Origin of the sequence: Fibrobacter succinogenes (assembly GCF_902779965.1) — a bacterium.
Lineage (GTDB): Bacteria > Fibrobacterota > Fibrobacteria > Fibrobacterales > Fibrobacteraceae > Fibrobacter > Fibrobacter succinogenes_F.
This window is the reverse complement of sequence record NZ_CACZDK010000004.1, coordinates 230,686-276,949: the sequence shown is the minus strand read 5'-3', so window position 1 is coordinate 276,949 and position 46,264 is coordinate 230,686. Positions and strand designations below refer to the sequence as shown.

Genomic DNA, 46,264 nt, shown 5'->3' with positions numbered 1-46,264 from the left:
CCAAGGAACAAATTCTAGCGGAAAGGCAATAATCGGCTGATTCTGAAAGTTATACTTATTTTTAGGAAATGGCGTTCTGAAGGAGTTGAACATGGCATTTAAGAGCATTGGACAAAAGTACGGATTCGTCAGTGCCGGCGATGTTTACCGTCAGGAGATTGTCGATGCGCGCACCGAAGAGCAAGCCAAGGCGCAAAAGCTGATTGAAGAAGAACGTCAAAAAACCGAAAATGCAGAAGCTGAATTAGCTCGGAATCGAGACGATACTGAAACCGTTTTGCGTGAAATGGGAATGTCTGATGAAAAAATTGCTGAAATGCAAGCCAAATTAGAGGTACTTCGTCAAAGCAGACAGTCTCATGGATAACATTCAAAAAGACCTAGCGATAAGCTAGGTCTTTTTTGACGTAAAAAAATTACTGGATGTTTCGAGGCTTCTCCCCTCAACATGACGGGATAGGGTTACCCTGCGAAGTTCTTGCCGAGGATGGCGGAGACGTTCTTGAGGATTCCCTCGGCAACGTCCGGCTTGTTCATGGAATAAACGTGCACGTTCGTGATGCCGTTGGCGTAGAGGTCGATAATCTGGTCGCTGGCGTAGATGATGCCTGCCTGCTTCATGGCGTCTGGATCGCTACCGAACTTATCCACGAGCGACTTGAAACGCTGCGGCATGAACGAGCCGGAAAGCTTGATGGCGCGTTCTACCTGGTTTGCGTTTGTGATGGGCATGATGCCAGGGAGCACCGGGCAGTTCACGCCTGCGTCGCGGAGCTTGTAAAGGAAACTGAAGAAAAGGTTGTTGTCAAAGACCATCTGCGTCGTGAGAAAGTCTGCGCCGGCATCGACTTTTTCCTTGAGGTGCTTGATGTCGTCAGCCTGATTTGCACTTTCCGGGTGCTTTTCGGGGTAGCAGGCTGCGCCAATGCAAAAGTCAGAATCGCTAGCCTTGAGTTCGCGGATGAGTTCTACTGCGTGGTGGTAGTCGCAGTCGCCACGGCCGTTTGCAATGAGTTCCGGCGTGAGGTCGCCACGGAGGGCCATTACGTTCTTGATGCCGGCGGCCTTCATGTCTTCAATGCGCTGGTGGATTGTTTCCTTGGTGCTTGAAATGCAAGTCAGGTGAGCGAGCATCGGAATGCCAAAATTGTACTTGAGGTTCTTCGCAATTTCGAGCGTGTACTGGCTCACGCCGCCACCTGCGCCATAGGTGACACTCATAAATGCGGGGTTGAGCTTTGCGATAGATTCCGTAGCCGCTTTTACGCTTTCAAAACTTGTTTCTTTTTTCGGCGGGAACACCTCGAAGGAGAGGCTCATCTTGTCTTGCTTCAGGATGTCGATAATCTTCATTAAAACTCCGTGCGACTTTGTGTCGTGCTTTGTTTATGCAAATATTTAAATTCATGCATAAATGTAGATAAAATTCCAGATAATGGCAATGGGAGTTACGTAATTTTTTAGAGAGAATAGGGAAGAATCGATTGAAAATTGACGAAAAAACAAATAATTTACTATATTGTGTGCTCACAAATGCCGTCGTAGCTCAGTTGGATAGAGCAGTTGCCTTCTAAGCAACGGGTCGTGGGTTCGACTCCCGCCGACGGTATAAAAGGTTCGTGCGCCACTGGCGCGCGAACCTTTTATATTTTCAACGGAACCCACGACGAGGATATGTGGGTTCGACCTCTGCGTAAGGCGAGAGCAGCGACCGAGCTTGCTCGGGCATTGCCGAGCCGTAGCAGAGGCTACAAAGCACGGAGTGCTTTGTGACTACAGAGCAAGGCGAGTGATGCGCCGACAAGCTCGCTTGTCGGCATATTCGAGCCGAAGCCGGAGTGACAACGCGAAGCGTTGTCACCTCCCGCCGATATCATAGCTGCAGCCTCCCGCCGACAAAACAAAAGCCCCCAGCTAAGAGCCGGGGCAAAAAATGAAGATTCCCGTTCGCGGGCGGGAATGACAAGCAAGGGTATCAAGCGAGAGGTCGCTTGTGAACTCACATTTGATACCCGCAGCAGTCAAGCCCCGTTAGGGGAATGACAAGTTTATTATTGCTTCTTCAAAATTTTGTTCAGCGTCGCGCGCAAATGGTTCATGTTCGCTTCGTTCAGCGTCTCGTAGCGGTAGAACGTGCCGTCCTTCTGCACCAGGTAGACGACTGGAATGTAGCCGGTGCCGTAAGTGGGGCCGAATTCGCTATCCGTGTCTTGGAATACTGGAATGACGGCATGGTATTGGTCGATGAAGATGCGGATGTCGTTCTTCTTGATGCCGCCGTTCAGACCGATGGCAATACCCGTAAGTCCCTTGGCTTCATATTCCTTGATGAGGTTCTGAATTTCGGGGAAGTGTTTTTGGCAGTGCGGGCACTTGGGGCTGAAATAGTAGATGAGCAGCGGGCGGTTAGCGAAATGGCTGAACATGATACCCGGATCGCTGATGCCCGAAAGGTGCTTGGAAAAGTCCATTTTCATGGGTTGTTCGGTCTTGGAATCCATCATTAATTTGATGTCGGCAACTTGCGGTTCTGGTGCAAACTGCGCAAAAGTCATTGCTGCAGCGAAAGCGATCAAGGTGAAAATACGACTAAACATGCACATACTCCTAAAGACTTTGGGTTAATCCCTGGGAATCCTATTTAAACAGTTGTAAAATACCAAAAAATAAGGGGGTTAATTGTGATTTTCGTCAAAAAAAGGCAAAAATAATGTAAAAAATAACGTTTCTCGGGCGGTGACGCTATTCTCTCAAGATTCTCTTGAAATTCTCTGGCGAAAATAGCGGATTTTCCATGAATTCTTCCTCTAGAATGCCCATGATTTCTTCGGAGTATTCAGTTTGCTTGCTCAGTAATTTTATAGCGTCGATTTTGGTTAAAATGGCGCCTAATTTCTTCACCATAATCCAGAAGTAAATGGCGAACTCGACTTTGGTAAGGCTGTTCCCGTCGAACAGACTTTTTTCGTAGTAACGGAATAGTAGATAGGCGATGATTTTTTCGCCGTCGCTATCGGTGAAGTGTCCGACGTTACCGATTGAACTATCGGGGGTATGTAAAATTTGTACTAACTCTTTGTAAGCGCTGTCCCAAGCCGGTCCGTAGCTTTCGCCTTTGCCTAAAACGTCGATCCACGACTGGAGGATGTTGTTCGAAATTTTGGCGTTGCTTGTGCTGTCGGTTGATTTTACTGAATAATTGTTAAAACTTTGTTCGAAATTTTCAAACCCGCTTGTTTCAACGGCAAAGTCTAACAATTCGATTATACGCTTGTTAAGAGGTTTGCTGTGGTCTGCAAGGATTTTGAATAAATGCTCGCGTTCTTCAAATATGGCATCGCGGGCTTCGAGAGCTTCGTCGGGAATGTCGTCTGGTTCATCGTCAATTTCGCGCTCGACAAATGCAATGGGCGAGGAGGCTGTGCTTTTGCATTCGAGCAGAAGCCGCACGCCTTCTTCGCAACAAAGCCCGATGCCTTTTTCCATGATGTCGCCGTAAACTTCGACAAATCGCGGGTGCTCACGGCAAATGTCACAGAGACTGTCTTCGCCAAGATGACAAATCATGTCGCAAAGTCCGTCTTGCCTTAAAAATGGGCAGCGGTCGCCAGGACTCAATTTGAAATGATTGTCTTTGATGTTTTCGCGGAGCTTTTCTCCGAATGCGCCTTTGACTTTGGCGTAGCGTTTGGCGCTAGCTTCGTCAATGTCGATTTCCCAGCCGATGCAACAAGTGTCGGTGCATTTGCCAGCGATGCAGTGGAACGAATCATAAAAATCAGGTGTGCGGAGAAGCATGGAGACTTAGTTACTAGTTAATAGTTAGTAGTTACTAGAAAATTTAGAAAATAGCGTGTTTTGTTTGCGGTTTACTTCCTACCGCCTACTTCCTACTGTCTACTAACTATCATTTCTAATAAATTTCTTACGTAAATATTATCTTACTAGCTTTGAAAGATTGCTCATATGAGCAAATTTTTGTGTAAAATTTTTCTCATCAGAGGGTGAAAGTATGCTTTTTTTAAGTTTGACCTCTGTTTTGTGTTGCCACTGTGGGTGAAAGTGGGTATATTTACCACGTGTGATAAGTGTTGTGGTAAAATGTGTCAAATATGGATTTCACTTCTTTCATAGGACAAGCCCAAACGGCGATTGATGGAAAGGGAAGGACCTCCTTCCCTAGGGAATTCCGTCGTCAGCTTTCGGCGTCCGAAGGGAATGAGTTCGTGGTCACTCGTGGCCCGGACCGCACCCTCCGGTTGTTCGTCCTATCTGAGTTTGAGAAATTCATGGCGGACTTGGATGCTAGGTCCGACCGCCGTCAAGCCGATTTAGTTCGGAGAGGCCTCAGCCCCACAGTCGTGGAGATGGATGGCCAGAATCGCATTTTACTCCCCAAGATTTTATTGGAGTATGCCGGCCTTAAAGACGAAGTGCTTTATGTCCAGGCCCGCGGTAAGACTCTCGAATTATGGAATCCTGAACGTTACAACGAAAAGTATGGATTGCAGACAAATGATGCAATCGAAGCTTTCGACGCTGCGTTCTATGGTGAAGGCTTGACGGAGGGGGATAATGGCAGATAAGAATCTCCGCAAGTCAGTACATGTAAATGAAATTTCGGAAGCCGCGGTCGCTGGAGTTCAAGGGAGAGAATTCTATCACGATCCGGTGATGCTCAAGGAATGTCTTGAAGGCTTGAATATCAAGCCGAATGGCACCTATTCGGACTGCACGCTTGGCGGTGGCGGCCATTCTTACGCTATTGCCCAAAAGCTTGATTCCGAAGGCACGCTGCATGCATTTGACCGCGACGATGAAGCGGTCCAGTTTGCAACGAAGCGTCTTGCTGGTGTTGCTCCGAAGTTTATTGTCCATCCGGTTCCGTTTAGCGAACTCGGAAATGAAATTGCGCCGAATACACTCGATGGCGTCCTTTACGATCTCGGCATCAGCAGTCATCAGGTGGATGACTCTAGCCGTGGTTTTACGTTTGTAGGCGATAATCCGCTCGACCTTCGCATGGACCGTCGCGAAGATGTATCTGCGCAGGAATGGCTCCGCACGGTAAGCGAAGATGATTTTGCAGCGGCGCTCCGCAAGAATGCCGATATGGATCGAGCGTTCAAGCTTGCTTCTCGCATTAAAGAAAAAGTTGCCGAAATTGCGGCTGCGAGCCGCGATGTGCTCCCGAGCGATATCAAGGCTGTTGTCGAAGCTGTGTTCCCAGACAAGCGCCGTGATGCAAATAGCCTTTTGGCTCGCGTGTTCCAGGCCATTCGCATGGAAGTGAACGGCGAGCTCAAGCAGATTGAAGATAGTATCCGCGCCGCGGTAGACTGCCTCAAGGTGGGCGGTCGTTTGGTCGTGATGAGCTACCACTCTGTTGAAGACCGTTGCGTCAAGGAAACAGCTGCTGAATTTGAAAAGGCGTGCATTTGCCCGGAAAACTTGCCGGTTTGCATGTGCGGTGGCAACCACCAGCGTTTAAAGAAAGTGAATCGTAAGCCGATTTTGCCCTCGGCCGAAGAAATCAACAGGAACAGTCGGGCACGTTCTGCAAAGCTTAGGATTTATGAAAGAGTATGACTAAGGAAGAGCAGAATTTATCCGCAGGTTCCGGCAGGGGCGGCGTCATGAGAATCGTATTCTTATTCGTTCTCATGATTACGGCGGCATGCATGTTCCCGGTGTACATGCAAAACCGCATTAATCGTCTTTATGGCACTTTCTATGGGTTAAGGGAAAAGGCGAGCTTGCTCAATCGTGAAATCCTTTTGAGGGATTACGAGATCAACAAGCTTACATCCATGAGCCATTTGGCAAAGTTTGCAGAAGAGACGGGCCTTGGTCTTTACGAGGTTCCGGTAAAAGTCATGATAACGGGGGAGTCGAATGAATAAATACGGCGCAGATCCCCTGTTTATATTGAAGAGCCTTGTGCTTTGCACGATTGTCGTCTTGGTTTTCCAGACGTTTGATATCCAGGTGATGAACCGCAATCTTTACCAGGTGAACACAAAGTCCATGGTGACGCATACGAAGAATTTGTATGCAGAACGCGGCTCGATTATGGACCGTAATGGTATTGTGTTTGCCGAAAGCATGCGCGATACGAGCGACAATTTGGGTTACAGTCGATTGTTCTTGCAGGGATCACTTGCATCGCAGATTGTGGGCAAGGTTGGCTATAACGGCAGCGGTAGCATGGGCATGGAAAAGATTTTCGACGATAGCCTTCGTGGTGACGAAGGGCTCCGCGTGAGCGTGCAGGACGTGCACCGTCGTGAAGTTTATTACCGCTCGAAGAATGTGGTCGAAGCAAAGTCTGGCTTGAATCTTGTTTTGACGATTGACCGCAACATGCAGGAAATTGTCGAAAAGGCATTGAAGGATGGTGTTGCTGAATTTATGGCAACGAGCGCTAGTGCCGTTGTCGTAGATCCGTACACGGGCGAAATTTTGGCGATGGCGAGCTACCCGACATTTGACCCGAACTCCAAAATTCAGGGAATCGGTCGCATGGCAAAGAACGAAATTATTTCGATGTCATATGAACCAGGTTCAACGTTCAAGGTGATTACAGCTGCGGCTGCTCTTGAAAATAATGCCGTTAGTCCGAACAAGATTTTTGTGAACGAAGGTCGTTGCTGGCAATGGAACCCGAAGATTGAAAAAATTTGCGATACGCACGTTTATGGCGATATGGACATGAGCGAAGCGATGGTGCAGTCTTCGAACATTGTTTTTGCAAAGATTGCCGATGAAGTGGGCGCTGAACGTTTGTTCAAAATGGCTCGTGCTTTTGGTATTGGCACTAGAGCTTTTGACAATTATGAGGGCGAAGAAAACGGCAGACTTTTGACTCCGACGGAACTCACTCGTGACGATAGAACTTTAAAGACGATGGGCTTTGGACATGCTGTTTCTACGACTCCAATCCAGATGGTAATGGCGTATGCGGCGATTGCGAATGGCGGAACGTTGATGCGCCCGCAGATTGTGAAGGAATGGCGCAATTCTAATGGCGATGTTGTCGAAAGGAACAAACCGGTAGAACTCCGTAGAGTTGTTTCTGAAAAGACGGCAGCAACAATCCGCAAAATGCTCAATCGCGTGGTGAACAGTGGTACGGCAAAGCGTGTGGCATCGCAGAAGTTGAAAGATGTTTTGTTTGGCGGGAAGACGGGTACGGCTGAAAAGTACAATCACTTGACCCGCTCTTACGACCGCAATTCTCAAGTGGCTTCGTTCATTGGGCTTGCTCCTGCTGAAGATACGCGTTATGTGTGCTTGGTGCTTGTGGACGACCCGCAAGGTAAACATGTGGGTGGCCTTACTGCAGGCCCGATTTTCCGCCGCATCATGGAAGGGATTTATTATCATCCGGCGCTTTCGCCGATTGCGCACAACTTAAAGCAGGTGAAACTAGGTTCTCCGTGCGATAAGGATTTTGCCGGGATGACGGCTTCTTCGGCTAAGGAATATGCAAAGAAACACCGTTGCCCTGTCCGCTTTGAAGGCAAGGGACTCCGCGTGATTTCGGAACGAGTTGATATGGGACTTGTCAATGGCAAAACGCTTTTGCTTGGCGATGCGGTGGCAAGCCGTATGCCCAATTTGCAAGGGCTTTCGCTGAAGGATGCTCTCGAAGTGATGGGGAACATCCGTATGAATGTTGAATATACAGGAAAGGGACGCGTTGTTGCTCAGGAACCCAAGGCCGAAGAAGCCTTGCGGAAGGGGGCGGTTTGCAAGCTGACCTTAAAGGAGAAAAGCTGATGATTTCGGAAGGACTTATGGAAAAGTTGTCCGTGACGGGGCTTTGTGATGATTCCCGCCGTGTGAAACCGGGGAATTTGTTCTTCTCTGTTCCAACGGAAGGGTACGAAGCATTTGCCCGTAGTGCCATTGCTGCTGGCGCCGTGGCAGTTGTGGGCGAGACGATGGCTCCAGAAGGGCTTACGTCAAAATGGATTCAGGTGCCCGACGTGAAGGCCGCGCGCCTTGAAGCTGCTAAAATTTTCTACAAAGACCCGTTCAGCAAGTTGATTTGCCATGCCATCACAGGCACGAACGGCAAGACAACTAGTGCGTTTTTGATGAATGCCATGCTCGAAGCCGCAGGCCACAAGGTGGCTCTTCTTGGAACCATTTTGAACAAGATTGGTGACAAGTCCGTGCCGGCAACGCTTACGACTCCGGGGCTTTTGGACCTTTATGCATTTGCCGCTCGCGCTGTTGATGCTGGCTGCACGGACCTCGTGATGGAAGCGTCTTCGCATTCGCTCCATCAAGGACGTGTTGCTGGAATCCATTACAAGAGCGGGCTCTTTAGCAACTTGACGCAAGACCATCTCGATTACCACAAGACGATGGATGCTTACTTTGAAGCAAAGAAGTTGCTCTTTACAAAGTACCTCGCCGAAAATGGTGTTGCCGTTATCAATATTGATGATGAACATGGCGAAAAACTCTTTAATTGCTTGGATTGCCGCAAGGTTGCTGTTTCGAGACTCGGCAAGGCCAAGGCCGATGTAAAGCCGTTTGGCGAAGTGAAAAGCACGGAAGACGGTCTTGAATTTACGCTTCCGATGATTGCGACCGAAAAATTTGAAACTCCGCTTTGTGGTGACTTTAACGTTGACAATGTGCTCTTGGTGCTTTCTTGGGCTCATGCGCTTGCAATTCCTGAAGACGCTATGCGCAAGGCGATTGCAAATGTTCGCGTTCCGGGCCGTTTTGAAAAGGTCTGGAGCAAGGATGGCAAGCACGTGATTGTGGATTACGCCCACACGCCGGATGCTCTTGAACGCGTTTTGAATACGGCTCGTAGCCTTTGCCGCGGTAAACTTTCGACCGTGTTCGGTTGCGGTGGTGACCGTGACAAGACAAAGCGCCCGATTATGGGCGGCATTGCTGAACGCATTGCGGACAAGGCTTGGCTCACGTCGGATAATCCGCGTACCGAAAAGCCCGCCGACATCATCGCTGACGTTCGCGCCGGCATGACTACGGACAAGTTTGAAGTTGTTGAAAACCGCGAAGAAGCGATTAACCGCGCTTGTGCGGAACTCAAGAGTGGCGACTGGCTTGTGATTGCAGGCAAGGGCCATGAAGATTACCAGATTATTGGTAAGACCAAACATCATTTTGACGATCGCGAAATCGCGGTGAAGGCGATGTCTGATGCTGAAGCTTGATTTGACTATTGGAGAAATGCTTGAGATTCTGGAAACCGAAGCTGTCGGTGTTCCGGCTCGCACCTTGAAACGCAAGGTGAATCTCTGCATGGATTCTCGTGAAAAAGCCAAGGGCGTTGTCTTTTGGCCAATTAAGGGCGCACGTTTTGACGCCCACCAGTTTGTATCTCAAATGGAAAAGGATGGAGCTCTGATGAGCGTTGTAAACCAAGCTGCTATCGATCCGAATTTCAAGATGTACGCTCCGGTCGATGATACGACAAAGGCTCTCTTGAAGCTTGCCAAGGGCTATCAAAAACTTTTCAAGTTGAAGAAGGTCGCTATTACCGGTAGTAACGGCAAGACGACTACAAAGGAAATGACGAAGGCTGTACTTTCGATGAAGTACAATACCCATGCTACGCAGGGGAACTTCAACAACCATATCGGTGTCCCGATGACGCTGTTCCAGCTGAAGCACAGCCATGAAGCTGCTGTTGTCGAAATGGGAACGAGTGGCCCGGACGAAATCCGTCCGCTTTCGTTGGCTACCGAGCCGGATGTTGCCGTGATTACGAACATTGGCGCAAGCCACCTTGAACGCCTTGGCGATTTGGATGGCGTGTTCAATGAAAAGATTAACATTGTCGCAGGACTCAAGAAGGGCGGCACGCTGATTGTGAATGCCGACGATGAACGCCTTTGCAAGGTGAAGGCAACCAAGAATTACAAGGTTGTGACCTTCGGTGTGCGCCGTGGTGTCATCAAGCCGGAAAAACTCAAGTGGAACGAAAATCTCTGCGCTGATTTCTACGTCGGTCGTACGCACTTTACGTTGAATGTTCCAGGTGACCACAATCTTTACGATGCTCTTGCTGCCATTGCCGTGGGCGAAGCTTTCCGCATCCCGAAGGGCGATATTGCAAAGGCTCTTGCTGGATTTAGCTCCACGAGCATGCGCATGGAAGTGAAAATCGCAAATGGCTTCAGGATTATTTCGGACTGTTACAATGCCAATCCGTCTTCGACGAAGATGGCTCTCCAGACGCTTGGCAACATGAAAGTTGAAGGATTGCGTATTGCTGTACTCGGCGACATGCTTGAACTCGGCAAGGAAAGTGGCAATTTGCACAAGCAGATTGGCGCTATGGTTCCCGAAATGAATTTCGATATGCTCATTGCTGTGGGTAACGAAGCGAAAAAATATGTCGAAGGCGCAAAGTCTCGCGGCATGAAGAACGTGTTCCATTTCGATACAGTCGATGATGCTGTGACTTGCTTGAGCCAATCCGTTGCCGAAGGCGATGTTGTGTTGGTGAAGGGTAGCCGCGGCATGCACATGGAACGTGTTGTCGATGCTCTGTTGCACATGGTGCCGGTGCTCAGATTTTAAGGAAGGAATTCGAAGTTAAAATGTCCACAACGACTCAGACACAGGGAATAAACAAGCTTTTGCTGTTTGTCACATTAATATTAATGTGCTTTGGCGTAGCTATTATCTATTCCGCATCTGCGCCTGTGGCCTCTTCGAAGAATTTGTCTCCGGAACATTACTTGATGTCGCACTTGACTAAGGTTTTTGCCTCGGTTGTGATTTTGGCGGTGTTCTGCAAGATTGATTATGCGCTGTGGAAAGTTCTTGCGCGCTATATCTTTGGCTTTGGGGCCGTGCTCACTTTGGCGGCGACCATTTCGGGTGTGGCGACAAAGGGCGCTTCTCGTTGGATCTTTGGTATTCAGCCGTCCGAGATTTTGAAGTTTGCATTTATCATTTGGATTTGCTCGAAACTTTCGGATGCGGGCGACGAAATCAAGTCAATCAAGTGTTCGATTGTCCAGCCGGCGATTCCTTTAGGGATTTCTGCAATTTTGCTTTTGAGTCAGCCGAACTACTCGATGTTTATCATGTTCTGCACGTTGCTGCTTGTGCTGCTTATGATTGCGGGGGCAAACTACAAGTACGTGGGCTTGGGCGTTTTGGTGAGCGTGCCGATGGGAATTATTGCGATGCTTTGCAAGTCGCATACCCGCCAGCGTATCCTTGCGTTTTTCTCTAACGATGGCGCCATGAAAAATTCGCAGTACCAGGTGGACCATGCTCTTGAAGCGCTCGGGAATGGCGGCTTGTTTGGAACGGGAATTGGCATGGGCGAACAGAAACTGGGTTACTTGCCCGAAGCGCATAAAGACGTTGTGTACGCAGTGATTGGCGAAGAATTTGGATTTGTGGGGACGTTCTTGGTCTTGCTAGCTTTTGCGATTCTTTTCTCGCAGGGCTACAACATTGCAAGGTCGTCGACGACTCGATTTGGCCGGTATTTGGCTGTAGCGCTTACGACTTCGGTATTCATGAATTTTGTGATTCACATTTGTGTTTGCGTAAGGCTTATTCCGGCGACCGGCCAGCCGCTTCCGTTTATTAGCTATGGCGGAACGAACCTGATGGTTACGGCTGCTTTTATTGGAATTTTGTTGAATATTTCGCGCCCGACGAGTGGAAAGAGCATTCGTGAACCTTATATAAGCAACAATGTTTCGTTCGACACGGGTTCATACATGAATTTTAGGACAAGAAGGAGTTCTATATGAAAAAGTTCCTCTTTGTTTGCGGTGGCACTGGTGGCCACATATTCCCGGCAGTGGCTATTGCCGAGAGTTTAAAGAAGATGGGTGTTACAGATATTACATTTGCTGGCCGCAAGGATGCTATGGAAGAACGCCTTGTGGCAAAGGATTGGCCGTACGAATATATCTCGGCTGTTCCTCTGCATCGTGGACCGTTCCTCAAAAATTTGGCACTCCCGTTTAAACTTTCGAAGTCGCTCATTCGTGCGAAGAGCGTCGTGAAAAAAGTGAACCCGGATGTTGTCGTGGCGACGGGTGGCTATGTGTCGCTCCCGATTGTGCTTGCGGCAGGTTCTATGGGCATCCCGGTTTATTTGCAGGAACAGAACGCCGTTGCCGGTATTGCAAATAAAGTTGGTGCGCGTTATGCAAAGACGGTCTTTGTCACTTCCGAAGAAGCGATGAAGGGATTCCCGATTGAAAAAACGCGTATTCTGGGTAACCCGATTCGTGATTTGCCTTCAGCGGATTCCTTGGCTCGTCCGATTGAATACCGTGAAGGTCGCAAGGCTGTATTCATTGTCGGTGGCTCCCAGGGTGCTGTTGGCATCAACAACAAGATTGAAGAAAGTATTGGCCGCATTGCTGCTCACGAAGATATTAGCGTGGTTTGGCAAGTGGGTGTAAAGAATGTTGATAGTATCAACGAACGCCTTGGCATTTTGCCCAACGTTGCTGTTCGCGGATTCCTCGATAACATTTACGCCTACATGAAACATGCCGACTTGATTATCAGCCGCGCTGGAGCTTCGGGACTTGCAGAAATTCTTGCATTTGGTAAGCCCTCTATTTTGCTCCCGTACCCGCATGCGACTGCAAACCATCAGGAACACAATGCTCGCGTTGTTGAAAAGGCGGGCGCTGCTCTTGTGGAACTTGATGAAGAACCGAATGATCTTTGGAATAAAGTTGAAGCGCTCCTGTATGATCCGGAACGCCTGAAGCAGATGGGCGAGGCCGCAGCAACGCTTGGCATGCCCGATGCCGCTGACCAGATTGCGAAAATTATTCTGGATATGGAGAGAACGTAATGCAGATTAATGATTGTAAACGTGTTCGTCGCCTTCATTTCGTGGGTATCGGTGGCGCTGGTATGTCCGGTATTGCCGAAGTGCTCCACGAAAATGGCTTTGTCGTGACGGGTTCCGATATGGGCGAAGGCGCTGTCATCGACTACCTGAAAGGTCTTGGCATTCGCATTGATGCAAAGCACGAAGCCAAGAATGTTGTAGATGCGGACTTGGTTGTTTATTCTTCTGCCATTCCGTTTGACAATCCGGAACTTGTTGAAGCTCGCGCTCGCCGCATTCCGGTGATTCGCCGTGCTGAAATGCTCGGTGAACTGATGCGCCTCAAGTACACGCTTTCCATTGCCGGTACGCATGGCAAGACGACAACGACTTCTATCGTTGGCGCTATTTGGGAAGAAGCTGGCCTTGACCCGACGATTATTGTGGGTGGAATTGTGAAGGGTAAGTGCAGTGGTGCCAAAGTGGGCCACGGCGATTACCTCATTGCTGAAAGTGACGAATTTGACCGCAGCTTCCTTTCGATGATGCCGTCTTCGGCGATTATCACGAACATCGATGCCGATCATCTCGATACGTACGAAAATATCGATGCAATCAAGGATGCGTTTACGCAGTTTGCGAATAAGATTCCGTTCTACGGTCAGGTGATTGTATGCCTTGATGACCCGAACGTGCAGCAGATTTTGGCTCACCTCAAGAAGCCGGTGATTACGTATGGCTTTACGCGCCAGGCCAAGTACCGCGTTGAAAATCTCGCGTTCGTGAAGGGTTATCCGAAGTTTGAAATTCTTTGCGATGGCAAGAGTCTTGGCGAATTTAAACTCCAGATTCCGGGCCGTCACAACGTTTTGAATGCAACGGCTGCCGTAGCGCTTGCTGTCGAAGAAGGTATTTCCATTGAAGTTGCCCGCAAGGCTGTAGCTGCATTCGAAGGTGTCAAGCGCCGCTTTGAATTCATTGGCGAAAAGAATGGCGTGATGGTGTTTGATGATTATGCTCACCATCCGACCGAAGCGACCGCTACACTTCTCGGTTTCCGCGAAGCGTTCCCGGATAAGCGCATTATTGTTGCTTTCCAGCCGCATTTGTTTACTCGCACTCGCGATCAGCACGAAGCATTTGGTAGCGCATTTTCGAACTGCGATGTGCTCTTGGTGACCGACATTTATCCGTCTCGCGAAAAGCCGATTGAGGGCGTGACAGGTGCCATGGTGGCCAACAGTGCTGCTGACCGCGGCCACCGCGATGCCCGCTTTATTGGTGACGTGAACAACTTGATCCCGGTTTGCAAGGATTTGCTTAAGCCGAACGATGTGATTGTTCTTATGGGCGCCGGTAACATTTGGAAACTCGGCCAGACGATTTTGGAGAAGAGTATTTGAGTTTAAATGATACGAACATGTTCGGTCGACGGATCGGCTATAACGAACGCAAGCGCAGGCGTAAACGTTCACGTAAGAGACGTGTGCGTGTGGGTTCTGCTGTTCGTTGGTACAAGCGCAAAGGTTGGATTTTGACCTTGTTGTTTGTCATTGCCTCCGTTGCACTGTGGCAAAGTCGTTTCTATTTAAACCAAATTAATCCGCTGGAATTCAGGCATTTGCAGTACATCGAAATTGAAGGCAATCGCATGCTTTCTTGGGAAGATGTGGTGCAGAGCGCTCAGGTGGAAACGGGCATGCTCATGTCGGAACTGGATGCAGATTCTGTCAGGAAATCGCTCTTGCAGATTCCGCTGATTCATTCTGCCGAAGTCGAAAGCAAGTTCCCGTCGTCTTTGTACATCAAGATTCAAGAAGCGTCCCCGATTTTGTCGGTGCTTGAAGACGGCAAGGCTACGGTCTATTCCGAAAGAGGTCTTTCGCTTCCGATGTCTATGATGACAGCGCTCCATTTGCCGATTCTTGAAACGGAATCCTTGGGAAAGGTCAAGCAGGTGGCTTCGTTCTTGTCAACCATGCTCAATCTGAACAAGCCGCTCTATGAGCGCGTTTCGCAAGTGGGCTGGTCCGAGAATGACCGCGCATTTGAAGTGTATTTCAAGGATGTCGGGTTCCGCGTGATGTTCCCGGAATCGAACTGGGATAAGGATTTGTTTACTTTGTATGATGCTGTCGGCAAGGGCTTTAGGAGAGATTTCCTTTGCGCTAGCGAGGTCGATATGAGATTTCATGGATTTGCGTATATAAAAAACATCGATAAGAGGTGTACCAATGGATGACAATAAGCAAATGGTCAAAAAAGAGGACTATATTTTCGGGCTTGATATCGGTGCCTCGAAAGTAAATTTGTTTGTCGGCATCTCGGAAGGTGAATCCGTCCGAGTCGTGGAATGTGGCGACTTCCCGCTGGAATCGTCCGATGAATACGATTCTGTCGTCGAGACGTTGCAAAAGGCCGTCCATATGCTTGAATCATCGGCGGGAGTCGATGTGCGCGATGTCTATGTAGGCATTGCGGGTAAGCATGTGTCGTCTTACAGCTACAAGGGACTTGTTTCGTTACCGACAAATGAAGTTCGCGATGAAGATATCGTGAACGTCCAGAGGCTTGCAAGTACGCTTCCTGACAAGGCTGGCGAAATTATCCATGTATTCCCAGGTGAATATACGCTGGATGATAGAACGGGTATTCGCAATCCCAAAGGCTATTCTGGCCGCCGCTTGGGTGTGGAAGTTCAGGTAGTAACCTCGCGTCCGAATGCCCTCCAGGATATCGCCAAGTGCGTCAACCGTGCAGGACTTAACGTTGCCGGTTTTGTTTTGGAACCGCTTGCTGCCGCTTCTGCCGTTCTTTCCAACGATGAACGCGAACTCGGTGTGGCATTGATTGACATTGGTGCAGGTTCTGCCGACGTGGCTGTTTTTGTAAAGGATTCCGTGCGTTACACGGCATCGCTTGACATGGCCGGTAACATTATTACAAGTGATATTAGCAAGTGCCTTAAGGTTCCGGTCTCTTTGACAAAGGCCGAAGAACTCAAGAAAAAGTATGGCACCTGCTCGCTCAACAATTTGATTGAAGATGAAACCTTCCCGGTCCCAGGTGTGGGTGACCGTGGAGAAGTTCTTTGTTCTCGTAAACTTTTAGCACAAATTATTACAGCGCGTGTGGCTGAAATCTTCAAGCTCTTGGCGAAGGATTTGGAAAAGCACCACTTGGATACCGTTATTGATGGCGGTATCGTGCTTACGGGTGGCTGCTGCAACCTTCCGGGAATCGAAGAAATTGCAGCTAAAGTATTCAAGAAGCCTGTCCATATTGGTAAGCCGAGAGGCATGAGCGGCATTCAGGAAGCGTTCCAGAATCCGTCTTACGCAACAGGTATTGGCCTCTTGTACTACGCGAACAAGAAACATCGCGAAAGAAAACAGCGTGACACGGATACCCAATTGCTCGTTTCTGTGAAGAAGGGTATGCAACGCATTCGCGACATCATCAAGACTTACTTTTAACTGTTAAACCACTCAAATCAGGGAGATAAACTATGAGTGACTTTGAAAACATCAACTTCGAGGCTATGTCTCGTATCACGGGTGACGATACCCCATCCAGAAACGCCAAGGTGAAGGTGTTTGGCGTCGGCGGTGCCGGCGGCAACACTGTGAACCGTATGAAGCAGATGAATATTGAAGGTGTAGAATACTATGCCATCAATACCGATGCTATGGCTCTCGACCAGAGTCTCGCTGACCATAAGATCCTTATCGGTGAAAAGAGCACGAGAAATCTCGGTGCTGGCATGGACCCGGAAATGGGTCGCAAGGCTGTCGAAGAAAATATCGATGACTTGAAGAAGGCTATGGTAGGTGCTGACCTCGTGTTCGTTACGGCAGGCATGGGCGGTGGTACCGGTACGGGCGCAGCTCCGATCGTTGCTACCGTTGCTCGTGAACTTGGCATCCTTACGGTTGCCGTTGTCACAAAGCCGTTCCGCTTCGAAGGTAACGTCCGTAATTCTTTGGCTCAGAATGGCGTTCGCGCTCTCCGCGAAGCTGCTGACACCATTATCGTTATCGAAAACAAGAAGCTCTTGAACCTCATCCAGAACACGAACAAGAACGCTACTGTCGATGAAGCTTTTAAGATGGCTGACGAAATCCTCGGCAATGCAGTGCAGAGCATCTGCAGCATCATGTTCCGTCACGGTCTTGTGCACGTTGACTTTGCTGATATCCGCAAGGTTATGCTCAAGGGCGGTTCCGCTCTCATGGGTACGGGTACGGCTGAAGGTGAAGGTCGCGGTGTTGCCGCTGCCGATGCAGCTCTTTCTTCTCCGCTTCTCGAAGATATCGATATCCAGGGCGCTTCTGGCGTGCTTATCAACGTTTCTCATGGCGAAAACTATTCCTTGCTCGAACACAACGAAGCTATGGAACACATTTACGACGCTGTGGGCGAAGAAGGCAACCCGAACATCATCGTCGGTGACATCACTCTTCCGGAACTTGGCGACAAGGTTTGCATCACTATTATCGCAACGGGTTGCGGTGGCACGAACAATGCCGCTGCTGCTGGTTATGCTAATATGAATGCCGCTGCTGCATACCAACAGGCTGCTTATCAGGCTCAGGTTGCTCCGGTGCAGGCTACTCCGCGTCCGACAACTAACTTTGTTGCTCTCGCTGGCCGTGCCACTGCCGCTATGCCTGCTGCCATGCCGACCGCTGCTATGCCGACGGCTGCTATGGCTGCTCAGACTGTTGCTGCTCCGGCTGTCACACAGCGCACTGTTTCTGCTGCTCCGTCTTATGCTTCTGTCCCGCAATACGCAAGTGCAGCCCGTCCGGCTACTCCGATAAATCAAGCTGCCGCCATGTTCGCTCCGGCATCGTCTTTTGCTTCTCCGAGCTTTGATGCTAAGGCTAGCTATGCCGAAGAATCTGTTGCAACGGCTACCAAGACCGTTCGCGAAACGGAAGAAATGCCGGGTGCAGCCGATGCGGATCCGCTTTCTAACGGCAATTATGCAAGCTCCTTGAACAAGCAGGAATCTCGCCCGGCTCAGACTGAACAGGTGAGCGCTGTGGATTATGGCACTCCTGCTTTTATGCGTAACCAGAAGGGCTCCGAAGACGCTCTTAAGGAAAGCAACGTCGATTACGACTTGCCTGCCTTTATGCGTATGAATGACTTGTTCTAATCGTGAATAACGGTTAGCCTACATTGTAATACCAAAAATTCGACCTGGTGCGTTCGAATGTTTTCGAGTGCGCCTCCGAGAAAGAACACACACACATGGGTGCGTGAGTGCGCACCTACCACAACACAAGGGATCACCCGGGTCTCCCTGCCTGGGTGGTCCTTCTTGCGCACCGTTCGGCTCTTGTGTAATACAAGACTCCGTCTTCGCCTCACTCCCACCTAAAGGTGGCCATGCCCACATAAGTGCTAAAGCACTAAGTGGTCAAAGGTCGCCTTCGATGACTCGTTGATACGAGGCACTTGTGGCTCACGGATGTCCGCTCCGCTCTGTAGAGGTTTTGAGGTGTGAGGTCGGGTGTTGCCCTTTGAGGTTGTTTGCGAGTGCGCTTTGGATATGTTTTTTTAATTATTAGCTATGAACTAATGACTAATAACTAACTACTTCTGGCTAGTTTTAATACATTTACAATATGACAAAGCAAATTTCCATTTTTATTGTAGGGGCGTTTTTGGCGGTTGCGTCGTTTGCTTCTGTTGAAAATCAGTCTGAAAAGTCTGTCGAAAAGTCCGGTTACTTCCAGTTGGGGACGGATTTCAATTTCGGGTTTAACGGTGGCCCGACCGATCCGGTTTTTGCGGTCGATACCGCAGAGCATTATGGCAGCCCGAATAGCAACTGGCGCGGGCTTCGCATTCCGCTTGAAACGGCTCGCAGTTACGAAGAACGTATTGAGCCGTTCTTTATGCTCAGTTTCCGTGCTGGTTACAAGAATTTCCATTTCTTGCTCGAAGCTCCTTTGCGCAAGGATTTGGAAGCTTGGTTCAACAGTGAACTCAAAACGAATTTCACTTACAAGCCCAGTGAACTGGATATCAATGTCCCGATTAACGCCTATGCTAAATGGAATAATCCCGTTGGCTTTGTGCAATTCGGACGATTCAATCCCGAAGACTTGAAGATTTCGAAGAACGATATCTTTCTCGGTGGCTTGCCTTATCACGATGGTATTCATTGGAATTTGAATATTGGCATTTTCCGTTATGACTTTTTGCTGAGTTCATTAAACGCTTGGCTTTTTGGCGATGTGATGAATCACGAAACCGGCTGCCCCCAGGATTCTTCAAGCGAGGCTTTTGCGCAAAAATGTACGCTGCCAGGAAAGCAGGTCAGCAACCAGCGTAACCGCACTTACACCGAAAACGTGAAGAATTTGGTTTTCCACAGGCTCGGTGTCGAAACACGCAAGTTTTGGCTTTACCTTGTTGAACAAAGTGTGATTGGTGGCAAGTCTTTGGAATTCCGTTCCATTAATCCGTTCATGTACTGGCACGACAACTATGCGACCGGCTATACATCTGCGGCGACATCTGTAGAATTGGGCTACAAGACGAACGGTGCAAAATTTTATGCGCAAATCAACATGGAAGATATTTCAAGTCCGGTTGGCGAACGCAAGGACATGGGAACTTCTCGTTCCATTATAAATTATATGATTGGGTATTACCATGAACTTGAAACCCGCAAGCATGGAACGTTCTCTTGGCGCTTAGATGTTGTTCGCACGGATCCGGTGGCAAACAACAGTAGGCTTCCGCTTTTGAAATATACGGGGCGCCGCAATTATCGCAGTAATTACCGCGATCAGGGCGACCGTGATTATGCCGATGCTTACTTTGTCGATTATCCTATCGGGTATCGCAGAGGTGGCGACGCTCTTGATTTGTGGTTCGACATGAATTGGAAGGGGAGCGTGCATTCGGCGACGCTTTCGCTTGCTTGGTTGCGTCAAGGCAACAAGGAACTTTATACGGACTACGACAGAGCTGTTAAATCCGAAAATTCTTTGTCTGGCGTTGTTGAAAAACAGTTCCTCGTAGATGCCCTTTACGAAAGAAAAATATCGGATTGGTTTAAGCTCTATGCGGGTGGCGGATTCCGCGTGTACCGTAATCTTGCACACGATAAAAATGAAGATGGCTCCGATGCCTGGATCCGTTCGGGCGTGAAGTTTAATTTCAATCCTGTGGATATGAAGTTCTAATAAAAACTTTTTACGCAAATTAGTTGGGAACTCGTTTACTAATTTTGTAGTTATTCCTTAATAAAGGATACGAATCATGAGTAAACGAGTTGTTTTTTTGTCTGCTGCAAGTACGTTGGTGCTTGTGGTTTTGACTGCGTGTGGCTCTACGCGAAATTCGTCTAACGATGCGGAAAATTCTTTGCATGATGGTGTCGGATATGAAACTATGACGGATTCCCGTGACGGTCAGATTTACAAGACTATAAATGTTGGCGATAAAGTTTGGATGGCGGAAAATCTGAATTACGAAACGGAATATAGCGTGTGTTATAACAATTACGAAAGTTTTTGTATGAAGTACGGTCGTCTTTATACGTGGAAAGCGGCGAATGAAGCATGCCCTGCGGGGTGGCGTTTACCGACGGAAACGGATTGGGTGGATCTTTTGAGAATGGCGAGTGTGAATGTTTCTGCCGAACAATCTTTGAATTCTAGAAAAGGTTGGGACGGAAATGCTAATGGGTTAGGTATTTTGGAATTTTCGGCATTCCCTACAGGGTATTTTAAAAGTGATGAAGACAGGTTTGGAAAAATGGGTGACAAAGTGTTTTTCTGGAGTGCTACAGAAATCAATGGAGATAGCTCGTTTGCTGTAAATCTGCAAAACAATTCCGATGTAAATAATTTAATTCATAAACTCAAGAATTTTGGTTTCAGCGTGCGTTGCGTGAAAGATAAATTGCCGAGCGGTAAGCAACAACAGCAAAAAGCGGAAACCATGAAAGATTCTCGTGATGGCCGCACATACAAAACAGTCAAAATCGGCAAACAGACTTGGATGGCAGAAAATCTCAATTATAAAACGCAGTCCAGTTTTTGTTATGGTGATTCTAGCAGTTGTGAAAAATACGGACAACTTTATGACTGGCGTTCGCTTGTAAACATTTGCCCTGCGGGTTGGCGCTTGCCCCGAAAGGCCGACTGGGAAACTCTGATTAACGCTGTGGGCGGTGAAGCTGTGGCTGGCAAAATGCTGAAGGCTTCAAGCGATTGGCATTATTGTGAACGCCAAAAGGGGCGCTTTGAAAATGGATTCGGCAGGGATGATTTTGGTTTTTCGGCACTCCCCGCTGGCTATAGAATGAATTATAGTGACTATGATGAAAAAATCGGTTTTACGACGTGCTTCCATTCTATAGAAATGGACGGTTCGTCTGATACGGCTGTATGTTTGCCTTGCTGTAACGATAGCATAATTTTGCAAAATAATTTCTCGTTCAATGCGTATAGCATTCGCTGTATCAAAGATGATGAACAAAAAAATGGAGCGAATGCGACTTCTTCTTTTGTACCCCCTTCGAATGTGGCTCGGGGAACCTTTAAAGATCCGCGAGACAAAAAAACGTACAAGACCGTGAAAATTGGTAGCCAAACTTGGATGGCTGAAAATATAAGGTATAAGACTAAAAATAGTAAATGCCAAAATGAATACGACGATAGCCAAAACTGTGCTGAATCAGATCGAATTTATACGTGGTCTGCGGCGTTGAAGGCATGCCCGAGTGGCTGGCATTTGCCGACGGACAAGGATTGGAACACGTTGGTTTCTGTGGTTGGTGGGCGTTTAATCGCAAGTAAAGTACTCAAAACTACAGATTTAGCAGGTAAAACAGACGGAACTACAATTGGCTGGTGTGATTATTGCAATGATGTTGAAGGGAATGGTACGGATGACTATGGCTTTGCGGTACGTCCTATAGGGAATTGGAATGTAGAAGAAGGCTTTTATATGAATGGTTTTTGTGCTGGATTCTGGAATTCTACGAGTGTAAAAGCGGATAGTGCTTCAGTCATGAACATTTGCTGTAATGAACATACAAATATTATCAACGACGATAAAAGAAATATGTACACCGTCCGTTGCGTGAAGGATTAGAGGGAATGGGCTATGAGTTATGGGCTCGCTCCTTGCCTCTTCTTATTTTGTATATTGCCTTCATAAACGAACGGCGTATTTATGTATAAATTTATCCCTGTATTTGTTTTCTTGTGGCTTTTAGCTTTGACGATGCTTGCCGCGTGCAGCTCCGCTAAAAATATGTCGTCGGATTCTTCCGCAGTCATCCCTGCCTTAGATTCTGCTGCCTGCACTGTCAGCACTGAGCAACGCCGAAGTGAGCAAAGCCGGAGCATGCCGGAATCAGATTCTTCCGCTGTCATCCCGGACCCCGTTCCAAGATCAGATTTCGCAGATTCCATAGAGGCCCCTAAGCAGTATGCGGCGCTTGATAATGAAATTGAATATTTCCGTGACATCCGCGATGGTCAAGTTTACAAGATGGTGACTATTGACGATCAAGTCTGGATGGCAAGAAACTTGAATTACGAAATGGCCGGTAGCTATTGTTATAAAAATAACGCGAGCAATTGCATGAGATATGGCCGCCTTTATACTTGGGATGCGGCGATGAATGCGTGCCCCGATGGCTGGCATTTGCCGACGTATGATGAATTGGTTTCGTTGATAGAACATGCAAGGGGACAATTTTTGGCGGGAAGTGTGCTCAAGTCTAAGGATAGCTGGAAAAATTGCAATCAATGCGATTTTGCTGCTGATAAGTACGGTTTTTCGGCACTCCCCACCGGTGTCATGAACGAAGATGGTTCTTTCGAAAAAATACGTGAATATGGTTTTTTATGGAGTGCTACAGAAACCGAGTCTAACCAAATTCCATACATGGGTTTTGCGAATGTTTCTAGTGTCGCGATGCTGCTTTTGGAAAATAAAAATAAAGGTTTTTCCGTTCGTTGTGTTAAAGGGGAATCTCCAAAATCTGAGGGGCCCTTAAAAATGAATGACTTGGATCGACCGAGAATTAAATTTTACGACCACCCTTTGACGGAGGAATGTGTATGTATAGAGTTTATGGGTGGACTAAAACGATGTAAATACACCTGCTATGCGAATACTCCTGTATTGAAGAATGGAGAATCGAAAATATGGCTAGACGAATTTTAATGTTGATTCTTTATGCAGTTGTGCTTGAGACTCTAGCTGCGTGTGGTGCTTCTCGTAATGAAGTTAAAGCTGATGGTTGCGCAACTGGCGATGAACTGCGTTTAGCTGAATCTACGGAAATGCTTGTCGATCCTCGCGATGGACAAATTTACAAGACCGTAAAAATAGGCCATCAAATTTGGATGGCTGAGAATTTGAATTACGAAACAGCAAGATTTATAATAGACGGCATAGCAACCATGGGTACGAGTTTTTGTTATGGCGACCACATCAGTAACTGTGCTAATTATGGCCGTCTTTATATGTGGACTGCTGCAAAGGATGCTTGCCCTGAGGGCTGGCACTTGCCCGATACTACCGAATGGAAAACTTTGTTTACAACTGTTGGCGGAATGCCTGTAGCAGGCAAGACCCTAAAATCTACTTTCGATTGGAACTATGGTGGTCTAGGAACGGATGAGTATGGTTTTTCGATTTTACCCTCTGGAGCGATTCGACTCGATGAGGATTTTTATGGGGAACCTCACATTAGTTATGGTAAATATAGGAATGTCCCTTATGACTTTTTCGCAAATAGTGAATATGCTGGATTTTGGAGCTCTGTAGAGAAAAATGAAAATAATGCCTATAGTGTTACTTTGTCATATTACAGAGATGATGTGGGATTAGAGGGTGATTATAAAGGAAGTGGATTTTCTGTTCGCTGTGTTAAAAATGATCAATCTTTTGAACCGCAAATTTCATCGTCAAGCTTGAAAACGGCGGTGAAAAATGAAGAATCCTCTTCTTCTGCAACTTCGTCATCTTTTGAGAAATTCCCACCTTCGGCGGTCCTTGAAGGAATGCTTACGGATAAACGCGATGGCCGAAAATACAAAACAGTGACTATCGGCTCTCTAACTTGGATGGCTGAAAATTTGAATTATGATACTTTGGGTAGCTATTGCTTTGGAGATGATTCTGGCAAATGTGAAAAGTACGGTCGCCTTTATACATGGGATGCTGCGATGAATGCGTGCCCTTCGGGTTCACATCTGCCGAGAATAGGTGAATGGAGGAGCTTGTTTTATCATGTTGGCTGGATGGATTTTGAAGTTATGTATACTCAAATTGGTTCGGAGGACGTTCTTGGAATGAATGATTCGTCCTTGGTGGGTAAGGTTTTGAAGTCAAAATCGGGATGGCATGGCGGTGGCGATGGAACGGATGATTATGGATTTTCCGTTCTCCCTGCTGGCTTTAGATATGGTAATAATGGGACTTATAGCGCTGAGGGAAATTTTTCGTTTTTTTGGAGCGATTCCCTTTTTGAAAATAAAAAAGACGCGTATGCAGTGAATCTGAGTTACTACCATGATAAGGCCGATATGTATAAAGAATCAAAGGATATGGGATTATCGGTTCGTTGCGTTCTTGACGAAAGGCAGGTTGCAAAAGTTGTTTTGCCTTCAGATGTTATCAAGGATACGCTTGTTGATTCTCGCGATGGACGCAAATACAATACGGTCACAATTGGCACGCAAACTTGGATGGCCGAAAATTTGAACTACGCAACGGCCAATAGCTACTGTTTCAACAATGATCCTGATAAGTGTGCTGAATACGGTCGCTTTTATACTTGGGCCGCGGCGATGGATAGTGCTGGAATTTTTGGCGTGAATGGCGAGGGGTGCGGTTATAAATCAACTTGCAAACCGCTTGGGGCTTACCCTGTGCAGGGAGTTTGCCCTGCAGGTTTTCATTTGCCAACAACATATGAATGGAAAATCTTGTTTTCTGCGGTGGGTGGAAAAATATCTGCCGGAAAAATGCTCAAATCAACGATGGGTTGGGAAACGAATGGTACGGACGATTATGGATTTTCTGCGATTCCTGTGGGTCGTTCGTCTTTTGAAAACGGAACTTATTTCGAGAGCTCAATCGCTAATTTTTGGAGTGTTGATGACCATGACGTTTCGAATTCTGTGAGCCTGGATAATGGCGAGGATGCCCATTTCAATCGCGATGATGTTCGTAATCGGTATTCTGTTCGTTGCGTCAAAGATAGAAAATCAAAGTCGGGTTTCGTTCACCCTTCGAGTGTTGTGAAAGATAGCGTCATAGATTCCCGTGACGGACAAACTTATAAAACTGTCACCATCGGTAAGCAGACTTGGATGGCGGAAAATTTGAATTACGATGTGCAGGGGAGTTATTGTTATCTCGATAGCGTTGAATATTGCTCTAAATATGGTCGCTTTTATCCATGGAATTTGACTAAAGATGTTTGCCTTGTCGGTTTTCATTTGCCATCAAAAGCGGAATGGGAAACGTTGATTAAATCTGCTGGCGGAGAAGAGTACGCTTATACATTGCTTAAATCTAGAGTTGGACCGATTGAAAACGAATTTAAGTTCTATGCAGCCGGTAGAGATGATTATGGATTTTCTGCCCTGCCTATCGGATGCAGGGCTAGTGATGGAAATTTTGAAGAAGATAAAATTGTTGAAAATGATGCACATTTTTGGAGCTCTACAGAAAGCAATAGCCGAGATTCCGCCTATTCTATGGATTTTAAACATGATGTTGAAGCTTATATATCAGGAAGTTTTGGTCATTTTATAGATATTCTTCGAACGCTTTTGAAACAAAGAGATAAAAATTATGCCGTGCCAGTCCGCTGTGTGAAAGATTAGAGGCTATGGGGTACTAACCCTTTTACCAAGCTTTTCCTAACCACTAACCACTTTTACCAAACATTTCCTTCCTACTTCCTACTTCCTACTTCCTACTATTCCTATATTTTTAGCATATCAAGGAGACTATATGGCAGAAATCGGTACACCTCTAAGTTCTAGTGCAACCAAGGTCCTGTTCTGCGGAGCAGGTGAATTAGGCAAGGAAGTCATCATCGAAATGATGCGCCTCGGCGTCGAAGTGATTGCTGTGGACCGTTACGCCAACGCGCCTGGCATGCAGGTGGCTCATCGCAGCTACGTGATCAACATGCTCGATGGCAAGGAACTCCGCGCCGTTATTGAAAAGGAAAAACCGGACTACATCGTGCCGGAAGTCGAAGCTATTGCAACGGATACGCTCGTGGAACTCGAAAAGGAAGGCTACAACGTCATCCCGACCGCTAAGGCTACCAAGCTCACGATGAACCGCGAAGGCATTCGCCGACTCGCTGCCGAAGAGCTTGGACTCAAGACGAGCCCGTATCGCTTTGCCGACAACTTCGAAGATTTCAAGGCTGCGGTCAAGGAAATTGGCATCCCGTGCGTGGTGAAGCCGGTGATGAGTTCTTCTGGTCATGGTCAGAGCGTCATCAAGACTGAAGCTGACATTGAAAACTCCTGGAACATTTCTCAGACGGGTGGCCGCACGGGTGCTGCCAGCCGTGTGATTGTCGAAGGCTTTGTGCCGTTCGATTACGAAATTACTTTGCTCACGGTCCGCCATGTGGCTGGTACGAGCTTCCTAGAACCGATTGGCCACCACCAGGTGGGTGGCGACTATCAGGAATCTTGGCAGCCCCAGCCCATGAAACCGGAACTTTTGGAACAAGCGAAAGTGATTGCGAAGAAGGTCACGGACGCCCTTGGCGGTCGCGGCATCTTTGGCGTGGAACTGTTTGTCTGTAAAGATGAAGTCCTGTTCAGCGAAGTTTCTCCGCGTCCGCACGACACCGGCATGGTGACGCTCATTTCTCAGGACCTCTCCGAATTTGCTTTGCACGCACGCGCTATTCTTGGCCTCCCGATTCCAAACATCGCATTCCACGGCCCGAGCGCTTCGAAGGCTATCGTCGTCGATGGCGATTCTGACCACGTGAAGTTCAGCGGCCTCGAAGAAGTTCTTGCAGAACCGGATACGGGCCTTCGCTTGTTCGGAAAGCCGGAACTCAAGGGACACCGCCGTATGGGCGTTCTCCTTGCTCGTCGCAACACCGTCGAAGAAGCCAAGGCAACCGTCATGGCTATGCGCGAAAAAGTCAAAGTTAGTTTGTAGGTTTTAGGTATGGGGTCGCACTGAAGTGCTTTGAGGTCGTGCTAAAGCACTTTGAGCACGCTTCGCTTTGAGCGGTTGCTCATACCTCATAGCCCTATAAAACTTTCCCTAGTGCAATTATTGCGGCTGTTCTTGCGCGGAGGCGCGTGTTACCGAGGTTCAGCAAATGGACTTTGCCGTTCTTGAACGATTTTACCGCTTCGATTTCGCGGGGCGAAAAACCGCCTTCCGGGCCTACAAGTAAAGTAATCGGTGCGGCATTTTCATTTGCTATGGAACCGCCCGCGGCATTCCCGTTTGCGGAGCTTTCCTCCAAACCCAAATCCAATTTGCGTACTCCATCGATATCGCAGAGGATCAAGTCTCCTTTATACTGCGAAAGCCATTCCGCAAATTCAATCGGCCCTTCGATGCGTGTCATCCAGGGCTTTTTCGATTGCTTTAAACTCACGAGCGCTTTCAGCTCGGCGCGGCGAACTGTCTTTTTCAAATCGGAATTTTTCGGTTCCTGCGAATAGTCTGTACGCAAGAAAATAACGCTGTCCGTTTCGGTTTGTGCTGCATGGAATACGACTTCTTCGAGCGCGTCATCCTTGAGGCAGGCGATACCGAGATTCAGGCGCGGGCGCTTGAGGGGCGCGTCTTCGACCGTATCTACGCGGACTTCGCAGGCCTTGGCGTCTGCCTTGGTAATCGTTGCGTCGGCGTAATGCCCGAGGCCATCGCAGAGTTGCAATATGTCGCCATTTGCAGCACGGCAAACGCGTACGGCATGGCTGCTTTCGTTTTCGTCCAAGATAATGGTACCAACGCTAATGAGCGGACAATAGAAACGGCTATCGGGAGTTTTCATAACTTAAAAATAAAAAAATCTAAGCTCTAAGCCTCATCAACTTCCTACTTCCTACTTCCTACTTCCTACTAATTTCTATATTACATCCCGTGAAAAAAGTAAAAGCAGTTGTCTTCGATTTAGACGGAACTCTCTATTTGAGTGGCCGCCCATACCCTGGTGCGGTCGAAACGGTCAATTGCGTGGCAAAGCGCGTGCCTGTCTATTATTTGAGCAACAACACGAGCAAGTCTCCGGTCTTTTACGAAAACCGCCTCAAGGTCATGGGGCTTCCGCTTGCCGATGATTCTATTATCTCGGCGTTGTATCTTTCGCTCGATGCCATTCACGAACGCAAAATCAAGAACGTGTTTTTCTTTGCAAACCCGGAAGTGTACGAATGGTTTGCGGCGCAGGATCCGAGTCTCAATTTGCGCCCGTCGGTCGAAGAAACGGAACTTGTGCTTGTCGCTTACCACAACAGCTTCGATTACCGTGAACTTTGCGAGCTTTCTTTCCGAGTGCAGCATGGCATCCCGTTCTGGGTGACGCATACGGATTTTGTTTGCCCCGACGAACGTGGCCCTGTGCCCGATATCGGTAGTTTCATGGCGCTTTTGAAAACAGCTTATGGTGTCGAACCCGAGATGAGTTTTGGCAAGCCGAATCCGGCTATGCTTTCGGGACTTTTAAAGCTTTACCGCCCTGAAGAAATCTTGTTTGTGGGCGACAGACTCTATACGGACTTTGAACTGGCAAAGCGCTCCGGTTGCCGATTTGTGTTGCCCCTGTGTGGCGAATCAAAAATGGCGGATGTCGAACGCCTTGATGTGAAACCAGAATTTATTGTAAATAACGTTAGTGAAATAGATTTTAACGCTTTCTTGGAAGGGAAAAAATAATGCGTCGTATTGCACGTTTTTTATTCTTGCTTGTTACGTTTGCTGTTGCCGTTGTTTTTGCTGAAGATGGAAAAATTACCGTTGCCGTTTCGTTGCAGCCTTATGCAACGCTTGTGAAAATGCTTGGCGGTGATCGCGTGAATGTGGTGACGCTTTTGCCGCCGGGTGCCGATCCGCACAACTTTGAACCGAAACCTGCTGTGATCAAGGCTTTTTCGCTGGCTCAAGTTTATTTTTCGGATGGCTCAGGTCTAGATAAAGTTTGGCTGCCTCGTTTTTTAGCCGCAAATAAAGATGTTAAAGTCATCGATATTTCTAAGAATATTGAATGGATGAAGTCGGAACATGATGACCATGAAATTCATGGACATCATCACGATGAAGATGAAATTGATCCGCATATTTGGACATCTCCATATCGTGTGAAATTCTTGGCTCAAAATATTTATCAAGCATTAAAGCAACTTGATCCTGAACATGAAATTTTTTATACCAGTCAAGTTCAGGCTGTTCAAAATCAGTTGACCGCAGTTATGCGTAAATTGAATGAAACTGTTATCAGTTTACCGAGTGACCGTCGTTCTTTTATCGTGTTCCACCCGTCTTATGGTTACTTGGCAAAGGATTTCAAGCTTAAGCAGTATGCTATTGAAGTGAACGGCAAGGAACCCAAGCCGCGTGATTTGGCGAACCTCATCAAGATGGGCCGCAAGAATGGAATAAAGGCCGTGTTTGTACAGCCGGAATTCAGTAAACGTGCTGCAGAAACAATTGCAAAGGATCTTGGCGCTGTTGTCGTCGAAACGGATCCGCTTGCCGCAGACTTTATTGGTAATACGGAAAAGTTTATTGAAGCACTCAAAGAGGCTGGCAAAAAGTAATGTCTGCAATCGACATCAAAGATCTCAATTTTGGCTATGGAAAGTCGCCCGTGTTGACGGACGTGAATCTTTCAATTGACGAAAATGACTTTGTTGCCATCATCGGGCCAAATGGCGGTGGCAAGTCCACGTTGATGAGGTTAATGGTTGGGCTTTTGAAACCGACTTCTGGGACTGTGCGCTTGTTTGGCGAAAAGGTTCCGACGAAACGTGTGGCTGTTGGTTATGTGCCGCAGAACACGAATAAGAATATTGAATTCCCGATTACGGTGGGCGAGTGCGTTGCTACTGGAAAGATTGGGCTTTCTTCGAAATCGGAAGAGGTTAAGGCCGCGCTTGAACGTGTGCATATCGGTGGCTATTTGGACCGTCGCTTGGGCGAACTCAGCGGTGGTGAGCGTCAGCGTGTTTTAATTGCTCGTTCTCTTGTCTGTAATCCGAAGATTCTCTTTTTGGATGAACCGTCCAACAACATTGACGTGGCGGGAATTGAAGCGCTTTACAACATGCTTGCCGAATTTAGCGAAACCATGACGATTGTGATTGTAACGCATGACTTGATGGCTCTTTCGCATAAGGTGAAAAGCGTCGTGTGCGTGAACCATTCTGTGCATTATCATGAAGGCGCAAATTTAACCGAGGATATGCTCCATCGCACATATGGTTGCGAAGTCGATTTGATTGCCCATGGCGTGCCGCATCGCGTTCTCGGGAGCCATGACCACACCCACGGCGGCTGCTGTGAACATCATCACCACGAAGTGGTGAGTAGACAGTAGGCGGTAGGAAGTAGGCAGTTGACTGCAAATAAAAATTGCTTATTTGTTTTCCTTCCTACTTCTAACTTCCTACTTCCTACTGCATTCTCCTATACTTTCCTAATTACATTTCCCATCATTTCCATAATAATGTTATAATTGTATAGTGCTTGTGGCAAGATAGGAGTCTTGTAATTCATTGGAGGTAAAAATGAGCGCAGAAGTCGAAGAATTGACCGTCGAATACACTGACGAAGAAACCGGCGAAGTCGTCATCAAGGAATTGGACAAGGAAGTCCTGTCGAAGGGTGCTTGGCCGACCGTGATGTTCTTTTACCAGGATCGCGATCCGAAAACGGGTGAATTCAGCGAACCGAAGGTCTCTTTGCGCCGTTACCGCAAAATGCAAGGCATGTTCAAGCCTCAAGGCAAGTTCAAGATTACAGGCAAGGCGCAAGCCGAAGCCATTATCAACGTATTAAAAAAGTGGTATAACATTTAATGCCAGACCCTGCTAGTAAAAAGAAAGACTACACTATCGATTTCCTGTGCGAGGGGAATATCGAGTCCTTCCCGTGGAAGGATAAGTTCGAAGCTATGGCCCGCAAACTCCTAGCCGAAGAAGGTACGGAGAACAACGTTAATATCGTTCTTTGCACGGATGAGTTCGTTCGCGAAATGAACAAGAACTACCGCGGACTCGACAAGGTGACGGATGTGCTCTCGTTCGAGTGGCACGAAGAAATCCCCGGCGAAGAAGAAATGCTTGGCGAAATCTATATCGCTCGCGACCAAGTCAAGCGCCAGGCCCCGCAATACGGTAACAGCTTTTTTGCCGAGATGAAACGCGTGATTGTTCACGGGCTACTCCACCTGTCGGGGTACGACCACATGAAGGCTGCCGACCGCAAAGTGATGCGCGCCCGCGAATGTGAGTTCTTGGGACTGGATCCATACAAGGACAAGGAGAGCATGGAAAATGGGTGATACGAACACCATTGCTATTGTTCTTCTCGTTTTCTTTCTTTTTGTTTCGGCGTCTTTTACTTTAATCAAGGCTGTCTTTGCGGCAATTTATGCCAAACGTGAAGACCATGACCGCACGGATCGCGAAGCGAAGATTGCAAAGATCGTTGAAAACTGTGGCTACAACGAAACTGTCTCCATCGGCCGTATATTCTCGGATGTGGGCATTGGCGTTTTCGGCTATTACCTCTTCTCGAATGCTCCGTGGCCGTGGGTTCACGATTATTGGTTGTTTGGAATTTTGGCGTATATGCTTTGTGCTTGCGCCGTGATTTATGTGGTGACGATTTTCTGCCCGAACTTGATTGGAAGCTTAAAGCCTGATACTTTGTCTGTAATTCTCGTTCCGCTTTACAGACTGCTTCGCATGCCATTTGTTCCGGTTGGAAAAGTTTGCCATACCGTTTACCTCAAGCTTTTGAACGCTCTGGGCTACGATGCTAAGCTCAGCTTCTTGCCTGAAGAACGCCGTGATGCTGTGCAGGCGGATATTTCGGATTCTTCGCTTGCCGAAGGCGAAGGCCTTGAAAAAGAAGAACGCCAGATGATCCTCAACATTTTCGACTTCGTGGAAACGCCGGTGCGCGAAATCATGACGCCGCGTGTGGACATGTGCGCGATTGATGTGGACACCTCGCTCGAAGATTTGGTGAAGGTCTTGAACAACGAACGCCATTCGCGTTTGCCGGTTTACAAGGAAACGGTCGACAACATTGTCGGTATTCTTTCGAACCGTGACTTTTTGGAATGGTACACGGAACATCGTGACGAACCATTCGATTTGATGAAGCTTGTGATGCCGCCGGTCTACGTGCCGTACCACAAGAAGATTGATGATCTTTTGACGGAACTCCGCAAGACGGGTAACCAGCTTGCGATTGTCGTGGATGAATATGGCGGCACGGCTGGCCTTGTGACGCTCGAAGATATTCTTGAAGAAATCGTCGGCGAAATCCGCGACGAAGATGACATGGACGAAGACGAGGACGTGCAGAAGTTGAAGGACGGACGCTACATTCTCGATCCGCTGATGACGCTTTCGGATTTGGAATACGAACTCGATGTGGAACTCAAGCCGCCTGAGAATTCCCATGTGGAAACGCTCTCTGGCTTGATTCAGGCAACGCTTGGAATCATCCCGTCGCCGGGCGCCGAAGTCAAGATTCAAGGCTACACGTTCCGCGTTCTGCGCATGGATGGCACCCGCATGGAAAAGGTCATGATGATCCTCCCTGCCGGCGTGAAAGGCCCCAAGACGCAGACACTGCATAAAGTGTAACGCTCTTTAAATGCAAATGAAAAAAGCTCGCGACCTTTGGAATTGCGAGCTTTTTGCATTTAAAATATTGTTTTGGGGAAATGTTTTTTGTATATTGAATATATAGGTGATTGTTATTCACCTCAAAAAGATTAAAGAGTTATCAAATTGCCGGTTTTTTATATGAAAATATAAAAGCCGGCTTTTTTTTGTGGGAGAAAAAAATGAAAAACGATGTAGGTAATGAGTTTGTCTCGTTGAATCCTTTGACTGCGACTGAAATTGAAAGGATGATTCTTGTCATTCGCGATAAGCAGGTGCTACTTGACCGCGATTTGGCTACGATTTATGGAGTGGAAACGAAGCGTATCAATGAACAGGTAAAGCGTAATATCGAAAGATTTCCAGAGGAATTCTGTTTTCAATTGAATTTGGAGGAGGCTTCTTGTTCTTCAAAGTCGCAAATTGCGACTTTGAACGCTAGTGGTAATAAACGCGGCTTTAACGTGAAAAAATTGCCTTATGCATTCACGGAACAAGGGGTTGCAATGCTTTCTGCCGTATTGCATAGTGAAAATGCCATAAGAGTAAGCATAGGCATTATGAATGCTTTTGTTGCCATGCGTCATTTTATGATGCAAAATGGCTGCATTGTCAATCGCCTTTCAAATGTAGAAGCGAAGATTATTAATCAGGATGAACGGATGCTTGCGCAAGACCGAAAAATGCTTGAACATGATCAAAAAATAGATGAACTTTTTGAAGCTATGGATCGGGGCGAATTGCGTTCAAAGGGCTTGTTCTATAATAACCAGGTTTTCGATGCTTATGTATTTGTGTGTGGCTTGATTAGGCTGGCTAAAAAGAGAATTGTCCTAGTTGATAGATATGTGGACGAGAAAACTTTGACAATGATGCTTAAACGGCAAAAAGATGTTTCTGTAACAATCTATACCTATGATAAAAGTAAAGTTTTTGGAGTTGATCTGTCGGTATATAATGCTCAATATCCGAATTGCCCGATAAAAATTTTGCCCAGTTATGGTATGCATGATAGATTTCTGTTTATTGATGAAATCGCATATCATTTTGGAGCTTCGCTCAAAGATTTGGGTTCTAATACCTTCTTTTTTAGCAAGGAGGAGTTTACTTTGGATGAGGTCATGAAGAAAAGTAATGAAATTGCGAAAGAAAAAGCGCAGAATGGAAAATGCTAGTTGTCGTTTTGTGTCATTTGATTAAACTATTTTTTATGAAGGAATTAACGAAATGAATGAAAAATTACAAATTATTGAAAATGCTTTAAAAGAACTCGGATTTTCAACCGAGCGAGATTTTTTACCTGTAGTTCTCGATAAGTATGTTTCTATGGGTGGACGGTTCTCTTATTGCGGGGCTACCAATGCAAAAATGCATTTGGAACTTGATGATGAATTCCAAATGCTTGATAATATCGCTTATTCGTTAGGTTTAAAATTTATAGGATTTAAAAACTAAATGAAATTAGCTTAGCATCTCGCAAGTTTGCTGGATTGTTTGGGTCTTTGATACGAATGTTAGAAATGCTTAAAGACCTTTCGGCTGTTGCCAAATTCATCAAAGTTGTGGCATTTCCAAATGTTGCCCATTTTTCATTATTGATGATGCACATAAATGAAAAATGGTTGTTGGAATTTCGCTGGTATACATAAGAAAAAACTTTCCATGGGTTTTCTATGCCCCACATACCACGAACTCGCATATATGTTATGCCTAGGGGATCGACCTTATTGATATGGCCGAGTTCTCGTGATTCGGCAAATTCAATTGAAGGAATGCTCTCAACGGATTCTTTGATTGTATTTTTAATTCTCAGGTAACAGGATTCGTCAGCACAATAATCCATGCCATAGACTATGCTCAATTGTTTTAGTCGGTTGCTTTGCACGAATCCGACAATATACATGATGTCTTTGCTTTCCCATGTTTCTGCGGTTTTGCAAGCTTGGCTTATCATTGAACTGCTAGCGAACAGTTTGTTTTTGGGGTAACTGCTGTTTAATGCTAGTGCAGAATTGGGAGTTTCTATTTTCTTGACTTCAATTGCGTCCCCTTCTCGTAACATGGCGTCCGGTGGGTTTGAATTGTTTCCAAGATAAGAGAATGTGTTGCTGATTTTTTCTAGTCGTTGCGCACCGTCTTTATTGAATGTTCCTGCAAAAAGGTCTTTGACGTATTCTTCCAAACCGTCGCCAGAATTGTTAGCTCTGTTGTTTCCTGCTGTATTTTCAAGAAGGGAATTGTTTTTGTAATTCACGAGGTTGATAATTGCATCAATGATATTGCTCATTTCAAATCCTTTTTGATCTGCATTGCCATGGCGTAGGCTAGGTTGACAGGAACGGCGTTGCCGATAACTTTATAACCGACAGAAACATCGTTATAAACAAACTTGTAATCGTCTGGGAATGTTTGAATTCTTGCGCATTCGCGAACGCTTAATCGTCTATATTCTGATTCGTGACCTGGTGCGAAAATTTGTTTGTTCTTTTCGACCTTGACCATTTTGGGAGCTTTGGGATGAAGTGGAGCTTGCCGTCCGCCAGCTTGAATTGTAAATGAAGGCTCGTCCCAGCTACGCACTCTATTGCGTGACATAAATATGGGGGAGAATCCTCCCGTCATGTATTCATGATTGGGAATATTGAGGTCTTTGTTCGCTTTGTTGAATTTTTGGGCGGGAACGGCTTCTGGCAAATCACCAATAGCTTCCTTTAGATTTGGTTTATGCTCTAAAGGTTCTGGATGAATGAATTTTTTGTTTAAATCTTTTCTGTAGCCAACGATGATGACTCGTTCTCGATCTTCGGGAACATTGTAATCGTTGGCATTTAAGAGTTTCCAGGAAACATTGTATCCAGCTTCTTCGAATTTATTTAAGAACTCCTGGAATGACTTATAATGTCTGGAGCTAAGAATCCCTGATACATTTTCGCATAAGAAAAATTTGGGTTGTTTCGCTTTTAATACGCGAATGTAATCATAGAAGAGCTGACCTCGTTTGTCATTTATTCCTCTCCCTGCTCCAGCTTCGCTCCAACTTTGACAGGGTGGACCACCAAGAATCCCATCGCAATCTGGAATTTCATCTTCAGAAATGTCTGTTATACTTCTATGGTCTAATGGTACATTTGGGTAATTGGCTTCGAATGTCGCCCATATGGATTTATCGTACTCGTTTGCCCATATGATTTTAAATCCTGCGTTTTCAAAACCTTTGTCAAGTCCACCGCATCCCGAGAATAGAGATACTATTTTAAGAGCTGCTTTTGCCATCATTCGCTCCGCGTTGAAAGTGAACGAGTTCACTCTCGCGGGAGCGGTTCTTGCCGATTCGCTTGGCCGGGGTGCGGACAAAAAAAGAAAGGGCGGGGAGCCGACTCACTCCTCGCCTAAAAGCGTGACAATTTCAGAAAGAATACAATACACCCGCAAAAACCTGAGCGGGTACAATACGCTCAGGGTACACTACGCCCGCGCAATTCACGGGCGATGGCGAGTCTTTGTCTTATTCCTTGTATTCGTGAAAGTGTCTAGTTTTCAAGTAAAGAACAAGAGCGATACTCAACGAGAGTTCACCCTTGTTCTTGCAGACTTTTCCAAGCGTTTTTTGGATACAAAAAAAGGCGTGGAGTTGAATGCACTTACTACTTGAAGGCCTAGACTGCCCGAATACAATAAGCACAAACAACTCACGCCCCAAAAGGCCGCTTGCAAACAGGCAAACTGCTACTAAACAATAGACCATGTAGCAAAACGATGCGGCAGGCATACGCCGGTCGCAGACGTGAGCGTTCACCTTATTCTCTGTATTCTGAAAGTGTCTAGTTTTCAAGTAGAGAACAAGAGCAAATACTCTATTTTACATTGTAAATATAGATTATTATGGAATTTTGGAGAAGATAAAAAATGTCATTCTATAGCTCAAGGCTTTAGAATGACATCTAAAACTAGTAACTAAGTTCTCGGAGCGCTGTGGCCTATGTTTTGCCAACTGCGCCGCTAGCGTCAACTACAATTCTTCCACGGCTTCGGCTCTCAGGTTCTGCACGATGTGCTCCTGGCGGCTCGGCGTGTTGTTGCCCATGTAGTATTCCAGCATCTTGCCGAGCGTTGCGTCGGGCGGAATGCTGACCGTTTCGAGGCGCATGTCTTCGTTGATGAACTGTCCGAATTCTTCCGGGCTGATTTCGCCAAGACCTTTGAATCGAGTGATTTCGAGACCGGTCTTGCCGATTTCCTTGGCCGCCTTGTCGCGTTCGGTTTCGTCGTAGCAGTACTTGGTCACTTGCTTGTTGCGCACGCGGAAAAGCGGCGTCTGCAAGATGTACAAGTGCTTTTGTTCCACGAGTTCCGGGAAGAACTGCAAGAAGAATGTCATGAGCAAAAGGCGAATGTGCATACCGTCCACATCAGCATCGGTCGCGATAATCACTTTGTCGTAACGCAAGTTTTCGAGACCGTTTTCGATATCGAGCGCGTGTTGCAACAAGTTGAATTCTTCGTTCTCATAGACGACCTTCTTCGTCATGCCAAAGCTGTTGAGCGGTTTACCGCGCAAGCTGAACACGGCCTGCGTCTGCACGTTACGGGCCTTGGTGATGGAGCCGGATGCGGAGTCACCTTCTGTAATGAAAATCATCGATTCGCGGTTGAGCGCGTTTTTCACGTCGGTGAGGTGGATCTTGCAGTCGCGGAGTTTGCGGTTGTGCAAGTTTGCCTTCTTGGCGCGTTCGTTCGCAAGCTTCTTGATGCCTGCGATTTCCTTGCGTTCGCGTTCGTTCTGCGTGATGCGGTTGAGGAGCGCCTTTTCAGTTTCGGGATTCTTGTGCAAGTAGTTGTCGAACTGACTTGCCACATAATCGACGACCCAGGAACGCAACTGGGCGCCTCCCGGCGAAACCGTCGTAGAACCGAGCTTCGTCTTGGTTTGAGATTCGAACACTGGTTCCTGGATGCGCACGGAAATTGCACCGATGATGCAGTTGCGCACGTCGGCCGGATCGAGGTCCTTCTTGAAGTGGTCGCGGGCGCCCTTGACGACACCTTCGCGGAATGCCTGCTGGTGGGTACCGCCCTGCGTGGTGTGCTGGCCGTTCACAAAGCTGTAGTAGTGCTCGCCGTACTGGTTGCCGTGCGTGAACGCGCATTCGATATCCTTACCCTTGAAGTGAATCACCGGGTAGCGGATGGAATCGTCCACGTGCTTGTTCAAAAGGTCCAAAAGACCGTTCGGGCTCGTGTAGACCTTGTCGTTCATCACGAGCTGGAGGCCGTTGTTCAAGTAGGCGTAGTTCCAAACCTTTTCTTCCATGTAGGCCGGGAGGAATCTGTAGTTCTTGAATATGTCGGCATCCGGTTCAAAGTAGATTTCTGTACCGTTCTTTTCGGTGGTGGCGCATTCCTTGTAGTCCTGTACCAGGACGCCACGGCAGAACTCGGCCTGCTTCATGCGGCCGTCGCGGAAACTCTTGACGATGAACTTCGTGGAGAGGGCGTTCACGGCCTTTGTACCCACACCGTTCAAACCGACCGACTTCTGGAAAGCTTCGGAATCGTACTTACCACCCGTGTTGATCTTCGATACGCAGTCGATGACCTTGCCGAGAGGAATGCCACGGCCGTAGTCGCGTACGCGAGCTGCGTGGTCGTCGATATCAATTTCAATCTTCTTGCCCGCACCCATGACGAATTCGTCGATGGAGTTGTCGATAATTTCCTTGACGAGCACGTAAATGCCGTCGTCCGGGCTCTGTCCGTCGCCGAGCTTACCGATGTACATGCCGGGGCGGAGGCGGATATGTTCATGCCATTCGAGGGACTTGATACTGTCTTCTGTATATTTCGTAGCTGCCATTAATCAATCTCTTAAAATGTTCATCACCTCAAAATTTAGAGGTTCCCTTTCGTTTCGATAATCAAAACAAATATATAAAAAATTATCTACTGCACATAAGGGCAAGACCTAACGGGGCTCTATCAGGCAAAAATGGGTTATTTTTACGAATATCCCGTTCTACAAATCGTCTTCTAAATCAACGTCCAAAAAATCAGGCTTCTTTCTGCCACTAGGCCCTCCAGGACGAGTGAAAGGTGAAGCCTTTGTAAAGCCTGCGTCTTCCAAAATGCGCTTGCGGTTGGATTCGAAACGGTCACTCTGGATTGATTTCTGCATAAACGATGCGTAATCTTCAATAGCCTGGTGAACCTTGTCGAATGTCGGGCGCAAAGCTTTACGCTTGCTTTCCACACGCGGAGTCGGCAACTGACGAGCTAGATCCAAGGCGATAACCTGAACGGAGTCGAACTGACCCTGCATTGCGTCATAGGCCTGACGGGCACTGTCGCGAGAAGCAACAGACACCATCGGCCTTTCAGTGAGATTTTCAGCTTCGGTCAATGCTTCAAGAGCGTTCTGGAAGTCTTTCTTCATGAAGTAGCAGTAACCCATTAGGAGGTTGGCTTCAGGCACGAAAAAGGATTCCGGAAGGTTAGAAATAATCCACTTGGCCGGCTTGATTGCTTCATCCAACTTGTAGACCTTGGCAAAACACCATGCAATACCGAGCAAAGCTTCGCCGAACACCGGAGATTCCTTATGGACCTGGAGATACATCCGAGCTGCGGCAACGATGTCTGGCTTTTCTGCAGAGAAGAATAGGTGACCGAGCTTGACCTTCGCGGCGTCCTGAATGTCGCGTTCGGACTTGTTGGAAACCGGCTGTTCCGTAACAGCGCGGAAACAGTTTTCGGCTTCGTCAAACTTGCTCATACGGTTGTAAGCGATACCCATGGTATAGCGAGCGTAGAGGTAGTTGGCGTTACCCGGAAGAATAGAGGCGAGCAGGTCAATGGATTCCCGATAGAGACCCTGTTCGAACTTGATTTGGCCAGCAACGTAATCCGCGTCCGCCTTCGCATCGCTTTTGCCGTACTTCTGAGCGATAACCTGATACTTGTCCATAGCTTCTTTGTACTTGCCTTCCTTATAGTCGATGTTCATCAACTGGAAATGGAACTTGGCGAGTTGATCACTTTGCGGATAACGTTTGATAGCATCTTCATAGACAGCCTTTGCTGCCTTGTGCATACGAAGGTTTTCGAAGGACTTTGCCATGTAGAAAGCAGCTTGGTCCACCAAGCGGAATGACGGGTACTTCGTCTGGATTTTACCAAAAGCGTATGCGGCATCCAAGAACCGACGTTTCATGAAGAGAAACTTAGCTGAATGGTAGTCAACGAGCGGATCCCTTTCATAGATTCCTGCCGAGTCCTCATACATCCAAGTGTTACTACCATATTCAGGAGACCAGTTGTCCTGCTGATACATGTTCGACGCATAGGAAAACTCCGTAAATAAAGACGTGCTGGCTACGGCAAGTCCAATTGCGCACGTCTTGATCAAACTAGTATGTAAGACCATTTTATCTAAAATTGAAAACTCTTCTAAAAAAACATTTCTTCAATATACTTCATTTTGTGTGGGAAACCCAATCGATTGGGCTTAGATTGCCTTGGCTCAGTCAAGGCAATCCATGTTTTTGCAAAATTACCGCTTCTTTACGGTCTTGATGGCGGGGCTGAACTTCTGTTCGCCGGTGCCGAGGTAGCGGCCCTGCATATCGAACACGCGGGCGTTGCCCTTTAGGAGCGGCAGGCTGGCGCGTTTTAAAATGGGGGTCGTTCCGCCCGAACTGTCTGCTGTTTCGGTGATGTTGAAATAGTCTATAGTGAGATAGCTGGTGTAACCCTTTCCCTTAGATCCTTCCACAAGCGCCATGACATCGGTTATCTTGCCCATCTTGAGTCCGAGTTCTTCCCACTTCTTGAAGTGGGCGGTAATGTCGATGTACCCGCTATCGCGCTTGGTGCGTCGAATGCTGAAATACTGTTTGAACGACATGTCGCCCTGGACTCTCGGTTCCTTGTTGGCGGTGTTCTGCCAGATGTCGTAGGTGTCGCCATCGACAGTGAATTCGCCCATCCTGGTTCCGAAGGCTGTTGTGTCGGCGTCTTCATAGAACCAGTAGTCTACGATGTAGAATTCAGTTTTCGGCTCGGTGGTGTTGCCCTGGATGCCGACCAGATAAAAGTCTGTGCCGAAGCCGCCGCCTTTTGTTTTGAACTTGTAGTCCGCCGCAAAGTTGCCATGCTGGTCGAAGTTTTTGGGCTCGTCAAACTTGGGCCCGAAACGCACGATAGCGTCCGCACCCTTGGAGTAAACTTTGTAGCCGCCATCATCGTAGCACGTCAAAGACGCTGTGTAGCCATCGCGCCAGACTTCGTAACTGTAGTTTGTACTGTCTATCGTACCTGAGGCGTAGTTTTCACCCTCCGCGGGCCATGCGTTAGGGCACCTATTCGCATATGCGTTTGCAGCCAAGCCCATGGTGAGGGCGATTCCTAAACCAAATATTTTCCTCTTCATGTTGTCAATATATATTTTTAGAATGTATATCCTAATCCTTTATGCAACGGACGGGGAGGAGTTGGCCGTTTTCTCGAGGATCAACTTGGCTTTCGATGTGTGAGTAGGTGTCCGAAATTCGGATATATTTTCTCGAATCGAGCCAGAAAAATCCATAAGTTACTCCGTTTTGGTCCCAACCATACGGATCAATGTTATTTATCGATAAGATAGACAGTCCAAACTCGTCAGAAGCCATGCGTTCACCCGTCAAACGAGCAAATAGCTTCGGTAAATATTCAGTTGCTTCGTCGTATGGCATTTCGGTCCATTTGAAGACGTCTTCATCTTTGGGCAAGTGCCAACCGTTGGGGCAGGCTTTGGCGGCAGCGTCCACATCGTAAAAACGTCCGTAATTGCAGCCGATTTTTCGAGAGCATAAGCTGTGTTTTTCCAGAAGAGAATCGTTTTCGTCGTAGTAGTTGATATTTTCTGCCATCCAGACTTGATTCTCGTAGACGACTGTCCTGTATTTTTTGCCGTCTCGCGGATCTTCCATGGAGCCATATTTAATGCTATCGTTGAAGAAGTATTCTTGCGGCAGTTTGCCGACTTGGTTGTCTTTGGATAAATACCAATTGCCTTCGTAGCAAATGTAGTACTGCTTGGGGAATGAATCGCTGGGGAAACGCGTGTTGTTTTCGGTGCATTCTTTGTCGTGTGTTTCTGTTTGCATGGCTGTCAGAACGACCCAACTACTGTAGGTCCAGCCTACGGAACAGATATAATCCCTGCCTTTGTCTTTGCATACTAGGGTGTTGGATGGGCAACTGTATGTTTTGTACAATTTTGCGTTTTGGGAATTGCATACGGGGAGTTGTCCGCAATATCTCCATAAATTTCTTAAAATCAGCATCGCATCTTGATACGTATAACTGTTTGTTATTTGATACCATGGAGATGTTTGTTCATTGAATTTTGTCAAATTTTCAGTTGAAACGTTTTCATAGGCACGGCATCTGTATTCGTAATCAAAAGTTTCACCTTTTGAAAACGCTTCGATAAACTCGGTTCTTGTTTTGAATGTGGCGTCGTCTACAGGAATCAATAGGGATAATGCTGTGCCGATTGAAGCTGAATGTAATAAAGTTGTTTGTAAAAGTGTGTCGATGGAAAAAACGGAATAAAGTTTTAGTTTTGCAGTATTCAACGCTTGAGCGTAATCAAGACCTTGCTTTACAAGAGAGTCCACCACGAATTGGGTCAGTTGTTTGACAACACATTCTGGGTCTTCGTAGTTTTCGTATGGAGGGTTCATTTCGTTGTCGTCGATGCAACCGTATGGCACGGGAATCGCTGTATTGGAAATGCTTGCTATAGAACTGCTCGAATTGCTAGATGTTGTAGGTGCAGAACTAGATGATGTGGCGCTAGATGAAAGTGTTGAACTGGACAATTGTGCGGAAGATGAATTTGCGGAAATTTTTACTTCAGATGACGATGACTGTGTTACTTCAGATGAAGAAGACTGCTGCAACTCTGCGGATGATTCCGGCGATTCAGAAGATGAACTTTGATTCAATTCGAACGATGTCGGGGGAGTGGCATTGACGGGTTCGCAGCCGTTGTCCGCGGTGCAGCTTGCAAGGAGCATCGCAAAAACGAGCCCAGTTAACGTGCTGAACTTAAAATGGTTCTTTAGGTAAATCATTAATCCCCCTTTGATATGGTTAATATATCAAATGAATGTGGAATTTGTTTGAATAAAAATGAGGGCTTGAAATTTATGGTTGTTCTATATGCAACAGGGTGTAGTATATAGAAATTTTTTGTGAACTATTTTATAAAAATCTTTGAAATTTTTAAAATTTCTGCACTTTTGTAGCATAAAATACTTGACTTTTCTAAAAATTGGTTTTATATTTTGGAGTATGAAGCCGATTGTTGAATATACCGATTTCCGCATGTTCATGCGAGACTTTTATGAAGATCGCAAGCTGCGCTCTGCGTTTTCTTGGCGAGAGTTCTCCAAGAACGCCGGGTTCAGTTCGCCTTCGTACATGAAGGTTGTTTGCGATGGCAAAAGCAAGCTGAGCAAAATCGGTGTGGAACGCACGGGCATGGCTATGGGACTTACGGGCTTCGAAATGGATTATTTCAGGGCGATGGTCAAGTTCGGCCAGGCCGAAAAGGAAGAAAAGAAAAAGGCCGCCTACGAAGAAATGCTCGCCATTGCGAAGGTCTATAAAGTCCGCACGCTCGAAGGGGAGTTGTTCCAGTATTATGATACGTGGCGTAACTCGGTGATAAGGGAGCTTGCTCCGATTATGCCGGGTGCGACTCCGGGCGAAATGGCGAAAATGTGCTATCCGGAAGTTTCTGCGCAAGAAGTTCGCGATTCTCTTGATTTCCTCACGAAAGCGGGCCTGCTAAAGAAGGAGGCGGGCAACTTTGTGCAATCGGAAACTTCGGTGAAAGGCTCGACGGATGCAACGAGGCTTGCCTTGCGCGGAATGCACCGCCAAATGTCTAAATTGGCGACTCCTGCCTTGGAACTCCCGAAAGAAGAACGTAATTTTAGTGGAGTGACCATGGGACTTTCGCGCGAATCGTTCGGCAAAATTGGGTGCGTGCTGGATGAATGCCGCCGTCAGATTATTGCTATTGCTGCTGAAGAAAAGAATATTGAACAGGTTTATAGACTTAATTTGCAATTGTTCCCGTTGACCAAGAATGTTAAGGAGAACGAAAATGAAAAAGTATAGTTTGTCTGCGCTGATTGCTTTTGCAATGTTGCTTTGTGTGAGCCTTTTTGCCGGATGCTCCGATTCTACCGCTATGGGCACTTCCGAAGAAGGGAATGAAGTTGCAGAAAAGGTTTCTTCGAGTTCGAATGTCGCATCAAGTTCAAGCGGTGATTCTAAAGAATTGCATATAAAATCATGTAGTTCGCGTGCAGTTTCGAGTAGCTCCAAAAATCCGGGTACTTATGCGCCGGAAGTCGGAAGTAGTTCTAGTGATGATAAACTCGCCAATGAGGGCGCTGCTAAACCAAATTCCTTGAAGTATTATTTGAGCTTGCTTAATTTAAAATCGGATGCGTTTGACAATGCCGTTCTGTCTACAAAGCGTGATTACCATGGAGATGGTGACAGTGAAAGGCCGGATGCCAAAGTTTCGGAATTTGATGGCCCTTGGCCGCACAAGGTTGTAAAGCAGAATGTCGTTGTTTTGGAAAAGTTATTCCCGACGGCGGTCGATGATTATTCCGATATTATCACTGCGATAAAGGACGAAACTTTAGATAAAAAGTGTGGGCTTTATACGTTCAACGTGTATGGCGATGGAGCTTCGGCGGCCTTTATTGTGGCAAGCATCGCTAAGGATACGATTAAGGTTTTGGATATTCCGGCGGGCAAATGCAATTCTATATCTACAAATGAAATGTCCAGATTCCTTTTTTACTACTGTGGCGAACTTGATAGCTATCCTGAAATTGTACATGTCCCTGTAGAAAATAGTTTGTCTGTTAAATGCTCTGTGCTTAATAGTGAAATCGAATGGGTGAAGTAAAATAAGAATTAGGTTTTTGGAATTAGGAATTAGAATTTCGAAAAAATGATTTGAAAAATGTCTCCCTGAAGCAAGGCTGAATAGCTGTCGTGATAGGGGCTATGAAACTCTTTACTCGTGTAAAGGGCTTAGTGAAATTTTATTTATAAAGGAGAAAAATATGAATAAGAAAATAACTAAAATGTTGTGCGGCTTTGCCGTTACGTCGCTTACCGCTTTTGCTGTCGTAGCCTGTGATAACGAATCTCTTAGCGGTCCCGACTTCAATAGCAGCAATTCTTCATTGGCCGAAAGTTCTTCCGCATTGACCGAAAGCTCTTCCGCATTGGCCGAAAGCTCTTCTTCGTTGGCTGAAAGTTCTTCCGCGTTGGTTGAAAGTTCTTCGTCCGAGGTGCTGCCCAGCTCTAGTTCCGCTGGAGTTTGTGCTAATATAACCACTACAAAATGCATGACGGGTTGCGATGCGTCGGTGACTCCTGAAATGGAGGACTGTGAAACTGGTGTCATGTTTGTTTGCAAAAATGGAACATGGTATACAAAGTTTTCTAAGGATGAAAAGTATGCGCCCAAATGCGACGATGGCTTGAGCAGTTCCTCTGTAATTAAGCCGCCTAGCTCTTCTTCGGCGAAGGTGCAGTCGAGCTCTTCAAAGGCGCTTGAAACTTGCAAGCACATTTCCGATTACGATGGCATGACCGCTCAAGGCAATTGCGTGAATCAGAATGGAATTTCGGCTGTGGACTGCGTGACTGGCGACAACTACCAATGCAAAGACAACAACTGGGAAAAAGTTTCATGCTTGAATATCAAGCCGGACGAATGCAAACCGGGCATGGGTGGATGTGGTTATCGCCTATGCCAGCCGAATGGCATCAAGGAAATTGCCGACTGCGAAAATGGAGTCATCTATGTTTGCAATGGTGAAATGTGGGAAGTCAAGAAGACCGAAGAAAATCAGCATTGCGCTCGCGGCGAATTGGAATATTGCGATGCCTGCTTTGAAGAAGGTAAATTTGAAGGCCGTTACAAGTGCGAAGGTGGAAAATGGAGAAAGTATGGCATGGGCGACGAAATTTGCGTGCACATCTCTGATGTACGATGCGAACCGGGAATGGTCGGCTGTGGTGCCTGCGATCCGATTTACGAGGGCTCGCGTGCTGAAGACTGCGTGACTGGGTTTACTTATGGTTGTCATAATGGATTTTGGACTGAAGTATCTGTGCAGCCGCCAGTGCCTTGTGGTGCGGATGGTACTACAAATTGTGTTGTACGAGATCTCGTAGACTAACAAAACTGAAAAACGATGCTGAAAAAAATCCATTGGACGAGTGAGACGCTCAATGGATTTTTTTTTGTTGAGGTTGGAGTAGCTATATCTTTGGGCCTTTGGGGAGGGGACCGTGTTCACCTGGGCGGGGAACGTCAAATGGCGAATTTTCGGGCCTGAGTTTTTCCTGTTCTAGGGGGCCTTTTTCGCGAGGGCCTTTCTCTTTGTTAATCAGGTTGTCTCGGTTTTGAGGGCTATTCCAGTTTTCGTTGTTCTTTGCTTTTTGCTGGAAAAATTCTTCTTGA

At 46.9% G+C, this 46,264-nt stretch carries 40 protein-coding genes and 1 tRNA gene (1 of these 41 cut by a window edge); 30 read left to right on the top strand and 11 right to left on the bottom strand.

Annotation, left to right across the window (positions count from 1 at the left end):
- The first annotated feature begins 91 nt into the window (after positions 1 to 91).
- Positions 92 to 367: a hypothetical protein gene (locus HUF13_RS03655; protein ID WP_173473669.1), complete on the top strand. Its 276-nt coding sequence runs from the start codon at positions 92 to 94 to the stop codon at positions 365 to 367.
- A 95-nt stretch (positions 368 to 462) separates the two neighbouring features.
- Here the strand turns inward: HUF13_RS03655 and metF are convergent, their stop codons facing one another.
- On the bottom strand, positions 463 to 1,353 hold the full coding sequence (gene metF / locus HUF13_RS03650; protein ID WP_173473850.1) for a methylenetetrahydrofolate reductase [NAD(P)H]: 891 nt from the start codon (positions 1,351 to 1,353) through the stop codon (positions 463 to 465).
- A gap of 182 nt (positions 1,354 to 1,535) precedes the next feature.
- Here metF and HUF13_RS03645 point away from each other — a divergent pair.
- Positions 1,536 to 1,609 (top strand) — tRNA-Arg (locus HUF13_RS03645).
- A gap of 442 nt (positions 1,610 to 2,051) precedes the next feature.
- Here the strand turns inward: HUF13_RS03645 and HUF13_RS03640 are convergent.
- Together HUF13_RS03640 and fliB are read right to left on the bottom strand one after the other, a co-directional pair.
- Positions 2,052 to 2,597, bottom strand: a complete 546-nt coding sequence (locus tag HUF13_RS03640; protein ID WP_173473849.1) for a TlpA disulfide reductase family protein — start codon at positions 2,595 to 2,597, stop codon at positions 2,052 to 2,054.
- A 145-nt stretch (positions 2,598 to 2,742) separates the two neighbouring features.
- Positions 2,743 to 3,798, bottom strand: a complete 1,056-nt coding sequence (fliB, locus tag HUF13_RS03635; RefSeq protein WP_173473848.1) for a flagellin lysine-N-methylase — start codon at positions 3,796 to 3,798, stop codon at positions 2,743 to 2,745.
- Positions 3,799 to 4,112: 314 nt separating this feature from the next.
- Between fliB and HUF13_RS03630 the strand changes: the two genes are divergently transcribed.
- From HUF13_RS03630 to purT, 17 genes are all read left to right on the top strand, one after another.
- Positions 4,113 to 4,586: a division/cell wall cluster transcriptional repressor MraZ gene (locus tag HUF13_RS03630; RefSeq protein WP_173473847.1), complete on the top strand. Its 474-nt coding sequence runs from the start codon at positions 4,113 to 4,115 to the stop codon at positions 4,584 to 4,586.
- Positions 4,576 to 5,589, top strand: coding sequence for a 16S rRNA (cytosine(1402)-N(4))-methyltransferase RsmH (rsmH, locus tag HUF13_RS03625; protein ID WP_173473846.1), 1,014 nt, complete (start codon positions 4,576 to 4,578; stop codon positions 5,587 to 5,589). The genes HUF13_RS03630 and rsmH overlap by 11 nt, the downstream gene beginning before the upstream one ends.
- Positions 5,586 to 5,903, top strand: coding sequence for a hypothetical protein (locus HUF13_RS03620; protein ID WP_290924626.1), 318 nt, complete (start codon positions 5,586 to 5,588; stop codon positions 5,901 to 5,903). The genes rsmH and HUF13_RS03620 overlap by 4 nt, the downstream gene beginning before the upstream one ends.
- Positions 5,896 to 7,782 (top strand): penicillin-binding protein, encoded by a 1,887-nt coding sequence (locus HUF13_RS03615; protein ID WP_173473845.1) that lies wholly within the window; start codon positions 5,896 to 5,898, stop codon positions 7,780 to 7,782. The genes HUF13_RS03620 and HUF13_RS03615 overlap by 8 nt, the downstream gene beginning before the upstream one ends.
- Before the next feature lie 17 nt (positions 7,783 to 7,799).
- On the top strand, positions 7,800 to 9,203 hold the full coding sequence (locus HUF13_RS03610; RefSeq protein ID WP_304038778.1) for a UDP-N-acetylmuramoyl-L-alanyl-D-glutamate--2,6-diaminopimelate ligase: 1,404 nt from the start codon (positions 7,800 to 7,802) through the stop codon (positions 9,201 to 9,203).
- Entirely contained in the window at positions 9,190 to 10,575 is a 1,386-nt protein-coding gene (murF, locus tag HUF13_RS03605) for a UDP-N-acetylmuramoyl-tripeptide--D-alanyl-D-alanine ligase (RefSeq protein ID WP_173473843.1), read from the top strand. The genes HUF13_RS03610 and murF overlap by 14 nt, the downstream gene beginning before the upstream one ends.
- Before the next feature lie 20 nt (positions 10,576 to 10,595).
- Positions 10,596 to 11,771, top strand: a complete 1,176-nt coding sequence (gene ftsW, locus HUF13_RS03600) for a putative lipid II flippase FtsW (protein ID WP_173473842.1) — start codon at positions 10,596 to 10,598, stop codon at positions 11,769 to 11,771.
- Positions 11,768 to 12,838 (top strand): undecaprenyldiphospho-muramoylpentapeptide beta-N-acetylglucosaminyltransferase, encoded by a 1,071-nt coding sequence (murG, locus tag HUF13_RS03595; protein ID WP_173473841.1) that lies wholly within the window; start codon positions 11,768 to 11,770, stop codon positions 12,836 to 12,838. Before ftsW ends, murG begins: the two co-directional genes overlap by 4 nt.
- A complete protein-coding gene (gene murC, locus HUF13_RS03590) occupies positions 12,838 to 14,220 on the top strand; it encodes a UDP-N-acetylmuramate--L-alanine ligase (protein WP_173473840.1) in 1,383 nt (460 codons plus the stop codon). Before murG ends, murC begins: the two co-directional genes overlap by 1 nt.
- Complete coding sequence (locus HUF13_RS03585; protein ID WP_304038777.1) at positions 14,217 to 15,059, top strand: cell division protein FtsQ/DivIB; 843 nt, start codon at positions 14,217 to 14,219, stop codon at positions 15,057 to 15,059. Before murC ends, HUF13_RS03585 begins: the two co-directional genes overlap by 4 nt.
- A complete protein-coding gene (gene ftsA / locus HUF13_RS03580; protein ID WP_173388538.1) occupies positions 15,052 to 16,293 on the top strand; it encodes a cell division protein FtsA in 1,242 nt (413 codons plus the stop codon). The genes HUF13_RS03585 and ftsA overlap by 8 nt, the downstream gene beginning before the upstream one ends.
- A gap of 32 nt (positions 16,294 to 16,325) precedes the next feature.
- Complete coding sequence (gene ftsZ, locus HUF13_RS03575) at positions 16,326 to 17,981, top strand: cell division protein FtsZ (RefSeq protein ID WP_173473839.1); 1,656 nt, start codon at positions 16,326 to 16,328, stop codon at positions 17,979 to 17,981.
- A gap of 472 nt (positions 17,982 to 18,453) precedes the next feature.
- Positions 18,454 to 20,025 carry a hypothetical protein gene (locus tag HUF13_RS03570; protein WP_304038775.1) on the top strand — a complete coding sequence of 524 codons (1,572 nt, stop codon included), beginning with the start codon at positions 18,454 to 18,456 and terminating at the stop codon, positions 20,023 to 20,025.
- 76 nt (positions 20,026 to 20,101) lie between these two features.
- A complete protein-coding gene (locus tag HUF13_RS03565) occupies positions 20,102 to 21,943 on the top strand; it encodes a fibrobacter succinogenes major paralogous domain-containing protein (protein WP_173473838.1) in 1,842 nt (613 codons plus the stop codon).
- Between the two features lie 81 nt (positions 21,944 to 22,024).
- Positions 22,025 to 23,026 carry a fibrobacter succinogenes major paralogous domain-containing protein gene (locus tag HUF13_RS03560; RefSeq protein ID WP_173473837.1) on the top strand — a complete coding sequence of 334 codons (1,002 nt, stop codon included), beginning with the start codon at positions 22,025 to 22,027 and terminating at the stop codon, positions 23,024 to 23,026.
- Entirely contained in the window at positions 23,008 to 25,701 is a 2,694-nt protein-coding gene (locus HUF13_RS17240) for a fibrobacter succinogenes major paralogous domain-containing protein (RefSeq protein WP_304038773.1), read from the top strand. The genes HUF13_RS03560 and HUF13_RS17240 overlap by 19 nt, the downstream gene beginning before the upstream one ends.
- 130 nt (positions 25,702 to 25,831) lie before the next feature.
- On the top strand, positions 25,832 to 27,016 hold the full coding sequence (purT, locus tag HUF13_RS03535; RefSeq protein ID WP_173473836.1) for a formate-dependent phosphoribosylglycinamide formyltransferase: 1,185 nt from the start codon (positions 25,832 to 25,834) through the stop codon (positions 27,014 to 27,016).
- Between the two features lie 94 nt (positions 27,017 to 27,110).
- Here purT and HUF13_RS03530 read toward each other — a convergent pair whose 3' ends face one another.
- On the bottom strand, positions 27,111 to 27,869 hold the full coding sequence (locus tag HUF13_RS03530; protein ID WP_173473835.1) for an RsmE family RNA methyltransferase: 759 nt from the start codon (positions 27,867 to 27,869) through the stop codon (positions 27,111 to 27,113).
- An 89-nt stretch (positions 27,870 to 27,958) separates the two neighbouring features.
- On the opposite strand from HUF13_RS03530, the gene HUF13_RS03525 reads away from it, so the two are divergent.
- The 8 genes from HUF13_RS03525 (at position 27,959) to HUF13_RS03490 (ending at position 34,170) form a co-directional block, all read left to right on the top strand.
- The gene (locus HUF13_RS03525; RefSeq protein WP_173473834.1) at positions 27,959 to 28,750 is read left to right on the top strand and encodes an HAD-IIA family hydrolase; all 792 of its coding nucleotides are present in this window, start codon (positions 27,959 to 27,961) and stop codon (positions 28,748 to 28,750) included.
- Positions 28,750 to 29,631: a metal ABC transporter solute-binding protein, Zn/Mn family gene (locus tag HUF13_RS03520; RefSeq protein ID WP_173473833.1), complete on the top strand. Its 882-nt coding sequence runs from the start codon at positions 28,750 to 28,752 to the stop codon at positions 29,629 to 29,631. The genes HUF13_RS03525 and HUF13_RS03520 overlap by 1 nt, the downstream gene beginning before the upstream one ends.
- Positions 29,631 to 30,410, top strand: a complete 780-nt coding sequence (locus tag HUF13_RS03515) for a metal ABC transporter ATP-binding protein (protein WP_173473832.1) — start codon at positions 29,631 to 29,633, stop codon at positions 30,408 to 30,410. The genes HUF13_RS03520 and HUF13_RS03515 overlap by 1 nt, the downstream gene beginning before the upstream one ends.
- A 190-nt stretch (positions 30,411 to 30,600) precedes the next feature.
- The gene (locus HUF13_RS03510; RefSeq protein WP_173388524.1) at positions 30,601 to 30,891 is read left to right on the top strand and encodes a hypothetical protein; all 291 of its coding nucleotides are present in this window, start codon (positions 30,601 to 30,603) and stop codon (positions 30,889 to 30,891) included.
- Positions 30,891 to 31,376, top strand: a complete 486-nt coding sequence (gene ybeY / locus HUF13_RS03505) for an rRNA maturation RNase YbeY (RefSeq protein ID WP_173473831.1) — start codon at positions 30,891 to 30,893, stop codon at positions 31,374 to 31,376. The genes HUF13_RS03510 and ybeY overlap by 1 nt, the downstream gene beginning before the upstream one ends.
- Complete coding sequence (locus tag HUF13_RS03500; protein WP_173473830.1) at positions 31,369 to 32,694, top strand: hemolysin family protein; 1,326 nt, start codon at positions 31,369 to 31,371, stop codon at positions 32,692 to 32,694. Before ybeY ends, HUF13_RS03500 begins: the two co-directional genes overlap by 8 nt.
- A gap of 203 nt (positions 32,695 to 32,897) precedes the next feature.
- Positions 32,898 to 33,890, top strand: coding sequence for an ORF6N domain-containing protein (locus HUF13_RS03495; RefSeq protein WP_173473829.1), 993 nt, complete (start codon positions 32,898 to 32,900; stop codon positions 33,888 to 33,890).
- Positions 33,891 to 33,942: 52 nt separating this feature from the next.
- Positions 33,943 to 34,170, top strand: a complete 228-nt coding sequence (locus tag HUF13_RS03490; protein WP_173473828.1) for a hypothetical protein — start codon at positions 33,943 to 33,945, stop codon at positions 34,168 to 34,170.
- Here HUF13_RS03490 and HUF13_RS03485 read toward each other — a convergent pair.
- From HUF13_RS03485 to HUF13_RS03460, 6 genes are all read right to left on the bottom strand, one after another.
- Positions 34,160 to 35,002: an NgoPII family restriction endonuclease gene (locus HUF13_RS03485; RefSeq protein ID WP_173473827.1), complete on the bottom strand. Its 843-nt coding sequence runs from the start codon at positions 35,000 to 35,002 to the stop codon at positions 34,160 to 34,162. The genes HUF13_RS03490 and HUF13_RS03485 overlap by 11 nt on opposite strands.
- On the bottom strand, positions 34,999 to 35,991 hold the full coding sequence (locus HUF13_RS03480; protein ID WP_304038771.1) for a DNA cytosine methyltransferase: 993 nt from the start codon (positions 35,989 to 35,991) through the stop codon (positions 34,999 to 35,001). The genes HUF13_RS03485 and HUF13_RS03480 overlap by 4 nt, the downstream gene beginning before the upstream one ends.
- A 733-nt stretch (positions 35,992 to 36,724) precedes the next feature.
- Positions 36,725 to 38,569, bottom strand: a complete 1,845-nt coding sequence (locus tag HUF13_RS03475) for a DNA topoisomerase IV subunit B (RefSeq protein ID WP_173473826.1) — start codon at positions 38,567 to 38,569, stop codon at positions 36,725 to 36,727.
- A 159-nt stretch (positions 38,570 to 38,728) separates the two neighbouring features.
- Complete coding sequence (locus HUF13_RS03470) at positions 38,729 to 40,042, bottom strand: tetratricopeptide repeat protein (RefSeq protein WP_304038769.1); 1,314 nt, start codon at positions 40,040 to 40,042, stop codon at positions 38,729 to 38,731.
- Positions 40,043 to 40,261: 219 nt separating this feature from the next.
- The gene (locus tag HUF13_RS03465) at positions 40,262 to 41,140 is read right to left on the bottom strand and encodes a glycoside hydrolase family 11 protein (protein ID WP_173473825.1); all 879 of its coding nucleotides are present in this window, start codon (positions 41,138 to 41,140) and stop codon (positions 40,262 to 40,264) included.
- Positions 41,141 to 41,171: 31 nt separating this feature from the next.
- Positions 41,172 to 42,830, bottom strand: a complete 1,659-nt coding sequence (locus HUF13_RS03460) for an FISUMP domain-containing protein (RefSeq protein ID WP_173473824.1) — start codon at positions 42,828 to 42,830, stop codon at positions 41,172 to 41,174.
- A 220-nt stretch (positions 42,831 to 43,050) separates the two neighbouring features.
- Between HUF13_RS03460 and HUF13_RS03455 the strand changes: the two genes are divergently transcribed.
- The 3 genes from HUF13_RS03455 (at position 43,051) to HUF13_RS03445 (ending at position 45,980) form a co-directional block, all read left to right on the top strand.
- Positions 43,051 to 43,884 (top strand): TIGR02147 family protein, encoded by an 834-nt coding sequence (locus HUF13_RS03455; protein ID WP_173473823.1) that lies wholly within the window; start codon positions 43,051 to 43,053, stop codon positions 43,882 to 43,884.
- Positions 43,871 to 44,692 (top strand): hypothetical protein, encoded by an 822-nt coding sequence (locus HUF13_RS03450; protein ID WP_173473822.1) that lies wholly within the window; start codon positions 43,871 to 43,873, stop codon positions 44,690 to 44,692. The genes HUF13_RS03455 and HUF13_RS03450 overlap by 14 nt, the downstream gene beginning before the upstream one ends.
- A gap of 160 nt (positions 44,693 to 44,852) precedes the next feature.
- On the top strand, positions 44,853 to 45,980 hold the full coding sequence (locus HUF13_RS03445) for a hypothetical protein (RefSeq protein ID WP_173473821.1): 1,128 nt from the start codon (positions 44,853 to 44,855) through the stop codon (positions 45,978 to 45,980).
- A gap of 82 nt (positions 45,981 to 46,062) precedes the next feature.
- Here the strand turns inward: HUF13_RS03445 and HUF13_RS03440 are convergent, their stop codons facing one another.
- Positions 46,063 to 46,264, bottom strand: the end of a protein-coding gene (locus tag HUF13_RS03440; protein WP_173473820.1) for a hypothetical protein. Its footprint extends 239 nt past the window's final position; 202 of the gene's 441 nt are visible here — the last part of the coding sequence; its start codon lies off the right edge, out of view; its stop codon occupies positions 46,063 to 46,065.

Bases quoted from the DNA above. Each gene is read 5' to 3' on its own strand.
- HUF13_RS03655 (WP_173473669.1), top strand. From the start codon at position 92: ATGGCATTTAAGAGCATTGGACAAAAGTACGGATTCGTCAGTGCCGGC.
- HUF13_RS03530 (WP_173473835.1), bottom strand. From the start codon at position 27,869: ATGAAAACTCCCGATAGCCGTTTCTATTGTCCGCTCATTAGCGTTGGT.
- HUF13_RS03495 (WP_173473829.1), top strand. From the start codon at position 32,898: ATGAAAAACGATGTAGGTAATGAGTTTGTCTCGTTGAATCCTTTGACT.
- HUF13_RS03465 (WP_173473825.1), bottom strand. From the start codon at position 41,140: ATGAAGAGGAAAATATTTGGTTTAGGAATCGCCCTCACCATGGGCTTG.
- ftsA (WP_173388538.1), top strand. From the start codon at position 15,052: ATGGATGACAATAAGCAAATGGTCAAAAAAGAGGACTATATTTTCGGG.
- HUF13_RS03615 (WP_173473845.1), top strand. From the start codon at position 5,896: ATGAATAAATACGGCGCAGATCCCCTGTTTATATTGAAGAGCCTTGTG.
- HUF13_RS03450 (WP_173473822.1), top strand. From the start codon at position 43,871: ATGAAAAAGTATAGTTTGTCTGCGCTGATTGCTTTTGCAATGTTGCTT.
- ftsW (WP_173473842.1), top strand. From the start codon at position 10,596: ATGTCCACAACGACTCAGACACAGGGAATAAACAAGCTTTTGCTGTTT.
- HUF13_RS03515 (WP_173473832.1), top strand. From the start codon at position 29,631: ATGTCTGCAATCGACATCAAAGATCTCAATTTTGGCTATGGAAAGTCG.
- HUF13_RS03475 (WP_173473826.1), bottom strand. From the start codon at position 38,569: ATGGCAGCTACGAAATATACAGAAGACAGTATCAAGTCCCTCGAATGG.
- HUF13_RS03445 (WP_173473821.1), top strand. From the start codon at position 44,853: ATGAATAAGAAAATAACTAAAATGTTGTGCGGCTTTGCCGTTACGTCG.
- HUF13_RS17240 (WP_304038773.1), top strand. From the start codon at position 23,008: ATGGCTAGACGAATTTTAATGTTGATTCTTTATGCAGTTGTGCTTGAG.
- HUF13_RS03565 (WP_173473838.1), top strand. From the start codon at position 20,102: ATGAGTAAACGAGTTGTTTTTTTGTCTGCTGCAAGTACGTTGGTGCTT.
- murC (WP_173473840.1), top strand. From the start codon at position 12,838: ATGCAGATTAATGATTGTAAACGTGTTCGTCGCCTTCATTTCGTGGGT.
- HUF13_RS03610 (WP_304038778.1), top strand. From the start codon at position 7,800: ATGGAAAAGTTGTCCGTGACGGGGCTTTGTGATGATTCCCGCCGTGTG.
- HUF13_RS03500 (WP_173473830.1), top strand. From the start codon at position 31,369: ATGGGTGATACGAACACCATTGCTATTGTTCTTCTCGTTTTCTTTCTT.
- ybeY (WP_173473831.1), top strand. From the start codon at position 30,891: ATGCCAGACCCTGCTAGTAAAAAGAAAGACTACACTATCGATTTCCTG.
- fliB (WP_173473848.1), bottom strand. From the start codon at position 3,798: ATGCTTCTCCGCACACCTGATTTTTATGATTCGTTCCACTGCATCGCT.
- HUF13_RS03520 (WP_173473833.1), top strand. From the start codon at position 28,750: ATGCGTCGTATTGCACGTTTTTTATTCTTGCTTGTTACGTTTGCTGTT.
- murG (WP_173473841.1), top strand. From the start codon at position 11,768: ATGAAAAAGTTCCTCTTTGTTTGCGGTGGCACTGGTGGCCACATATTC.
- murF (WP_173473843.1), top strand. From the start codon at position 9,190: ATGCTGAAGCTTGATTTGACTATTGGAGAAATGCTTGAGATTCTGGAA.
- HUF13_RS03620 (WP_290924626.1), top strand. From the start codon at position 5,586: ATGACTAAGGAAGAGCAGAATTTATCCGCAGGTTCCGGCAGGGGCGGC.
- ftsZ (WP_173473839.1), top strand. From the start codon at position 16,326: ATGAGTGACTTTGAAAACATCAACTTCGAGGCTATGTCTCGTATCACG.
- HUF13_RS03490 (WP_173473828.1), top strand. From the start codon at position 33,943: ATGAATGAAAAATTACAAATTATTGAAAATGCTTTAAAAGAACTCGGA.
- HUF13_RS03480 (WP_304038771.1), bottom strand. From the start codon at position 35,991: ATGATGGCAAAAGCAGCTCTTAAAATAGTATCTCTATTCTCGGGATGC.
- HUF13_RS03455 (WP_173473823.1), top strand. From the start codon at position 43,051: ATGAAGCCGATTGTTGAATATACCGATTTCCGCATGTTCATGCGAGAC.
- purT (WP_173473836.1), top strand. From the start codon at position 25,832: ATGGCAGAAATCGGTACACCTCTAAGTTCTAGTGCAACCAAGGTCCTG.
- HUF13_RS03560 (WP_173473837.1), top strand. From the start codon at position 22,025: ATGTATAAATTTATCCCTGTATTTGTTTTCTTGTGGCTTTTAGCTTTG.
- HUF13_RS03630 (WP_173473847.1), top strand. From the start codon at position 4,113: ATGGATTTCACTTCTTTCATAGGACAAGCCCAAACGGCGATTGATGGA.
- rsmH (WP_173473846.1), top strand. From the start codon at position 4,576: ATGGCAGATAAGAATCTCCGCAAGTCAGTACATGTAAATGAAATTTCG.
- HUF13_RS03460 (WP_173473824.1), bottom strand. From the start codon at position 42,830: ATGATTTACCTAAAGAACCATTTTAAGTTCAGCACGTTAACTGGGCTC.
- HUF13_RS03510 (WP_173388524.1), top strand. From the start codon at position 30,601: ATGAGCGCAGAAGTCGAAGAATTGACCGTCGAATACACTGACGAAGAA.
- metF (WP_173473850.1), bottom strand. From the start codon at position 1,353: ATGAAGATTATCGACATCCTGAAGCAAGACAAGATGAGCCTCTCCTTC.
- HUF13_RS03485 (WP_173473827.1), bottom strand. From the start codon at position 35,002: ATGAGCAATATCATTGATGCAATTATCAACCTCGTGAATTACAAAAAC.
- HUF13_RS03470 (WP_304038769.1), bottom strand. From the start codon at position 40,042: ATGTATCAGCAGGACAACTGGTCTCCTGAATATGGTAGTAACACTTGG.
- HUF13_RS03570 (WP_304038775.1), top strand. From the start codon at position 18,454: ATGACAAAGCAAATTTCCATTTTTATTGTAGGGGCGTTTTTGGCGGTT.
- HUF13_RS03640 (WP_173473849.1), bottom strand. From the start codon at position 2,597: ATGTTTAGTCGTATTTTCACCTTGATCGCTTTCGCTGCAGCAATGACT.